Source organism: Streptomyces sp. NPDC037389, from assembly GCF_040636475.1.
GTDB classification, from domain to species: Bacteria; Actinomycetota; Actinomycetes; order Streptomycetales; family Streptomycetaceae; genus Streptomyces; species Streptomyces hesseae.
The window spans coordinates 77,897-134,284 of sequence record NZ_JBEZUS010000004.1; the positions used below are offsets into that span (position 1 = coordinate 77,897).

General features: G+C 71.2%; 52 protein-coding genes and 1 tRNA gene (1 of these 53 running past the window's edge). 14 read left to right on the forward strand and 39 right to left on the reverse strand.

All coding sequences use genetic code 11. From position 1 onward, the window contains the following. Positions 1-104: 104 nt before the first annotated feature. The 4 genes from AB0E98_RS09960 to AB0E98_RS09975 all read right to left on the reverse strand — a co-directional run bounded on the left by AB0E98_RS09960 (position 105) and on the right by AB0E98_RS09975 (position 5,785). Positions 105-755: a hypothetical protein gene (locus tag AB0E98_RS09960; RefSeq protein ID WP_361700710.1), complete on the reverse strand. Its 651-nt coding sequence runs from the start codon at positions 753-755 to the stop codon at positions 105-107. A gap of 158 nt (positions 756-913) precedes the next feature. Further along, positions 914-3,394 (reverse strand): dolichyl-phosphate beta-glucosyltransferase, encoded by a 2,481-nt coding sequence (locus AB0E98_RS09965; protein WP_361701507.1) that lies wholly within the window; start codon positions 3,392-3,394, stop codon positions 914-916. A 117-nt stretch (positions 3,395-3,511) separates the two neighbouring features. After that, the gene (locus AB0E98_RS09970) at positions 3,512-4,186 is read right to left on the reverse strand and encodes a GntR family transcriptional regulator (protein ID WP_361700713.1); all 675 of its coding nucleotides are present in this window, start codon (positions 4,184-4,186) and stop codon (positions 3,512-3,514) included. A gap of 195 nt (positions 4,187-4,381) precedes the next feature. Then, positions 4,382-5,785 carry an aspartate aminotransferase family protein gene (locus tag AB0E98_RS09975; RefSeq protein ID WP_361700715.1) on the reverse strand — a complete coding sequence of 468 codons (1,404 nt, stop codon included), beginning with the start codon at positions 5,783-5,785 and terminating at the stop codon, positions 4,382-4,384. A 323-nt stretch (positions 5,786-6,108) separates the two neighbouring features. Here AB0E98_RS09975 and AB0E98_RS09980 point away from each other — a divergent pair, with 323 nt between their 5' ends. Both AB0E98_RS09980 and AB0E98_RS09985 read left to right on the forward strand, forming a co-directional pair. Next, the gene (locus AB0E98_RS09980) at positions 6,109-6,324 is read left to right on the forward strand and encodes a cold-shock protein (RefSeq protein WP_361700718.1); all 216 of its coding nucleotides are present in this window, start codon (positions 6,109-6,111) and stop codon (positions 6,322-6,324) included. A 161-nt stretch (positions 6,325-6,485) separates the two neighbouring features. After that, positions 6,486-8,246, forward strand: a complete 1,761-nt coding sequence (locus AB0E98_RS09985) for a serine/threonine-protein kinase (RefSeq protein WP_361700721.1) — start codon at positions 6,486-6,488, stop codon at positions 8,244-8,246. Positions 8,247-8,336: 90 nt separating this feature from the next. On the opposite strand, the gene AB0E98_RS09990 is transcribed toward AB0E98_RS09985, so the two are convergent. Further along, positions 8,337-9,623: an adenylosuccinate synthase gene (locus AB0E98_RS09990; RefSeq protein ID WP_361700724.1), complete on the reverse strand. Its 1,287-nt coding sequence runs from the start codon at positions 9,621-9,623 to the stop codon at positions 8,337-8,339. Between the two features lie 177 nt (positions 9,624-9,800). Between AB0E98_RS09990 and AB0E98_RS09995 the strand changes: the two genes are divergently transcribed. Continuing rightward, on the forward strand, positions 9,801-10,709 hold the full coding sequence (locus tag AB0E98_RS09995) for a diacylglycerol kinase (protein WP_361700727.1): 909 nt from the start codon (positions 9,801-9,803) through the stop codon (positions 10,707-10,709). A 26-nt stretch (positions 10,710-10,735) separates the two neighbouring features. Here AB0E98_RS09995 and AB0E98_RS10000 read toward each other — a convergent pair whose 3' ends face one another. The 11 genes from AB0E98_RS10000 to AB0E98_RS10050 all read right to left on the reverse strand — a co-directional run bounded on the left by AB0E98_RS10000 (position 10,736) and on the right by AB0E98_RS10050 (position 21,436). After that, complete coding sequence (locus AB0E98_RS10000; RefSeq protein ID WP_361700729.1) at positions 10,736-11,395, reverse strand: response regulator transcription factor; 660 nt, start codon at positions 11,393-11,395, stop codon at positions 10,736-10,738. Continuing rightward, the gene (locus AB0E98_RS10005) at positions 11,392-12,654 is read right to left on the reverse strand and encodes a histidine kinase (RefSeq protein ID WP_361701508.1); all 1,263 of its coding nucleotides are present in this window, start codon (positions 12,652-12,654) and stop codon (positions 11,392-11,394) included. The genes AB0E98_RS10000 and AB0E98_RS10005 overlap by 4 nt, the downstream gene beginning before the upstream one ends. Before the next feature lie 112 nt (positions 12,655-12,766). Continuing rightward, positions 12,767-14,023, reverse strand: coding sequence for a kynureninase (gene kynU, locus AB0E98_RS10010; RefSeq protein ID WP_361700732.1), 1,257 nt, complete (start codon positions 14,021-14,023; stop codon positions 12,767-12,769). Continuing rightward, positions 14,016-14,837, reverse strand: a complete 822-nt coding sequence (locus AB0E98_RS10015; RefSeq protein WP_361700735.1) for a tryptophan 2,3-dioxygenase family protein — start codon at positions 14,835-14,837, stop codon at positions 14,016-14,018. The genes kynU and AB0E98_RS10015 overlap by 8 nt, the downstream gene beginning before the upstream one ends. 198 nt (positions 14,838-15,035) lie before the next feature. Then, positions 15,036-15,449 carry a DUF3151 domain-containing protein gene (locus AB0E98_RS10020; protein WP_361700738.1) on the reverse strand — a complete coding sequence of 138 codons (414 nt, stop codon included), beginning with the start codon at positions 15,447-15,449 and terminating at the stop codon, positions 15,036-15,038. Positions 15,450-15,498: 49 nt separating this feature from the next. Further along, positions 15,499-17,058 carry an MFS transporter gene (locus AB0E98_RS10025; RefSeq protein ID WP_361700741.1) on the reverse strand — a complete coding sequence of 520 codons (1,560 nt, stop codon included), beginning with the start codon at positions 17,056-17,058 and terminating at the stop codon, positions 15,499-15,501. 93 nt (positions 17,059-17,151) lie between these two features. Continuing rightward, positions 17,152-18,174 (reverse strand): class II fructose-bisphosphate aldolase, encoded by a 1,023-nt coding sequence (fbaA, locus tag AB0E98_RS10030; RefSeq protein WP_311612852.1) that lies wholly within the window; start codon positions 18,172-18,174, stop codon positions 17,152-17,154. A 252-nt stretch (positions 18,175-18,426) separates the two neighbouring features. After that, complete coding sequence (gene pyrE / locus AB0E98_RS10035) at positions 18,427-18,975, reverse strand: orotate phosphoribosyltransferase (protein WP_361700743.1); 549 nt, start codon at positions 18,973-18,975, stop codon at positions 18,427-18,429. 10 nt (positions 18,976-18,985) lie between these two features. Then, positions 18,986-19,783, reverse strand: coding sequence for an aldose 1-epimerase (locus AB0E98_RS10040; RefSeq protein WP_361700746.1), 798 nt, complete (start codon positions 19,781-19,783; stop codon positions 18,986-18,988). Positions 19,784-19,924: 141 nt separating this feature from the next. Further along, entirely contained in the window at positions 19,925-20,707 is a 783-nt protein-coding gene (locus tag AB0E98_RS10045; RefSeq protein ID WP_361700749.1) for an SRPBCC domain-containing protein, read from the reverse strand. Between the two features lie 78 nt (positions 20,708-20,785). Beyond that, a complete protein-coding gene (locus tag AB0E98_RS10050; RefSeq protein WP_361700752.1) occupies positions 20,786-21,436 on the reverse strand; it encodes an NAD(P)H-binding protein in 651 nt (216 codons plus the stop codon). A 138-nt stretch (positions 21,437-21,574) separates the two neighbouring features. Between AB0E98_RS10050 and AB0E98_RS10055 the strand changes: the two genes are divergently transcribed. Further along, positions 21,575-22,486: an AraC family transcriptional regulator gene (locus AB0E98_RS10055; protein WP_361700754.1), complete on the forward strand. Its 912-nt coding sequence runs from the start codon at positions 21,575-21,577 to the stop codon at positions 22,484-22,486. On the opposite strand, the gene AB0E98_RS10060 is transcribed toward AB0E98_RS10055, so the two are convergent. The 3 genes from AB0E98_RS10060 to AB0E98_RS10070 all read right to left on the reverse strand — a co-directional run bounded on the left by AB0E98_RS10060 (position 22,474) and on the right by AB0E98_RS10070 (position 26,255). Next, entirely contained in the window at positions 22,474-24,033 is a 1,560-nt protein-coding gene (locus tag AB0E98_RS10060) for a polyamine aminopropyltransferase (RefSeq protein ID WP_361700757.1), read from the reverse strand. The genes AB0E98_RS10055 and AB0E98_RS10060 overlap by 13 nt on opposite strands. Positions 24,034-24,152: 119 nt before the next feature. Then, positions 24,153-24,671, reverse strand: a complete 519-nt coding sequence (locus AB0E98_RS10065; protein ID WP_361700760.1) for a DUF2617 family protein — start codon at positions 24,669-24,671, stop codon at positions 24,153-24,155. Positions 24,672-25,040: 369 nt separating this feature from the next. Next, complete coding sequence (locus tag AB0E98_RS10070) at positions 25,041-26,255, reverse strand: aminotransferase class I/II-fold pyridoxal phosphate-dependent enzyme (protein ID WP_361701509.1); 1,215 nt, start codon at positions 26,253-26,255, stop codon at positions 25,041-25,043. A gap of 281 nt (positions 26,256-26,536) precedes the next feature. Here AB0E98_RS10070 and AB0E98_RS10075 point away from each other — a divergent pair, with 281 nt between their 5' ends. Next, a complete protein-coding gene (locus AB0E98_RS10075; RefSeq protein WP_361700763.1) occupies positions 26,537-27,763 on the forward strand; it encodes a hypothetical protein in 1,227 nt (408 codons plus the stop codon). Between the two features lie 28 nt (positions 27,764-27,791). Here AB0E98_RS10075 and AB0E98_RS10080 read toward each other — a convergent pair whose 3' ends face one another. After that, on the reverse strand, positions 27,792-28,313 hold the full coding sequence (locus tag AB0E98_RS10080) for a YbjN domain-containing protein (RefSeq protein WP_361700765.1): 522 nt from the start codon (positions 28,311-28,313) through the stop codon (positions 27,792-27,794). Positions 28,314-28,391: 78 nt separating this feature from the next. Then, positions 28,392-31,052 carry an ATP-dependent chaperone ClpB gene (gene clpB / locus AB0E98_RS10085; RefSeq protein WP_361701510.1) on the reverse strand — a complete coding sequence of 887 codons (2,661 nt, stop codon included), beginning with the start codon at positions 31,050-31,052 and terminating at the stop codon, positions 28,392-28,394. A gap of 234 nt (positions 31,053-31,286) precedes the next feature. Here clpB and AB0E98_RS10090 point away from each other — a divergent pair, with 234 nt between their 5' ends. Beyond that, on the forward strand, positions 31,287-32,330 hold the full coding sequence (locus AB0E98_RS10090) for a fibronectin type III domain-containing protein (protein ID WP_361700768.1): 1,044 nt from the start codon (positions 31,287-31,289) through the stop codon (positions 32,328-32,330). A 102-nt stretch (positions 32,331-32,432) separates the two neighbouring features. Next, positions 32,433-32,837: a TIGR03618 family F420-dependent PPOX class oxidoreductase gene (locus tag AB0E98_RS10095; protein ID WP_361700771.1), complete on the forward strand. Its 405-nt coding sequence runs from the start codon at positions 32,433-32,435 to the stop codon at positions 32,835-32,837. A 17-nt stretch (positions 32,838-32,854) separates the two neighbouring features. Here AB0E98_RS10095 and AB0E98_RS10100 read toward each other — a convergent pair whose 3' ends face one another. Continuing rightward, the gene (locus AB0E98_RS10100) at positions 32,855-33,538 is read right to left on the reverse strand and encodes a TetR/AcrR family transcriptional regulator C-terminal domain-containing protein (RefSeq protein WP_361700773.1); all 684 of its coding nucleotides are present in this window, start codon (positions 33,536-33,538) and stop codon (positions 32,855-32,857) included. A gap of 82 nt (positions 33,539-33,620) precedes the next feature. On the opposite strand from AB0E98_RS10100, the gene AB0E98_RS10105 reads away from it, so the two are divergent. Further along, complete coding sequence (locus tag AB0E98_RS10105) at positions 33,621-35,078, forward strand: serine hydrolase domain-containing protein (RefSeq protein WP_361700775.1); 1,458 nt, start codon at positions 33,621-33,623, stop codon at positions 35,076-35,078. Here AB0E98_RS10105 and AB0E98_RS10110 read toward each other — a convergent pair. The 5 genes from AB0E98_RS10110 to AB0E98_RS10130 form a co-directional block, all read right to left on the reverse strand. Then, positions 35,075-35,308, reverse strand: coding sequence for a helix-turn-helix transcriptional regulator (locus AB0E98_RS10110; protein ID WP_361700777.1), 234 nt, complete (start codon positions 35,306-35,308; stop codon positions 35,075-35,077). The two genes, AB0E98_RS10105 and AB0E98_RS10110, sit on opposite strands and share 4 nt — an antisense overlap. Continuing rightward, positions 35,308-35,892, reverse strand: coding sequence for a DUF2975 domain-containing protein (locus AB0E98_RS10115; protein WP_361700780.1), 585 nt, complete (start codon positions 35,890-35,892; stop codon positions 35,308-35,310). Before AB0E98_RS10115 ends, AB0E98_RS10110 begins: the two co-directional genes overlap by 1 nt. A 220-nt stretch (positions 35,893-36,112) precedes the next feature. After that, positions 36,113-37,042 (reverse strand): hypothetical protein, encoded by a 930-nt coding sequence (locus AB0E98_RS10120; RefSeq protein ID WP_361700782.1) that lies wholly within the window; start codon positions 37,040-37,042, stop codon positions 36,113-36,115. Positions 37,043-37,148: 106 nt separating this feature from the next. Beyond that, positions 37,149-37,340, reverse strand: coding sequence for a DUF397 domain-containing protein (locus AB0E98_RS10125; protein ID WP_361700785.1), 192 nt, complete (start codon positions 37,338-37,340; stop codon positions 37,149-37,151). A 10-nt stretch (positions 37,341-37,350) separates the two neighbouring features. Continuing rightward, positions 37,351-38,202 carry a helix-turn-helix transcriptional regulator gene (locus AB0E98_RS10130; protein ID WP_361700788.1) on the reverse strand — a complete coding sequence of 284 codons (852 nt, stop codon included), beginning with the start codon at positions 38,200-38,202 and terminating at the stop codon, positions 37,351-37,353. Between the two features lie 241 nt (positions 38,203-38,443). Here AB0E98_RS10130 and AB0E98_RS10135 point away from each other — a divergent pair, with 241 nt between their 5' ends. Beyond that, positions 38,444-38,923 (forward strand): ATP-binding protein, encoded by a 480-nt coding sequence (locus tag AB0E98_RS10135; RefSeq protein WP_361700790.1) that lies wholly within the window; start codon positions 38,444-38,446, stop codon positions 38,921-38,923. Between the two features lie 61 nt (positions 38,924-38,984). Here AB0E98_RS10135 and AB0E98_RS10140 read toward each other — a convergent pair whose 3' ends face one another. From AB0E98_RS10140 to dnaK, 4 genes are read right to left on the reverse strand one after another with little or no spacing between them, the layout of a single operon-like run. Further along, positions 38,985-39,446, reverse strand: coding sequence for a helix-turn-helix domain-containing protein (locus AB0E98_RS10140; protein ID WP_361700793.1), 462 nt, complete (start codon positions 39,444-39,446; stop codon positions 38,985-38,987). 3 nt (positions 39,447-39,449) lie between these two features. Further along, a complete protein-coding gene (gene dnaJ, locus AB0E98_RS10145) occupies positions 39,450-40,634 on the reverse strand; it encodes a molecular chaperone DnaJ (RefSeq protein WP_361700795.1) in 1,185 nt (394 codons plus the stop codon). Positions 40,635-40,667: 33 nt separating this feature from the next. Then, positions 40,668-41,318 (reverse strand): nucleotide exchange factor GrpE, encoded by a 651-nt coding sequence (gene grpE / locus AB0E98_RS10150; protein ID WP_361700797.1) that lies wholly within the window; start codon positions 41,316-41,318, stop codon positions 40,668-40,670. Next, entirely contained in the window at positions 41,315-43,177 is a 1,863-nt protein-coding gene (gene dnaK / locus AB0E98_RS10155; RefSeq protein ID WP_361700800.1) for a molecular chaperone DnaK, read from the reverse strand. Before dnaK ends, grpE begins: the two co-directional genes overlap by 4 nt. A gap of 276 nt (positions 43,178-43,453) precedes the next feature. Here dnaK and AB0E98_RS10160 point away from each other — a divergent pair, with 276 nt between their 5' ends. From AB0E98_RS10160 to AB0E98_RS10175, 4 genes are all read left to right on the forward strand, one after another. Continuing rightward, positions 43,454-45,724, forward strand: coding sequence for a (Fe-S)-binding protein (locus AB0E98_RS10160; RefSeq protein WP_361700802.1), 2,271 nt, complete (start codon positions 43,454-43,456; stop codon positions 45,722-45,724). Between the two features lie 123 nt (positions 45,725-45,847). After that, positions 45,848-46,414 carry a Uma2 family endonuclease gene (locus tag AB0E98_RS10165; protein ID WP_361700804.1) on the forward strand — a complete coding sequence of 189 codons (567 nt, stop codon included), beginning with the start codon at positions 45,848-45,850 and terminating at the stop codon, positions 46,412-46,414. A 50-nt stretch (positions 46,415-46,464) separates the two neighbouring features. After that, a complete protein-coding gene (locus tag AB0E98_RS10170) occupies positions 46,465-46,974 on the forward strand; it encodes a MarR family winged helix-turn-helix transcriptional regulator (protein WP_361700807.1) in 510 nt (169 codons plus the stop codon). Positions 46,975-47,108: 134 nt separating this feature from the next. Next, positions 47,109-48,014: a Yip1 family protein gene (locus tag AB0E98_RS10175; protein ID WP_361701511.1), complete on the forward strand. Its 906-nt coding sequence runs from the start codon at positions 47,109-47,111 to the stop codon at positions 48,012-48,014. 65 nt (positions 48,015-48,079) lie between these two features. Here the strand turns inward: AB0E98_RS10175 and AB0E98_RS10180 are convergent, their stop codons facing one another. Together AB0E98_RS10180 and dcd are read right to left on the reverse strand one after the other, a co-directional pair. Continuing rightward, positions 48,080-48,577, reverse strand: a complete 498-nt coding sequence (locus AB0E98_RS10180; RefSeq protein ID WP_361700809.1) for a phosphoribosyltransferase — start codon at positions 48,575-48,577, stop codon at positions 48,080-48,082. Positions 48,578-48,622: 45 nt separating this feature from the next. After that, complete coding sequence (gene dcd / locus AB0E98_RS10185; protein WP_071962992.1) at positions 48,623-49,198, reverse strand: dCTP deaminase; 576 nt, start codon at positions 49,196-49,198, stop codon at positions 48,623-48,625. 544 nt (positions 49,199-49,742) lie between these two features. Here dcd and AB0E98_RS10190 point away from each other — a divergent pair. Beyond that, positions 49,743-49,813 (forward strand) — tRNA-Gly (locus tag AB0E98_RS10190). 76 nt (positions 49,814-49,889) lie between these two features. Here the strand turns inward: AB0E98_RS10190 and AB0E98_RS10195 are convergent. From AB0E98_RS10195 to AB0E98_RS10220, 6 genes are all read right to left on the reverse strand, one after another. After that, positions 49,890-50,606, reverse strand: coding sequence for a hypothetical protein (locus AB0E98_RS10195; protein ID WP_361700812.1), 717 nt, complete (start codon positions 50,604-50,606; stop codon positions 49,890-49,892). Positions 50,607-50,681: 75 nt separating this feature from the next. Beyond that, positions 50,682-51,893, reverse strand: a complete 1,212-nt coding sequence (locus AB0E98_RS10200; RefSeq protein ID WP_361700815.1) for a peptidase M23 — start codon at positions 51,891-51,893, stop codon at positions 50,682-50,684. A 4-nt stretch (positions 51,894-51,897) separates the two neighbouring features. Further along, positions 51,898-52,695, reverse strand: a complete 798-nt coding sequence (locus tag AB0E98_RS10205; RefSeq protein ID WP_361700817.1) for a hypothetical protein — start codon at positions 52,693-52,695, stop codon at positions 51,898-51,900. Next, the gene (locus AB0E98_RS10210; RefSeq protein ID WP_361700820.1) at positions 52,692-54,842 is read right to left on the reverse strand and encodes a hypothetical protein; all 2,151 of its coding nucleotides are present in this window, start codon (positions 54,840-54,842) and stop codon (positions 52,692-52,694) included. The genes AB0E98_RS10205 and AB0E98_RS10210 overlap by 4 nt, the downstream gene beginning before the upstream one ends. Positions 54,843-54,844: 2 nt before the next feature. Beyond that, on the reverse strand, positions 54,845-55,384 hold the full coding sequence (locus AB0E98_RS10215; RefSeq protein ID WP_361700823.1) for a hypothetical protein: 540 nt from the start codon (positions 55,382-55,384) through the stop codon (positions 54,845-54,847). Continuing rightward, on the reverse strand, positions 55,381-56,388 hold the final stretch of the coding sequence (locus AB0E98_RS10220) for an ATP-binding protein (protein WP_361700826.1). 1,539 nt of this gene lie beyond the right edge of the window; only the last 1,008 of its 2,547 coding nucleotides appear in the window; its start codon lies off the right edge, out of view; its stop codon occupies positions 55,381-55,383. The genes AB0E98_RS10215 and AB0E98_RS10220 overlap by 4 nt, the downstream gene beginning before the upstream one ends.

Consider the following 56,388-nt stretch of genomic DNA (forward strand, 5'->3'; position numbering starts at 1 on the left):
GCAGCCTCCCCGGGTGTGCCACCCGGCCCCCCCCCCCGGCTCACCCGGGCCCACCCCGCCGGACGGGCTGACAAAGTCAGCCCGTCCGGCGTTCGAGGACGACATCAGCTGAAGACGATCATCGATCCCTGCCCCAGGCTCCGTGTCGCCGCCGCGTGCAGCCCCAGCCAGACGTGGCGTTCCCGGGCGAACGGGCTGTCGTCGTGGGGGCCCGGGGCCGCGCGTTCCTCCAGGGTCGTGGGGTGGTCGGGCGCTGCCGGCGGGGCCGGTGGGTTGTCGGGGTCGATGCCCAGGACCGGTGCCACGGAGTGGAGTTCGCGCAGCAGACCGTGGCTGGATCCCAGCGGCCCGCCGCCTTCGAGGAGTTCGTCGTTGGACAGCGGATGCGGGAAGTCCACCGGCACGTACGCCCCCGCGTGGTCGTAGTGCCAGACCAGGTGCGACTGCTGCGCCGTGCTCTCGAACATCTCCAGCAACTGCTCGTAGTCCCCGCCGAGTTCATCCACCGGAGTGACGGCGAGGCCACAGAGGTTCAGCAGATGGGCGCGGCGCAGGAAGTGCAGGGCGTCGTAGTCGAAGCCCGCGACGGGTGCCACGTCCCCGGAGAGACCCGGCATGTAACCGAAGACGGGCACCGGGGGAAGCCCCGCCTCGCCGAGTGCCTTGTCGTAGGCGGCGATCTCGTCGGCGAAGGGGTTGTCGGGGCTGTGGCAGAGCACGTCGACTAGGGGCACCAGCCACAGGTCACAGGCCACGTGAGCTCACTCTCGTCATCGCCTTCCCGTCCGATGGTCGGGTGGTCGGGCCAGAGTAGTGCCGCTCAGCCGGTTGTCATACCGGGCCGGCAGACGTAGACGCGCCGAATCCGCTTGGCTTCCGGCCGGCTTCGGCCCCGGAGCCGTCGGCCCCGGGGTCAACGGTCCACGCGCACGTCCCACACCCACGTGTCGCCGATCCAGCGGGGCTCCTCGCCCGTCAGCCGGGTGACGGCCGTCCGCAGCTCGGCGCTGTGCTGCCGCTGGTCGGGGAGGACGAGCGCGTCGGCGCGCCAGAACGCGAGGTCCTCCTGGAACGCCCGGCGCTGCTGCTCCCCGATGCCGGGTACCCGGCCGGTCTCCTGGACCTTGTGCAGCAGTTCGGAGGTGGCGCGCCACGCGGGGCCGTAGATGCCGATCCGGTCGGGTCCGTAGGGCCCGTTGAAGTAGCCGCCGGGGAACGAGAAGCCGAGACCGGCGTCGATCTGCCAGCCGAGGGCCGCGGTCTCCTTGGGCCCGGGCACGGGTACGGGCACCAGCGAGTGCCCGTCGCGGACGTGCTCCCGCCAGGTGCCGTCGGCGAAGAACGCGGGCGCCGGTTCGCGCTCGACGGTGCGGTAGGGGGTCGGCAGCAGCGGCAGGAGGGCGGCGGCGAGGGCGGCACAGCCGATGACCCGGCGGGAGCTCTCGCGCTCGCTGCGCTCCCGCCGCTCGGCGAGCCGGTCGCAGGCGAGGGCGAGGAGAATGCCGAGGGCGGGGACGCAGACCATCGCCATCCGGGCCTCGATGACCGATTCAAAGAGAGGCGCCTCCGCCATCAGCCGCCACGGTCCGGGGAGCGTCTTGCCGGTGCCCGGCAGCGGGATGTTCCGGCCGAGGGAGAGGACGGCGGCGGCCAGCGCGGTGAAGCCGAGGGCGCGGACGGCCGGCCGGCCCTTGAGGTGGACGACGAGGGCGACGGTGACAACGATCAGCGGCCAGCCGAAGAAGGCGTTCTCCTCGGTCCGGTTGAAGGAGAGCGACGCGGCGACCGACCCGTCCCCGGCCAGTGAGCGGGTGGCGAACTCCAGAAGCGCCATGGGGTGGTTGCCCGCCTGCCCGTGCAGCACGCTGCTGTAGCTCTGCGGGCCGTCGAACTGCCAGGCCAGGGGGACGATCACCAGCGGCAGGGAGACGAGGGCGGCGATGCCGAGGCCGCGCAGCAGGGGCCGGGCGACGGCCGCGGCCACGTGCGGGGAGGCGGCCGCGTAGCCGAGGGCGAAGAGGAGGAGGCCGGTGGCGGCCAGCAGCAGGGCCTCCTCGCCGAGGAAGACCTGGTAGGCGAGAAAGAAGCCGAGGACGACACCGTCGCGCACGGTCCGGCGGCCCCCGCAGAGCCGCAGCAGCCGGTCGATGATCAGCGGCATCATGAACAGCACCACGAAGTTGGGGTGGGCGTTGCCGTGCGAGATCATCGGTGGCGCGAAGGCGCAGAAGCCGCCACCCAGCGCGGCCGCCCAGCGGGAGCGGGTGAAGCGCCTGGCCAGCAGCCAGTACCAGGCGCAGGCCGTCGCCGTGAGCCCGCCCGTGAGCACGACGGCCCAGGTGAACTGGGGGCCGAAGGCCAGGGTGAGCGGTGCGAGGGGGATGGACAGGCCCAGCATGGCGGTGTTCGCCATGAGGTTGACGCCCAGCGGGAAGTTCTGGAGAGCGCTGAAGAGCGGATTGCGCAGATGCGCGACGTTGTCGGCGGTGACGGCGAAGAACCATTCCCACTGCTGCTGGTCCTGGTCCGAGTCGATCAGATAGCGGCCGGCCGGGTCGCTCCACAGCCCCGCGTAGAGGAGGACGCTCAGGAGGAGGAAGAGCGCGGGTATCGCGATCCGCGCCGGGCCGTCCGTCCGGCGCCGCGCGAGCCAGCGGACGCGCACGAGGTCGGCGAGGACACGGGGGTAGGCGAGGGGCCGGACCTTCGAACCGGGCTGATGGGCCCAGCGCACGGGCACCTCGGCGACCTCCCAGTCCTGCCGGTGGAAGTGCCGCAGTATCTCGAAGTCGTAGGACCAGCCGTCCAGCCGGGAGCGGGAGAAGGCGGTGCGGACCTTGTCGCCGTCGAAGAGCTTGAAGCCGCACTGGGTGTCGCGGATGCCGGGGACGGCGGCGGCGCGGATCAGCCGGGCGCCGATCCGGCCCATGGTCTCGCGCAGCGCGTGCTGCCGGACGGCTATCCGGGAGCCGGGCAGGGCGCGGGAGCCCACGGCGGCGGTGGCGCCCTCGTCCATCCGGTGTTCCAGGAGCGCCAGTTCCTCGATGGGCGTGGCCAGGTCGGCGTCGGTTATCAGGACGCGGCGGCCGCGCGAGGCGAGGACGCCGGTGCGTACGGCGTGGCCCTTGCCCCGGTTGGCGGGGGTGCGCAGCAGACGGATGCGGGGCTCCTCGACGGCGGCGGCCTCGGCGACGGCCGCCGTGGCGTCGGTCGAGCCGTCGTCGACGACGATCAGTTCCCAGGCGACCGGGTCGGGGCCGTCATCGAGGTGGGCGCGGACCGCCTTGAGCGTGGGCGCGAGCCGGTCCTCCTCGTTGTACGCCGGGACGATCACCGACAGCCCGATGGCGCCCCCGTCCTCCTCGTCGGCCGCGGCGGGCGGGACCGGCGTCATCTTCATTGCGCATCACATTCCGTTGTGTCGACGACTGCGAGCGGATCTCGAGACTCTATGCGTAGTGCATCGATCAGCCGTCGAACGGAATTACCAGACCTTCCGGACATACCGGACTTATGTCTGGTTCAGGACCTCGATCAGCTCCAGGGTGTGCCGGTTGTACGCGACGACGATCCGCTGGGCCCGCTCGACGTCCCGGCAGGCGATGGCCTCCGCCAGCTCGGCGTGGCGGTGCCACAGCCGCCCCCGGAGGTCGCCGAGGTGGCGCAGCAGGGGGACGGTGAAGATCCAGCTCTGCACCCGGAGCCGGTCCAGGAAGTCGGATATATAGGGGTTTCCTACGAGTCCGGCCATCTCCCGCCAGAAGCGGAGGTCGTAGCCGATGAGGATGTCGAGATCGCCCGCGAGGGCCGCCCGCGCGGCCTCGTCGGCCCGGCGGCGCACGGAGGCCAGCGCCTCCGGGGTGGCCTGGAGCAACGCCTGCTCGGCGGAGCGCCGGAACATGCCCTCGACGACGAGCGTGCGGGCCTCGATCATGTCGCGGAAGTCGGCGTGCGAGAACTCGCGCACCCGGTAGCCCTTGTGCAGCTCGACGTCGAGCAGGCCCTGTGAGCAGAGGTCGAGCAGCGCCTCGCGGACAGGGGTGGCCGAGACCCCGTACTGCTCGGCGATCTCCTTGACGGTGAACTGCCGCCCCGACGGGAGCCGCCCCGCGATGACCTCGTCGCGCAGGGCTTCGGCGATCTGTGAGCGCAGCGTCGTGCGCTTGACAGCCTCGCTGCCTGGCATTGGTCCTTCGTCTCCCTTTCCGTGGCCGCACGCCTGGCATGCGAACGGCCCTCGCAACCATAGGCGAGGGCCGACGTCGGGCGGTATGACCGGGCGCACGGGACGGTGAACGGTACCTGATGCTGTGTGCGCGCTGTGGGAGTGGGTACCGGCGGTACGGCCCCGCCCGGGGAGCCGGGCGGGGCCGTACCGCCGTCAGGCCGCGTACCGGTCCGCGACCGCGAGGGCCTCGTCGAGGGCCGCCAGGCCCCGCTTCGCCTCCTCGTCCGTGATGGTGCACGGCGGCACCACGTGCACCCGGTTCATGTTCACGAACGGCCAGAGGCCCGCCGCCTTGATCGCCGCCGTGACGGCCGCCATCGGCGCGTTCGCCTCGCCCGTCGCCGCGTACGGCACCAACGGCTCGCGGGTGCGGCGGTCGCGGACGAGTTCGACGGCCCAGAAGACGCCGAGGCCGCGGACGTCGCCGACGGACGGGTGGCGCTCGGCGAGCTCGCGCAGGCCCGGGCCGAGAACGTCCTCGCCGATCCGCGCCGCGTTCTCGACGATCCCCTCCTCGGCCATCGCGTTGATCGTCGCCACGGCGGAGGCGCAGGCCAGCGGGTGGCCGGAGTAGGTGAGACCGCCGGGGTAGGGCCGTCCCTCGAACGTGGCGGCGATCTCCGCCGAGATGGCGACGCCGCCGAGCGGAACGTAGCCGGAGTTGACTCCCTTGGCGAAGGTCAGCAGATCGGGGACGACCCCGAAGTGGTCGGCGGCGAACCAGCGGCCCGTCCGCCCGAAGCCGGACATGACCTCGTCGAGGATCAGGACGATGCCGTACCGGTCGCACAGCGCCCGGACGCCCGGGAGGTAGCCGGGCTGGGGGTACCTCCCAGCGGTAGCCGGGGGAGGGACCATGATCCCCGCAGTGCCGGGCACGGTCTCCAGGATGATCGCGGCGATCGTGCCCGGCCCCTCGAAGGCGATGGTGTCCTCAAGGTGCCGCAGCGCGCGCTCGCACTCCTGCTCCTCGCTCTCCGCGTGGAACGGCGAGCGGTAGCGGAACGGGCCCCAGAAGCGCACCACGCCGGCCGAGGCCGTGTCGGAGGGCCAACGGCGCGGGTCACCGGTGAGGTTGATCGCGGCGGCGGTGGCGCCGTGGTACGAGCGGTAGGCACTGAGCACCTTGGGGCGGCCGGTGTGCAGCCGGGCCATCCGGACGGCGTTCTCCACGGCCTCCGCGCCGCCGTTGGTGAAGAAGATCTTGTCGAGGTCGCCGGGGGTCCGCCCGGCGATCAGCCGCGCGGCCTCGGAGCGTACGTCCACGGCGAAGCCGGGCGCGATCGTGCACAGCCGGGCCGCCTGCTCCTGGATCGCGGCGACGACCTTGGGGTGTTGATGGCCGATGTTGGTGTTGACGAGTTGGGAGGAGAAGTCGAGGTAGCGGTTGCCGTCGTAGTCCCAGAAGTACGAGCCCTCGGCGCCGGCCACGGCCGGTGGGTCGATGAGGCCCTGCGCGGACCAGGAGTGGAAGACGTGGGCGCGGTCGGCGGCCTTGACCGCCGCGGCGTCGGTGGGAACTGGCTGCGTGGCGGTGGGAACTGGCTGCGTGCTCACGGGCGTGACCTCTGATCGGTTGATCGGCAGGCGCTGTCGGGCCGAGCCTAGGGAGCCGGGCCGGGCCCGGGTACCGGCACTGTGTCGGCCGCCGGGCGCCCCCGTGGACACAGTGCCGAGTGGGCCGTCCGGCCGGTGGACGCCCCCGCAAATCGCCGTACGGGAAATCCACATTCGGTGGTTTCCTCCTGCTACGGTCTTTCGCGGTTGCAGTATTGGTCCCATTTGTCATGTGCGCCTGAAGGTCCGTGATCTCGGGCGCACTTGCGTTTTCCTGGAGTACGGAATTCCGCCGTGCGCCCCCATTAAGGAGATCGATCAGTTTGGCTACCGGCATCGTGAAGTGGTTCAACTCGGAAAAGGGGTTCGGCTTCATCCAGCAGGACGGCGGCGGCGCCGACGTCTTCGCCCACTACTCCAACATCTCCACCCAGGGTTATCGGGAGCTCCAGCAGGGGCAGAAGGTCACCTTCGACATCACCCAGGGGCAGAAGGGTCCGCAGGCGGAGAACATCCTCCCCTCCCGGGCCGACGTCTGACCGACGTCCTACGACGTCCTACCGACGTCCGAACCGGCGCGTCCGGTAGGATCGCGCGCCCCCGTTCACGGGCCGGGTATCGGCGATTTCGCCGTGCGGATACCCGGCCCTTTGCAGTGTCGGTATTCTCCGCCGTGAAACATGGGGGAAGGAGTGCCGGCATGGACGGCATCGAAGGTCTGTCGCCGGAGGATCCGCGCACACTCGGCTCGTACCGGCTGCTGGGGCGGCTGGGCGAGGGCGGGATGGGCCGGGTCTATCTCGCCCGTTCCGGCCGGGGCCGCACGGTCGCGGTGAAGGTGGTCCGCCCGGAGCTGGCGGGACAGGAGGAGTTCCGCCGCCGGTTCGCCCAGGAGGTGCGCTCGGCGCAGCGGGTGGGCGGCGAGTGGACCGCGCCCGTGCTGGACGCGGAGACCGAGGCGGCCGTGCCCTGGGTGGCCACCGGCTATATCGCCGGGCCCTCGCTGGGCCGGGTCGTCGACCGTGACTTCGGGCCGCTGCCGGAGCGGTCCGTCAGGATTCTCGGCGCGGGGCTCGCCCGTGCCCTCCAGTCGGTGCACGCCGCCGGGATCGTCCACCGCGACCTCAAGCCGTCGAACGTGCTGATCACCCTCGACGGGCCCCGCGTCATCGACTTCGGCATCGCCCGGGCCCTGGAGACCGTCACCGGCGCCGGCCTCACCCGTACCGGCGCGACCGTCGGCTCCCCGGGCTTCATGTCGCCCGAGCAGGTGCGCGGCGACACGATCACGCCCGCGAGCGACGTCTTCGGCCTCGGCTCGGTGCTGGCGTACGCGGCGGGCGGCCGGATGCCCTTCGGCGCGGCCGACAGCGCCGTGCACTCCGTGATGTACCGGATCGTCCACGAGGAGCCGGAGCTCGCCGAGGTGCCGGACGGACTGCGGCCGCTGATCGCGGCGTGCCTCGCCAAGGAGCCCGGCGACCGGCCGACACCCGCGGAGGTCCTGGCCCGCACCGGGGTCCAGGACCAGCTGGAGGACCTGCGGTCCGCCGAGCCCTGGCTGCCCGGCGGCCTCGTCGCCCAGCTGGGCAGGCACGCGATCAGCCTCCTGGAGGTGGAGGAGCCGACGCGTGCCCCCGGCCATCCGCCGACGGTCGCCGAGCCCATACCCCCGGCGGCCGAGCCGCCCACCCACGTCGGACCGCCCCCGGGCGGCCGGCCGGCGGACCCGCCCACGCTCACCGCGCCGGGCGGCCCGTACCCGCCGCATCACCAGCCGATGCCGCCGCACACGCCGGAGACGCCCGTGCCGGGCGCGTACGGCCCGTACGGCGGCCCGTACCACCCGACGGCGCCGGCCGCGCCGCAGCGCCACTCGAAGACGCCCTACCTCGTGGCCCTGATCGTGGCCGCCGGACTGCTGGCGGGCGGCGGGACGGTGTATCTGCTCAACCGGGACACCGGCGCCAAGACCAACGGCGCCGGCCAGGCCCCCGGCACGTCGTCCTCCGCCCCGGCGCAGAGCCCCGATTCGCCCTCCGGGCGGACCACCCCGCCCAGGACGTCCCCGGCGCCGCCGCCCACGGGCGACCCGACCACCAAGGACCCCACCCCGTCCGGGGAGTATCCGGGCTACTCCGGCACCTGGCAGACCACCTTCGACAGCGGCGCGGGCGCCAACTACCGGATCATCACCGTCACGGGGGACGTCAGCATCCAGGGCAGCGGCACCCTCTCCGACGGCACGTCCTACTCCTGCCGGTGGCACGCGGCGGTGACCGGCGGCGGCGGGGGCTCCCTGCGCCTGGGACCGTCGACCGTCACCCAGGCGAGCCCGTCGTCCGCCTGCCAGCCCGGCTCCCCGTCCAGCCTGACCCTGCTGCCGGACAACCGGATGCGGCGCGACTTCACCGACTCCGGCACCAAGGACGCCTCGCTGGTCTACAGCAAAACGAGCTGAAGCAAACGCAAAGGGCGCCCCGACGGCTCGAAGCCGTCGGGGCGCCCTTGTGTACGACGCGTACGACGTGTACGACGTGTACGACCGGGATTACGAGAGGAAGGAGTTGATCTCGATCGTCTCGTCGCGGCCCGGGCCGACGCCGATCGCGGAGATCGGCGCGCCCGACATCTCCTCCAGCGCCTTGACGTACGCCTGGGCGTTCTTCGGCAGCTCGGCGAAGGTCTTGGCCTTGGAGATGTCCTCGGTCCAGCCCGGCAGCATCTCGTAGATCGGCTTCGCGTGGTGGAAGTCGGTCTGGCTGTAGGGCAGCTCCTCGACGCGCTTGCCGTCGATCTCGTACGCGACGCAGACCGGGATCTGCTCCCAGCCGGTGAGCACGTCGAGCTTGGTGAGGAAGAAGTCCGTCAGGCCGTTGACGCGCGTGGCGTAGCGGGCGATGACCGCGTCGAACCAGCCGCAGCGGCGGTCACGGCCGGTGGTGACACCGCGCTCGCCACCGATGGTGCGCAGCGCCTCGCCGTCCTTGTCGAACAGCTCGGTCGGGAACGGGCCGGCGCCGACGCGCGTGGTGTACGCCTTCAGGATGCCGATCACGCGGTTGATCTTCGTCGGGCCCACGCCCGCGCCCGTGCAGGCGCCGCCCGCGGTCGGGTTCGAGGAGGTGACGAAGGGGTACGTGCCGTGGTCGACGTCGAGCAGCGTGCCCTGGCCGCCCTCGAAGAGGACGACCTTGCCCTCGTCGATGGCGTTGTTCAGGATCAGCGTGGTGTCGGCGACGAAGGGCTTGATCTGGTCGGCGTAGTCCAGCAGGCCGTCGACGATCTTCGCCGGGTCGATGGCGCGGCGGTTGTAGAGCTTGGCCAGGAGCTGGTTCTTCAGCTCCAGGGCCGCCTCGACCTTCTGGGTCAGGATCGACTCGTCGTAGAGGTCCTGAACCCGGATGCCCACGCGGTTGATCTTGTCGGCGTAGGTCGGGCCGATGCCCCGGCCGGTGGTGCCGATCTTGCGCTTGCCGAGGAAGCGCTCGCCCACCTTGTCGAGGGTGACGTTGTAGGGCGTGATCAGGTGCGCGTTACCGCTGATCAGCAGCTTGGACGTGTCGACGCCGCGATCGTTGAGCCCGCTCAGCTCGGAGAGCAGGACAGCCGGGTCGACCACGACACCGTTGCCGATGACCGGGGTACACCCCGGCGAGAGGATTCCGGAAGGGAGAAGGTGGAGCGCGTATTTCTGGTCACCCACGACGACCGTGTGGCCGGCGTTGTTGCCACCTTGGTAGCGCACCACGTAGTCGACGGATCCACCGAGGAGGTCGGTGGCCTTTCCCTTGCCCTCGTCACCCCACTGAGCACCGAGCAGCACAAGTGCGGGCACAGGCGTACACCCCTTCCGGGCGGGGCATGTCCAACGTGCACAGGTGGCCTGCCGCCCGCGTGATACGGGCGTTCACCACCGCTAGAGCCGTCGAACCGGTGCCCCGGATAGACGAAGCCCCTGGCGCAACAGCGACAGGGGCTCTTGCACCGAGAGATTACCTGAGGAAGGACGAAGGTGTCGGCTCCAGACCCGAGCGGAGCGCAGCTGCTCGTCGTCATCGACCCGGTCGCCAGGCGTGTGGACGGCGAGTCCACGCGGATCGCGAGGGATGTGCTGTGCGCCGGAGCGGTGGCCAAAATCTGTCTCCCGGGCGGTCCGGAGGAGGTGGCGCGCGCCGTCGCCCGGCGCGGACGGCGACGGATCGTCGTGATCGGCGACGACCGGGCCCTCCTGCGAATTGTGGGCCTGCTCCACCGCCGCCGCGAGTTGGCGGACGCCCCGCTGGCGTGGGTGCCCGTCGGGGCGCTCCCCGCGGTGTCGGTGGCCCGGGTGCTGGGCGTCCCCCTGGGGACCGTGGCGGCCGCCAGGGCGGTGCTGGACGGCGCGGAGCGGCGGCTGGGCCTGCTGGCCGACGAGAGCGACGGCGTCGTCCTGGGCGGCCTCTGGGCGCCCGCGGGGGCCGTACGGGCGGGGCGGGCGGACGGCCGGAGCACGCCGACGGGGGCGGTGGTCCCCGCGCCCGGGGGCGGGCCGGACGGGGGCCCCGGCGGGCACCAGTCGTGGTGGACGCCGGCCGCCCGGACCGCCCGTACGGCCCTGACGCTGCTGTCCGGGCCGGCGGCGGCCGGGCGGCATCCGCTGCCCTCGGCGACGCGGCTGCGGGTGGAGGCGGACGGGGAGGTGCTGGCCGATCTCGACCGGCCGGTCGGACGGGTCGCGGTGACGGCCGTGGACGGCCTGGCCGAGGTCGTCGTCCACGCGGGCGACCCCGCGAGCGCCCCGCTGCGGGTCCTGGCCCGCACGGTCACGGTCTCCGGCCCGGACTTCCGCTACCGCGCCGACAACCGCGTCCGGGGGCCGGTACGGACCCGGACGTGGACGGCGGTGGGGGACGCGTGGGGGCTGACCCTGCCGCGGGAGTAGCGCGGCGGGGTGGGTGCCCGGGGGTGTCAGCCGCCCGGCCGGACCAGGCCCGCCTCGTACGCGAAGACGGCCGCCTGCGTCCGGTCCCGCAGGCCGAGCTTCACCAGGATCCGGCTGACGTGCGTCTTCACCGTCGACTCCGCCACCACCAGATGCTCCGCGATCTCCGCGTTCGAGCGCCCCTGGGCGACCAGCACCAGCACCTCCGTCTCCCGCTCCGTGAGGTCGCCGACGCGCTCCGGGGTGGGGGCCTTGGGGGTGCCCAGGCGGGAGAACTCCTGGATCAGCCGCTTGGTGACCGTGGGCGCCAGCAGCGCCTCGCCGTCGGCGACGACGCGCACGCCGTCGGCGAGCTGACGGGCGGAGGCGTCCTTCAGCAGGAAGCCGCTCGCCCCGGAACGCAGCGCCTGGTAGACGTACTCGTCCAGGTCGAAGGTGGTGAGCACCAGCACCTTCGCGCCCGAGTCGGCGGCGACGATCTCGCGGGTCGCCTCCAGGCCGTTCATGCCGGGCATGCGGATGTCCATGAGCACCACGTCCGGTCGCAGCTCGGCGACCTTGCGGACGGCGTCGAGGCCGTCCACGGCCTCCCCGACCACCTCGATGTCGGGCTGGGCGCCCAGCAGGACGGAGAAGCCCTCGCGGACCATCATCTGGTCGTCGACGATCAGCACACGGATGTTCATGCGGCGGCCTCGCCCGGTGCGACGGGAAGGAAGGCGACGACCTCGAAGCCGCCGTCGTGCGTGGGCTCCGCCGTCATCTCGCCGCCGAGCATCGTGACGCGCTCGCGCATGCCGAGGACGCCGTGGCCGGCGCCCGGGGAGGGCTTGGCGAGACGGTCGGGACGGCCGTTGACGATCCGCAGGCCGAGCCCGCCGAGGACGTAGGAGACCTCGATCCGGGCCGTGGCGCCGGGCGCGTGGCGCAGGACGTTGCTGAGCGCCTCCTGGACGATGCGGTACGCGGACAGCTCCACGCCCTGCGGCAGCGGCCGGACGGAGCCGGTCGTGACCCGGTCGACGGGGAGCCCGGCGGAGCGGACGTTCTCCAGCAGCCCGTCGAGGTCGGCGAGCGTGGGCTGCGGGGCCTCGGGGGCGGCGAAGGCGTCCGGGTTCTCGGACCGTACGACGCCGAGGACGCGGCGCAGCTCGGTGAGGGCGGCCACGGCGTTCTCCCGGATGGTGGCGAAGGCGGCGGCCAGCTCGGGCGGGGTGTCCTGGACGCGGTAGGGCGCGGCCTCGGCCTGGATGGCGACCACGGACATGTGGTGGGCGACGACGTCGTGGAGCTCGCGGGCGATGGTGGTGCGTTCCTCCAGCACGGTCCGCCGCGACCGCTCGACCTGGGTGACGGCGACCTGCTCGGCGACCTGCTGCCTGGACTCGCGCATGGCGCGGACGGCGGCGGTGACGAAGAGCACCACACCGAAGAACATGGAGATCTCGAAGACGTCGTTGTGGATGCCGGTGCCGTGGGCGACGGACACCAGCACCTGGAAGGCCCCGGTGAGCAGCCACATCTCGGCGGCCAGCCGGGGGCGGGTGCGGAGGGTGACGAGCACCATGACGGCGAGGTGGGAGACGAGGCCGCTGGGGGTCCACAGCCCGCCGCCGAGGATCACGGCGGTGACGAAGACCGCGCCGATCGACAGCCACCAGGCGCCGACGGGCCGCAGCAGCGTGGTCACCAGGGGGACGGCCGCGAACAGCGCGAGGACCAGGCCGGCCATGCTCGGCCGCTCGGCCAGGGTGGTCAGCGCGACCAGCGCCGTGAAGGCGGTGACCAGCGTGTGCGGCAGCCAGCGCGTATAGCGGCCCAGGCCCCCGGGGGCCATGCGGACCAGCACGTTTCCGTCGCCGAGCGGCGGCAGCGGCCGGAAGGCGAAGGCGTCGGTGAACAGGTCCTTGCGTATCTCGTCGGTGGCGCTCTCCAGGAGGCGCATCTCGCTGCGCAGGCCGTTCGTGTCATGCGTCTTGGTCACACATCAACCGTAGGCAACGGGAGCGGAGACGTCGTCCGCTTGGCAGCGGATCTCCGGGGGTCCGTCTCAAGTACTACGCGAGGACGTCCCCCAGCGTCCGCGCCGCCCGTTCCACCTCCGCGAAGGTCGTGTACAGCGGGGTGAAGCCGAAGCGCAGCAGGTCCGGGGGGCGGTGGTCGCCGACCACGCCGCGCCGGACGAGCTCGGCCATCGTTCCCGCGGCGGCCTCGGCCGGGGCGGCCTTCAGGGCCACCTGGCTCCCCCGTTCCGCGTGCGCGAGGGGTGTGACGGACACGACCCGCCCGGCCGGTACGTACGCCTCCGCGCAGCGCAGGAAGAAGTCGGTGAGGGCGAGGCTCTTGGCCCGTACGGCCGTGAGGTCGACGTCCTCCCAGACGTCCAGGGCCGCGTCCAGCGCGAGCAGGGAGAGGATGTCCGGCGTGCCGACGCGGCCGCGCTGCGGGCCGCCGGCCGGGGTGTGGTCGGGGGCCATGCCGAAGGGGTCGGCGTGGGAGTTCCAGCCGGGCAGCGGGGAGTCGAAGCGGGGCTGGAGGTCGCGCCGGACGTAGAGGAAGGCGGGCGCCCCGGGGCCGCCGTTGAGGTACTTGTACGTACAGCCGACGGCGAGGTCCACGCCGTGCGCGTCCAGGCCGACGGGCAGCGCGCCCGCGCTGTGGCACAGGTCCCAGACGATCCGCGCCCCGGTGGCGTGCACGGCGGCCGTGAGGGCGGGCAGGTCGTGGAGGCGGCCGGTGCGGTAGTCGACGTGGTTGACGAGGGCCACGGCGGTGCGGGGACCGGCCGCGGCGGCGAGGTCGGCGACGGGGACGGCCCGGATCCGGCAGCCGGTCAACCGGGCCGCGGAGGCGGCGATGTAGCCGTCGGTGGGGAAGGTGGCCGCGTCGACGAGGACCTCGTCCCTGGCCCGGCCCCCGGACCCCGCGCCCTCCCCCATGCGGACGGCGGCGACGACGGCCTTGAAGACGTTGACGCTCGTGGAGTCGCCCACGACGATCCGGCCGGGCGCGGCCCCGACGAGCCGCCCGACGCGGTCGCCGACCCGCTCGGGAGCGGTCCACCAGCCGCACTCGCCCCACGACCGGATGCGCAGCCGCCCCCACTCGCGCCCGACGACGTCGGCCAGGCGGGCGGGGACGGCGCGCGGGAGGGCGCCGAGGGAGTTGCCGTCGAGGTAGACGGTGTCGTCGTCGAGGACGAACTCCGCGCGCTTGGCGCGCAGCGCGTCGGCGGCGTCGAGGGCGGCCGCCTCGGCGCGTAATCCTCCGGCGCGTAATCCGCCGGACGCTCCGGTGCCCCCGGCGTCAGACACGGCTTCGCGCCGTCCACAGTTCGGGGAAGACGTGCTTCCCGGCCCGCTTCTCCAGCCAGGCGACCCCGGCCGAGCCGCCCGAGCCCACCTTGGCGCCCATGGCGCGTCTCGTGGCGACGAGATGGTCGTTGCGCCAGCGCCACACCAGCTCCGCGACCTCGGTGAGGGCCTCGCCGAGCCGGCACTCGTCGGTGTTCTGGTCGCCCGCGTAGACGCGGTGCCAGACGTCCTCGACGGCCGGGTCGCTCGTGTAGCGCGTGGCGAGATCGCGGTCGAGGACGGCGGCGGGTATCGCGTGGCCGCGCCGGGCCAGCCAGCCCAGCGCCTCGTCGTAGAGGCCGGGCGCGTGGAGGGCCTTCTCCAGCTCCGCGTGGACGCGCGGCGCGCCCCGGTAGGGGACGAGCATCGCGGGGGACTTCTCACCGAGCAGGAACTCCAGGCGGCGGTAGGCCGCCGACTGGAAGCCGGACGCCTCGCCCAGGGCGGCGCGGTAGGAGTTGAACTGGGTGGGCGTCAGATGGGCGAGCGGCTCCCAGGAGGAGTTGAGCGCCGCCAGCTCGTACGCGGACCGCTTGAGCGCGGCCATCGCGACGGGCAGTTCGTCTTCGCGCAGGGCGCGCGCGGCGGTCTCCCACTCATGGACGACGACCGTGAACCACAGCTCCATGACCTGGGTGGTGACGAGGAAGACCATCTCGCCGGGGTCGCTGGAGAGCGGCTTCTGAAGGTTCGTGAGGACCTCGGCGCGGACGTAGGCCTCGTACGGGGTCGTGCCCTCGAACTCGAGATGGGGGGCGGTGGGGGCGTGCGGCATCGCGGACTCCTCGCAGAGTGCTCCCGGGTAGCGGTCCGCCCCTTCCCGTCGGCATCGGAGCCCCGGTCCCCTGTGCGCATCTTGCGTCGCGGACGCCGCCCACGGCAAGAGCCGTGGGCGGTGTCGTTGCCGGTGTCGGGCCGGTGTCGGGCCTGTTCGCGACGAGGCGTCGGAGACGCGTCGGGAACGTCGGGGACGTCAGCCGAGGGTGCTGGCGGCCGTCGGGGAGCTGTCGCGGAGGAACGTGCTGCACCGCTCGTACTCCTCCTGCTCGCCGATCGCCTGGGCGGCGCGGGCGAGGGCGTGGAGGGCGCGCAGGAAGCCGCGGTTGGGCTCGTGCTCGAAGGGCACCGGGCCGTGGCCCTTCCAGCCGCTGCGGCGCAGCGCGTCGAGGCCGCGGTGGTAGCCGGTGCGGGCGTAGGCGTACGACTCGACGGTCCGGCCGGCCTCGAACGCGTCGTCGGCGAGCTGCGCCCAGGCCAGCGAGGACGCCGGGTACTTGGCGGCGACCTCGGCGGGGGCCGCGCCGGAGGCGAGGAGCTCGCGCGGCTCGGGGTCGTCGGGCAGATGGGTCGGGGGCGGTCCCCCGAGCAGGTTCTCGTGAATGGACATGGGGCCCAGTCTGCCGCAGCCGTGCGTGGTGCCGGAGGTCCCCTCGGGGTCATCGTTCCGCGTTACCGGCGGCGTCCCCCGGGTCCAGTGGCGGCGCGGTCACCCCGCAGTGGAAGGCGCACTCCGGGTGGCAGGACGCCGGTTTCGGCTCTCGGATCGTCCACCAGGCGATTCCGGCGCCGATGACCAGCGCTCCGGCGCAGTAGACCATGGCCAGGTCGAACGCGCCGGAGAAGGCCGCCGGGTCCCGGTAGGCGTCCGGCCCCATGCCCGCCGCCAGCGGCAGCGCGGCCACGGCGATCAGTCCGGCGGCCCGGGCGGCGGCGTTGTTGATGCCGCTGGCCAGCCCTGCCCGGGCCACGTCGACGGAGGCCAGGACCGTGGCGGTGAGCGGCGCGACCAGCGTGACCATGCCCAGGCCGAGGACGACGAGCGGGGGCAGCACGTCCCGCCAGTAGGAGGCTCCGTGCCCGACGCGCGTCATCAGCAGCATGCCCACCGCGCACAGCAGCGGCCCGGCCGTGAGCGGGACGCGCGGCCCGACGCGCTGGGCTATTCGGCCCGAGCGGGAGGACAGCAGCAGCATCAGCACGGTCGTGGGCAGCAGGGCCGTACCGGCCTCCAGGGCGGACCAGCCCACGACGACCTGGAGCTGGAGGACGGAGAGGAAGAAGAAGCCGCTGAAGGCCGCGTAGACGAAGAACGTGACGACGTTGACGGACGAGAACAGCCGGACGCGGAAGATCCCGAGCGGCAGCATCGGATCGGGCCGGCGCCGCTCGACCCGGATGAAGGCCACCCCCAGCAGGACGCCCGCGACCGCGGGGACGATCACCCAGGCCGAGAGGCCCTTGTCGGGGGCGGCGATCAGCGCGTAGGTCACGGCGGCGAGGGTGAGCGCGCCCAGCGCGGCGCCGGCGGCGTCGAAGCGGCCGCGGGCCGTGGGGTCCCTGGTCTCAGGGACGTGCCGCCGGGCGACGAGGACGCACAGGGCGGCGGGCGGGAGGTTGATCAGGAACACCCAGCGCCAGCCGGGCCCGTCCACCAGCCAGCCGCCGACGAACGGGCCGACGGCCGCGGCCACCCCGCCCAGACCCGACCAGGCGCCCACCGCGGCCGCCCGGTCGTCGGGGTGGAAGACCGCCTGGAGCACCGCGAGCGAGCCCGGGGTGAGCAGCGCGCCGCCGACGCCCTGGAGGGCCCGGGCGGCGATGAGCACCCGGACGTCGGGCGCGATGCCGCACAGCAGCGAGGCCAGGGCGAACCACACCACGCCGATCACGAACACCCGGCGGCGGCCGTAGCGGTCGCCCAGCGAGCCGCCGAGGAGGATCAGCCCGGCGAGGGTGAGCATGTAGGCGTTGACCGTCCACTGGAGGGCGGCGAGGTCGGCGCCCAGGTCCCGGCCGATGTGGGGCAGCGCGACATTGACGACGGTGCTGTCGAGCAGCGCCATGCCCGAGCCGAGGACGGTCGTCAGCACGACCCACCGGCCGGTGGGGGTGCCGAGGCGTACGGCGGCGGTGCCGGGCGGCCCGGCGCCCGGGCCGGCCTCCGGCTCGTCCGGCTGGGGGGACACCCGCCCGGGGTCCCGCGCGGAGTCGCTCATGTCCGGATCATCTCGTGCGGGCGCCGTCGCGGCCACAGGAAAGGGCCCGGCACGGTTCGTACGAACCGTGCCGGGCCCCTGACCCGCGAGGGGTTACTTCAGCTTGGTGCCGGTGGAGCGCAGGTCGGCGCAGGCCTTGGTGACACGCGCGGCCATGCTCGCCTCGGCGAGCTTGCCCCAGGTGCGCGGGTCGTAGGTCTTCTTGTCGCCGACCTCGCCGTCGACCTTCAGGACGCCGTCGTAGTTCTTGAACATGTGGGCCGCCACCGGGCGGGTGAAGGCGTACTGGGTGTCGGTGTCGAGGTTCATCTTCACGACGCCGTTCTCCAGCGCGGTGCGGATCTCCTCCTCGGTGGAGCCGGAGCCGCCGTGGAAGACGAAGTCGAACGGGTCGGCCTTGCCGTGCTTGGCGGCGATGCCGTCCTGGAGGTCACGGAGCAGCTCGGGGCGGAGCACGACGTTGCCCGGCTTGTAGACGCCGTGGACGTTGCCGAAGGAGGCGGCCAGCAGGTAGCGGCCCTTCTCGCCCAGGCCCAGGGCCTCGGCGGTGCGCTCGACGTCCGAGACGGTGGTGTAGAGGTCGTCGTTGATCTCGTGGGAGACGCCGTCCTCCTCGCCACCGGTCGGGGTGATCTCGACCTCAAGGATGATCTTCGCCTTCACGGCCTCGGCGAGGAGCTCCTTGGCGATGGCCAGGTTCTCGTCGAGCTTCTCGGCGGAGCCGTCCCACATGTGGGACTGGAAGAGCGGGTTCTGACCGGCGGCGACGCGCTCCTGGGAGATCGCGAGCAGCGGGCGGACATAGCCGTCCAGCTTGTCCTTCGGGCAGTGGTCGGTGTGCAGCGCGATGTTCACCGGGTACTTCTTGGCGACGACGTGCGCGAACTCGGCGAGGGCGACGGCGCCCGAGACCATGTCCTTGCTGTACTGGCCACCCAGGAATTCCGCGCCACCGGTGGAGATCTGGATGATGCCGTCGCTCTCCGCCTCGGCGAAGCCGCGCAGGGCGGCGTGCAGAGTCTGCGTCGAGGTCACATTGATGGCCGGGTAGGCGAACTTGCCTGCCTTCGCCCGGTCGAGCATCTCGTTGTAGACCTCGGGGGTTGCGATGGGCATCTGTCCGCTCCTTGTGATGTGCGGGTACGGGCTAAACGGGCCCTGACCTAGGGGGCGACGGTCATCGTCGAACCCATCTTCCCAGACTCCCGAAATTGCTCCACATGGTGCTGGTCACGGATCTTGAACGGAATAACCGAAGGGCGCGGTGTTTCACGTGAAACACCGCGCCCCTCAGAGCCGAACGGGGCTCGCACTTTCGCGCGAATTCCCAAGAAACAGCAGGTCAGGCCAGTAGGCCGGGCCGACGGATCAGGCCAGGCCGAGCTCGTCCAGGGAGTAGGCGTAGACGTAGGGAACGCCCGCGGTCTCGCTGATCTTCTCGGCGGCACCGGTCGCCCGGTCCACGATCGTGGCGACCGCGACGACCTCGCCGCCGGCCTCGCGCACGGCCTCGACGGCCGTGAGCGGCGAGCCACCGGTGGTGGAGGTGTCCTCGACCACCAGGACGCGGCGGCCCTTGATCTCGGCGCCCTCGATACGGCGCTGGAGACCGTGGGCCTTGGCCGCCTTCCGCACGACGAAGGCGTCCAGCGACTTCCCGCGCGCCGCGGCGGCGTGCAGCATCGCGGTCGCCACCGGGTCGGCGCCCATGGTCAGGCCGCCCACGGCGTCGAACTCGAGCTCGGCCGTCGTGTCGAGCATGACCTGCCCGACCAGCGGCGCGGCCGTGCCGTCCAGGGTGACCCGGCGCAGGTCGATGTAGTAGTCGGCCTCCATGCCGGAGGAGAGGGTGACCTTGCCGTGGATCACGGCCTTGTCCTTGATCTGGCCCAGCAGTGCCTCGCGCGCTTCGCTCATGTCCATGAGCTTAGGCCAGGCCCAGGGACCGCCAGGTCCAGGTCGTGGCGATCTCCAGGGGGTCGATCGGGGTGACGAGGCGGGGGTCGGTGTTCAGCCCGTTGGGCGGTCCGGACTGCGGTTCCACGCACACCGCTTCGGTCTGCTCGTCGTAGACCACGACCCATTCGGCGCGGCTGGTGACCTTCAGCTCCAGGGCGCCGGGCCAGGTGAGGGTGACGTCGACGCCGTCGGGCATCCCGAAGCAGTCGTCCCAGGGGCCGGGCCGGGGATCGATCCGCTGTCCGGTGGGGAGGTGGTCGTCGCCGCGCTCCTCCTGCCAGGACGGCCGGAAGCCGATCTCCACGTCCTTGCCCATGCCGAGGTTCCGCAGGAACCAGGGGTGCCAGCCGGCCTGCGCCGGGAAGGAGTCCTCATAGGTCTCGACGCCCATGGTGAGGGTGAGGGATTCCTCCGTCAGCTCCACCAGTTGGGTGACCCGGCCGCTGTACGGCCAGGGGTCGCCAAGGTCGTAGGTGAACGCGGCGGAGCGCTCATCGGCCCGGGCGGTACGCCAGGCGACGTCCCGGCCGGTGCCGTGGATGGCGTGCGGGGCGGAGTTGATGGGCATCTGGTGGGTCTCGCCGCCGTCCCGGAAGCGGCCGAGCGCGATGCGGCCGCACCACGGGACCATGGGGAAGGCGCCATAGCGGGGGCCTTGGCGGAGCAGCTCGACTCCGTCGATCCTGAGGCCGGCGAGCCGGCATCCATTGCCCGGGTCCACGGTCACTTCGGCGCGGCCGGCGGCCAACGTTACGTTTTCGCTCACGGGATTGACCCTAGGGCCTGCGGCCGGCGCCGACCTGCCGGTTTGCGGGCAGGCGTTCCGCAGGGCCGGGGGCACCTCCCAGCGGTAGCCGGGGGAGGGTGGGCACAAACCGGCCCACCGGGCCGCACCTGTACGCGGCGCTCAGCGCCTGCGGCGGAACGCGCGGGTGACAACCACCGCACCCGCCAGGGCGATCGCCGCCGCCGGCGCGGCCCACCGCAGCACCGCCGTGCCCGTGGCCGCCTCGGGCGCCGGCACCGGCGCGTAGCGCCCACGCGGCGGCGCGTGGTCGACCTCCTCCGCGCTGCGGCCGATCATCGTGCGGCGGGCGTGCGCCGCCTCCGCCAGGGGCTCGCCGTCGAGGACGTCGTCCTCGAAGCCGCCCGCCCCGCCGAGCGGCCCGTCCTCCTCGCCGTCACCGTCGGGCTCGACGGACTCGGCGGCCCCGGCGCCGTCGCCATCCGGCTTCGCCGACACCACCGGCACCTCCGCCGCGTCCTCCCGCAGCTCCTCCGCCAGCGCCGCCCCGAAGCGGTCGAGCAGCCGCCGCGCCACGGACTCGGCGGTCTTCGCGTCGAACTCCGCGAGCCGGCCCACGCCGGCGACCGTTCCCGTGCAGCTCAGCCGGGTGCCCCCGGGCGTCTCCTCCGGCTGCGCGCTCAGCGTGAGCGTCACCGTGCCGGAGCCCCGGGCCTCGGTGCCCTCGCCGGAGAGCTCGTACGAGCCGTCCCGCTCGGTCAGCCGCATCTCACCCCGGTAGGTGATCGTGGATCCGCCGATGCGCAGCCGGAGCCGCCCGGTGAGGGCGGCACCGGACGAGGCGTCCTGCTGGAGGCCGGGGACGCAGCGGGCGACGCGCGCGGGGTCGGAGAGGACCCGCCGCACCGCACCGACGGGAAACGGAACGAACACCTCATGCTCCATAGCTAGCGAGCCTACCCACCGGGCCCCGCACCAGGCCCGCCCCGGTCGAATCCGATCGAACTTTCCGTCAGAAGACGGTCAGTCTCCGACAGTGAAACGCTCTCCGACGTGCTTGGGCGTCTCGATCTCGTCGATCAGCGCCACAGCGTAGTCCTCGACGGAGATCCGGCTCTTGCCCGCCGCGTCCACGACGAGGTCGTTGAGCGCGCTGCGGTAGGTGCCCGAGCGCTCGCCGGGCTCGATCAGGGCGGCCGGGGAGACATTGGTCCATCGGACGTCGGAGACCGTGCGGTAGAAGTCCAGCGCGTCGCCGTGCGCGTGCATGATCTGGAGCAGGAACTCCGGCAGCCCCTCCGCGTCCCAGACCTGCTTGCCGTCCGGGGTGCGCAGCGAGCCCGCGCCGCCGACCGTGATCAGCCGGGGGGCCGTGTCGCCGAGCGTGCGCAGGCCGGTGACCAGCGACTCCGCCGCGGGCTTGATGGTGGCGATGTGGCCGGGGCCGTCGCCGCCGCCGACGGCGCTGACGACGACGTCCTGGCCCTTGGCCACCGCGGCGACCGAGACCGGGTCGAGGACGTCACCGGTGGTGACGGTGAGGTTCGGGTGCTGCTCGGTGAGCTTGGCGGGGTCGCGGACGACGGCCGTGACCTGGTGGCCGCGGTCCAGCGCCTCGCGCAGGACGCGGGTGCCGATGGTGCCGTTGGCTCCGAAGAGGGCGATCTTCGCCATGAGGGTGTCTCCTGTCGCACGGTTCAAGGACGTGTGGTGACGTGTAGGTGGTGTAGCTGTGGTGATGTGTACGCGTGGTACGCAATGACCACGCTAGGAGCGGCCGCCTCACCCGGCCAGGTAGGCTCGCGTCTTCCCATGGTGAAAAAGCGACACACTGCCCCGTGCACGTCCGTCGAGAGCGACGGCGGCATCCTGGAGCTCGCGTACGAGCCCCCGCCCGGCGCCCCGCCCGGGCTGGAGGTGATGACCGTGGCCGAGCTGCGCGAGCGGGCCCCCGAGGGGCTGCTGCCCAGGCCGCAGCGGCTGGACTTCCACCAGCTCGTCGCCGTGGACGCCGGCTCCGCCGTCCACACCGTGGACTTCCGCACCCACACCCTCGACGCGGGATCGGTGCTGTGGGTCCGCCCCGGGCAGGTCCAGCAGTTCGGTGACGTCGACGCGATCGAGGGCACGGTCGTCCTCGTCCAGCCGGGTTTCATTCCCCCGGGCACGGCGGTCTCCGAGGCGGCGGACGACCCGTTCGGGCCGGTGCTGTGGCGGCCGGGCGGCGAGGACGAGGAGGCCGTCTTCTGCGCCGTGCGCCATCTGGCGACGGACTACCGCACCGGCGAGCGGCTGGCCTCCGCCATCCGCACGGAGGTGTTGCGCCATCTGTTCTCGGTGCTGGTGCTGCGGCTGACGCACGCCTCCGCTCCCGTGAGCGGCCTGCCCGCCCCCGGGGACGCCTTTATGCGGTTCCGGGCCGCCGTGGAGCGCGACTTCGCCGCTCATCGCCGGGTGGCCGACTACGCCCGGACCCTGGGCTACGCACCCCGCACCCTGTCACGGGCCACCCTGGCGGCGGCCGGGGTCGGGGCGAAGGAGTTCGTCGACCGCCGGGTGATGCTGGAGGCCAAACGGCTGCTGGCGCACAGCGAGCTGCCCGCCGCGCGGATCGCCGAACGGCTCGGCTTCGCCGACGCCGCCAATTTCTCCAAGTTCTTCCAGCAGCGCGCGGGAGACACCCCCGGCGCCTTCCGGACGGCCCTACGCGGTCAGCCCGCGTAGCGCGGGTGCATCAGCGTCGACGGCAGGGCGCCCGCCTCCTTGCGGCGCTCGGCCGCCCGGCCCTCGGCACGCAGCGTCTCCGGGGTGAGGGACGGCAGGGGCGGCCGGGCCTCGGCCAGCGCCAGCCGTACCGGCGCCCGCGCGGCCAGCAGGCACCCCCAGTCCCGCTCGGGCGCCCCCCGCCCCTGGGAGGCGGCCGCGCGATAGGGCGCGGTGCGCAGCCCCACGGACCGCAGCGTCGCGTCGACGGTCCAGAAGACATGCGGCCGGGCGTCGAGGTCCCCCCCGTGCACGGCTATTCGGCCGCCCGGGGCGAGGACGCGCGTCACCAGCCCGTAGAACTCCTGGGAGTAGAGCTTGGTGCTGGGCGTGAGCCCGGGGTCGGGCAGATCGGAGATCACCACGTCGTACGGGCCGGCGGCCGGCCGGCCCTCGCGCAGCCAGTCGAAGGCGTCGGCGGTCACCACCCGCACCCGTGGATCGCGGTACGCGCGGCGGTTGAGAGAGACGAGGCCGGGGTCGGTCCGGGCCAGCCGCAGCACCTCGGGGTCGAGCTCGACGACGGTCACGGAGCGGACATCGGCGTAGCGCAGCACCTCGCGGACGGCGAGGCCGTCGCCGCCGCCGAGGACGAGGACACTGCGGTGCGCCCCGGCCATGGCGGGGTGGACGAGCGCCTCGTGATAGCGGGACTCCACGTCCCCGCTGACCTTCAGCCGGCCGTCGAGGAAGAGGGAGAGCGGCCGCCCGTCGCCGTCCCCGCCGGTCAGCACCACCTCCTGGACCCCCGACCGCACCGCGACCCTTACGTCCGCGCCGTAGACGGCCTGCCGGGCGGCCCGTTCGAAGGGGCCGGTGAGCACCGAGCACGCCGCCAGCACCACCAGCACCAGGCCGTTGGCGGTGAGCAGCGCCCAGCGGGCCCTCGTCGACAGATCGCGCCGGAAGAGCCAGAGCACCAGCGCCCCGCCCGCCACAGCGTTGACCGCGCCGGTGACCAGGGCGCCCGTCAACTGGCCCAGCGCGGGCAGCAGAAGGAAGGGAAAGGCGAGCCCGCCGACCAAGGCGCCCACATAGTCGGCGGCGAAGAGGTCGGCGACCGCACAGCCCGCGTCCTGGCGGCGGATGCGCTGGATGAGCGTCATCAGCAGCGGCACTTCGGCGCCGATGAGCACCCCGATCGTGAGCGAGAAGGCCACCATGGCGAGCCGGGCCTGTCCGTACCAGGCGAAGCAGGCGTAGAGCGCCATGGCGGAGAGGCCGCCGGTCAGCGCGAGCACCGCCTCGACGGCGGCGAAGCCGAGCGCCGGGCGGGCGCGCAGCCGTTTGGCGAGCAGCGAGCCGACGCCCATGGCGAAGACCATGACCGACAGCACGACGGACGCCTGGGTGACGGAGTCGCCGAGGAGGTAGGAGGCGAGGGCGACCAGCTCCAGCTCGTAGACGAGGCCGCAGGCGGCGCAGATGAAGACCGTGGTCAGCACGGCGAGACGGCCGAGCCCGGCCGGTACGGGCAGCCGCGCCGGTACCGGGCGGTGGAGGACCATGCGGTAACGCTACGTCACGAACCAGGGCCCCCTTGTCACCCACACGGGTTTAATATTCACGCGCCTGGGCGACTCCCACAGGGGTCCGGTCATCTCTCAGGAATCTCTCACGGGATCTCTCACAGGGGCGCGGTCATCCGCACGCCGACCCGGGTCCGGGTGGCCACCAGCCGCCCCTCCTGGGGGTACGCGTGCCAGGTGCGCCAGCTGATCTGGCCGTCGCGGCGCTGGGCGAGCAGGGCCGTGAAGGCGTGGGGATCGCCGGGAAACGTTCCGGCCAGCCCCTGGGGGTGTTCGGCGACCAGCGCCAGGAGCTCCTGGGCGCGGCCCGCGAACGAACATCGCGAGAGGGTCTCCACCCGTGCCGCGAACTCGTACTCCCACGCGCCCACGCGCTTGGCGACACCCAGGGGCAGCGGGGTCTGGCTGCCGGGTATGCAGGCGACCGTCTCCGAGCAGACTCCGTCCTCCTCTTCGAGTATGACCTGGTGGGAGGCGCCCAGCAGGCGCAACTGCACCGCCGAGTCGTCGAGTTGCAGGTCGAGCACCGCCAGCGCGGGCAGGGGGTCCTTCCCCAGACACCAGGCGAGATCGGCGGCGCGGGTATCGGTGTAGGTGGTCTTGAGGGTGGTGAGCATGGGTCGGCTCCGCGAGCGGCAGTGGAGGGTGGGCCGGCCCGCCCCGAGGAGGACCAGATTCCTGATCGAGTGCGCCGGCTCATGCCCACATTTGAGGTCCCGCGGACCGGTTCCGGCAGGGGCCATTCCGGTGTGCCGGGGATTCCCGGGGATTGTCTCAACGTGGCTCTGATTGAGAGGGAATCACGAAAGAGCGGCGCCCACAGCGGTTTTACCCATCATCTGCAACTTTCCATCCACCCGAGGGCCATACAGTTCAAATGTTCAACAGACCGGCGCACATAAGTTCAACACATCGGCGTCCGGCGGATACGGAAAACCCGCCGGACGCATATGCGGCTGGGCATGAGCCCCTTGCAAATCTCCCGATCAAGCGGCGGCGATCAGCTTCTCCACGGCCTCGATCACGGACTTCTCCCGCCGGCAGAAGGAGAAACGCACCAGATGGGAGGGGGCGTCCGGAGCGAGCTGGAAGGCAGAGGTGGGAATCGCCACCACCCCGGCGCGCAGCGGCAGTTCACGGCAGAATCGCACGCCGTCCGCGTGCCCCCACGCGCGGATGTCCGCCTGGAGGAAATAGCCCGCCTCCGCGCGATAGGGGCGCAGACCGGCCCGGGTGAGCCCCTCGCTCAGCAGATCCCGGTTACGGCGCAGAGTGCGCCGGAGCTCCCCCGCCCACTCCTCCACGCCCCCCAATGCCCGCGCGAGCGCCTCCTGATAGGGCGTACCGGACGCATAGGTGAGGAATTGTTTCGCCGCCGCCACCGCCGACACCAGCCGGGCCGGACCGCACACCCAGCCGACCTTCCACCCCGTGACGTTGAAGGTCTTGCCGGCCGAGGAGATGGTCAGGGTCCGCTCCCGCATCCCCGGCAGGGCGGCGATCGTCCGGTGCGGCGCGTCGTCGTAGACCAGGTGCTCGTAGACCTCGTCCGTCACCACCGTCAGATCGCGCTCCCGGCAGAGCTCCGCGATCGCCGCCAGCTCCGCCGCCGTGAACACCTTCCCGGTGGGATTGTGCGGGGTGTTGAGCATCAGGACGCGGGTACGGCCGGTGACGGCGGCCCGCAGCGCGTCCAGGTCCAACGCGAAACCCGGCGCGCCCCCGGCAGTCCCCCCAGTGGCTTCCCCGGCGGTCTCCTCGGCCAGGGGTACGGGCACCAGCCGGGCCCCGGCGAAGCGGGCCACCGCCGGATAGGCGTCGTAGCAGGGGTCGAAGGCGAGCACCTCGTCACCCGGATCGCACAGCGCCATCAGCGCCGCCGCGATCGCCTCCGTGGCACCCGTGGTCACCAGCACCTCGCCCTGCGGCGCGTACTCCAGCCCGTACCGCCGCCGCTGGTGCCCGGCGACGGCCTCGCGCAGCGCGGGGAAGCCATAGGCGGGCGGGTACTGGTTGGCGCCCGCCAGCACCGCCGCGGCGGCCTCCTCCAGCAGCGGGCGGGGGCCGTCCAGTTCGGGCACGCCCTGGCCCAGGTTGACCGCCCCGGTCCGCCGCGCCAGCTCGGTCATCTCCGTGAAGACCGACTCCCCCATGCCCCGCACCCGCTCCGCCGGGCGCCAGCCCATCTCCCTGGTGTCCATGCTCATCCCCACTCCCGTTGTCCCATCGGGTCATTCCGGTCCGGACGATCGAGATCACGATAGGCGGGGCACGCGGGCGCCGCCCAGGACGCCGAGGGCCTCAGCACACCGGGCGGCCCACCGGCATGCCGACACTCCGGGGTGCGGCCGAGCGGGTGGAAGGCACGCCGCTTACGGGCGTTTCCCGGTCGCGCGCGCGAGGACCGCGCCGCATGGTCGGTATGCCTCGATCGTTCCGGTCGGTATGCCTCGACCGTCCCGTCCCGCACCGGAGGTACCCCGTGTCCGCCGGCCCCGCCGTCCACCGCGACGCAGTGCCCGTCCGGGCCCCCGAACCGCGCCGCGCCCCCCAGGGCCGCCGCCGTCCCGGCCGTACCGACCGCGTGCGCGCGGCGCTGCGCCGAGCCCTGCCCGCGCTCGGGCTCTACGCCGCCACCCGGCTGACCGGCATGACGGTGATGGCCGCGTGGGCCTGGTGGATCGGCAAGCACCCGCGCACCCTGCTCGGCCACCTCTGGGACGGCATCTGGTACGCGGGCATCGCCCGCCACGGCTACGGCCTGGTCGTCCCCTCGCCCACCACCAAAGGCGTCTTCTACAACGACCTCGCCTTCTTCCCCCTCTACCCCGGGCTGGTCCGGGGCGTCGTGGCCGTCCTGCCGGTCACCGTCGTCACGGCCGGGCTCCTGGTCGCGTGGGCGGCCGCCGGGGCCGCCGCCTGGGGCGTCTACGCGGTCGGCGAGCGACTGCACGGCCGCCGCGTGGGGACGGTCCTGGTGCTGCTGTGGGGGCTGCTGCCGCACGCGATCGTGCAGACCATGGCGTACACCGAGTCCCTGATGACCGCGCTGGCCGCCTGGTCGCTCTACGCCCTGTGCACCCGCCGCTGGCTCTGGGCCGGGGCACTGGCGCTGCTCGCCGGGCTCTCCCGGCCCAACGCGATCGCCGTCGCCGCCGCGATCGCCGTCGCCGCGGCCGTCGCCCTGTGGCGCGACCCGGACGCCCGCCGGGACCGGCGGGTCTGGGCGGGCACGGCCATGGCGCCGCTGGGCTGGGCCGGCTACGTCGTCTGGGCCGGCCTCCACTCCGGGGGCGGGCCGCTGGGCTACTTCAGGGTGCAGCGGCTGTGGGGCTCGCGCTTCGACTTCGGGCGCGACGCCTTCCTCTTCACCCGGCACCTGTTCACCGGCCGGGACTCCATGGCGTACTACGTCACCCTGGCGATCCTCGCCGTCGCCCTCGTCGCCCTGGTCTTCCTGGCCCTGGACCGGCCGCCCGCCGCGCTGCTGGCGTACGCGCTGGTGCTGGCCGTCATCGCGGTCGGCGGCTCCAGCTACTTCGCCTCCAAGCCGCGGTTCCTGCTGCCGGCGTTTCCGCTGCTGCTGCCGGCCGCCGTGGCGATGGCGAGAGCCCGGCCGCGCACCGTCGTCGTGACGATCGGCGCGCTGGCCGGGCTCTCGTTCCTCTACGGGACCTATCTGCTGACCGTGGCCAGGGTCCCGATGTAACCGCTTCGGCGACGCGGACGCCGAAGGCTCAGGCCTCGTCGTCCGGCTTCTCGATGTCGGCCTCCAGGCCCAGCTGCTCGACGAGCCACTTGTCGAACTCGATCGAGGCGCGCACCCAGCTGACCGTGCTGGAGACGAAGTGCTCCAGGGCCACGCCGACGCCGATCAGCATCTGCGCCTCACCGATCAGACGGACGGTGCCGTCGTCGTGGGTGTGGGTGTAGACCTTCGGCCACAGCGTGCGGCGGTTCCAGTCGTCGATGGCCTCAAGGAGCTTGCCCTTGGCCTCGATGTCGTGCGGACGGTCGTAGAACGTGCGCACGGAGAAGACCTGCTGCTCCTCCTCGCCCCGGAACATGAAGTACGTCCGGAACTGCTCCCACGGCGCGGCGAGGTCACCCTCGTCGTCCACGACGTACTTGAGCTCCATCTGCTCCAGGAGCTGCTTGATCAGGTCCTTGTCCGGGATGACGGGGCCGCTCGCGCCCGCCTCAGGCTGCGGCTCGGGCTGGTTCCCGAAATTCGGAATCGAGGACGGGTCGATGCTCACCGATTTCTTCCCTTCGTACGGTCTCCCGCCATCCTCCCCCATCGCGGGCGGGGCCTGGTAGCCCCGCCCCGCCGGATGTCACGCCGTTTTCGCGGCCGCCTCTTCCCGAACGGGCGAAACGGTGAGCGCCTCCGCCCCGTCGGCCACATCGACGCGGACGGTGTCGCCGTCGCGGACCTCCCCGGAGAGGATCGCGCGGGCGAGCCGGTCGCCGATGGCGGTCTGAACCAGCCGGCGCAGCGGCCGCGCGCCATAGGCGAGGTCCGGCTGGGCGGCGCCCTCCGCCCCCGGCTCGTGACCGAGCCAGGCGAGCCAGCGCAGCGCGGCGTCGCTGACGTCCAGGGTGAGCCGGCGGTCGGCGAGGCGGCGCTGGAGGTGGCCGATCTGGATACGGGCGATCCGCTCCAGCTGGTCGGTGCCCAGCGGGTGGAAGACCACGGTGTCGTCGAGCCGGTTGAGGAATTCGGGGCGGAAGGAGGCGCGGACGGTCTCCAGCACCTTCTCCTTCTTCTGCTCCTCCTTCAGCAACGGGTCCATCAGGAAGGCCGAGCCGAGGTTGGAGGTGAGGATGAGGATGGTGTTGCGGAAGTCCACTGTCCGGCCCTGGCCGTCGGTGAGCCGGCCGTCGTCCAGGACCTGGAGCAGGATGTCGAAGACCTCGTGGTGGGCCTTCTCCACCTCGTCCAGCAGCACCACCGTGTACGGGCGGCGGCGCACGGCCTCGGTGAGCTGGCCGCCCTCCTCGTAGCCGACGTAGCCGGGGGGCGCGCCGACCAGGCGGGCGACGGAGTGCTTCTCGCCGTACTCGCTCATGTCGATGCGGACCATCGCCCGCTCGTCGTCGAAGAGGAAGTCGGCGAGCGCCTTGGCCAGCTCGGTCTTGCCGACGCCGGTGGGGCCGAGGAAGAGGAACGAGCCGGTGGGACGGTCGGGGTCGGCGATCCCGGCCCGCGAGCGCCGCACGGCGTCGGAGACGGCGCGTACGGCCTCGGCCTGGCCGATCAGCCGCTTGCCCAGCTCCTCCTCCATGCGCAGCAGCTTCTGCGTCTCGCCCTCCAGCAGCCGGCCGGCGGGGATGCCGGTCCAGGAGGCGACGACGTCGGCGATGTCGTCCGGGCCGACGTCCTCCTTGACCATGAGGTCCTTGGCGGCGGCCTCCTGCTCGGCCTCCACCTCGGCCTTCGCGGCCTCCTCCAGCTCGCGCTCGACGGCGGGGATCTCCCCGTAGAGCAGCTTGGAGGCGGCGTCGAAGTCGCCGTCGCGCTGGGCACGCTCGGCCTGCACCCGCAGATCGTCCAGGCGCTCCTTCAGCTCACCGACGCGGTTGAGGGACTGCTTCTCCTTCTCCCAGCGGGCGGTCAGTCCGCGCAGCTCCTCCTCCTTGTCGGCGAGGTCGCGGCGGAGCTTGGCCAGGCGCTCCTTGCTGGCCTCGTCCACCTCGTTGCGCAGGGCCAGCTCCTCCATCTTCAGCCGGTCGACGGCGCGCTGGAGTTCGTCGATCTCCACGGGCGAGGAGTCGATCTCCATGCGCAGCCGGGACGCGGCCTCGTCGACGAGGTCGATGGCCTTGTCGGGCAGGAAGCGGGAGGTGATGTACCGGTCGGAGAGCGTGGCGGCGGCGACCAGCGCGGAGTCGGCGATCTGCACCTTGTGGTGCGCCTCGTAACGACCCTTGAGGCCGCGCAGGATGGCGATGGTGTCCTCGACGGACGGCTCGGCCACCAGCACCTGCTGGAAGCGGCGCTCCAGCGCGGGGTCCTTCTCGATCCGCTCGCGGTACTCGTCGAGAGTGGTCGCGCCGACCATGCGCAGCTCGCCGCGCGCCAGCATGGGCTTGAGCATGTTGCCCGCGTCCATGGCGGAGTCCCCGCCGGCGCCGGCGCCCACGACGGTGTGGAGCTCGTCGATGAAAGTGATGATCTGGCCGTCGCTGGCCTTGATCTCGGCCAGGACGGTCTTCAGCCGCTCCTCGAACTCGCCCCGGTACTTCGCGCCCGCGACCATCGCGCCCAGGTCGAGGGCGACCAGCCGCTTGTTCTTCAGCGACTCGGGGACGTCACCCTTCACTATCCGCTGCGCGAGCCCCTCGACGACGGCCGTCTTGCCGACGCCGGGCTCACCGATGAGCACGGGGTTGTTCTTCGTCCGCCGCGAGAGCACCTGCACCACGCGCCGGATCTCGTGGTCCCGGCCGATGACGGGGTCGAGCTTGCCGTCGCGGGCGGCGGCCGTGAAGTCCGTGCCGAACTTCTCCAGCGCCTTGTACGTGCCCTCCGGATCGGGGGTCGTCACGCGCCGGCCGCCACGGGCCGCCTCGAACGCCTCCAGCAGCTTCTTGGCGGAAGCGCCCTGCTGGTCCAGCAGGGCACCGCTGCGGCCACCGCGCGCGGCGAGGCCCATCAGCAGGTGCTCGGTCGAGATGTACTCGTCGCCCAGGTCACGGGCGCGGTCGGCGGCGTCCGCGAGGACGGCCATCAGCTCCCGGTCCGGCTGCGGCGGCGCCACGGTCGACCCCTGAACGCTCGGCAGCCCCGCCAGCAGCCGCTCCGCCCCCGACCGCAGCGCGGCGGCGTCGGCCTCGACGGCGGCGAGGAGATCCATCACGTTCTCGTTCTCCTGGCCGGCCAGGAGGGCCAGCAGGAGGTGGACCGGCGTCAGGTCGGCGTGCCCGGCCGACACGGCACGGTCGTTCGCGGCGCTCAGCGCCTCCCGGCTCTTGTTGGTCAGCTCGGCGTCCACGGTGACGGGCTCCTCCTCGTGCTCACAGGGCTTGCCTGCGGGAACATGCAATAAGTTGAGTCTATTCCACTCAACCTTGGCCGCACAGCCCTCACGCCCGAAAAGTACAGCCATTCCCTATTCCGGGCGGAGCTGTGCCAAGATCATTTATGGCGTTCCCCCCACCAAACGGCGCCAACCGTTCTCACACCAGGGACTTTCACCATGTTCCGATTCCACGGGGGATCGCGCCCCTTGAGCCGCCCCTTGAGCCACGCGGCCATCGGCACCGCGCTCGTCCTCGCCACGACGGCGGGACTCGCCCTTCCCGCCTCCGCCGCGCAGGCGGCGCCCGTATCCGCCGTCGCGGCCGCCGCCTCCGGCCCGGCCGTGCCCTCGGATTTCGCGGCCCGCTACGCGAACGGCGTCGTCCTGACGTGGACCGCCAACAAGGACGAGGCCACCACCGGCTACCGGATCCACCGCTGGCGCACGGCGGACGGCCCGGACACCGCCCAGGTGATCGCCACCGCGGGGAAGGTGCCCTTCGCCGGGCGCCACGTGGACGAGACCGAACTGGACAAGGGCGGCGTCCACTACAGCTACGCCATCACGGCCGTCGGCAAGGACGGCGCGGAATCCGCCTTCTCCACGCCCCGGGACATCGTCCGCCCCTGGCACGCGGCCCCCGTCGACGTCCGCGCCACCCTGGCGGACGGCACGCTCAACATCCACTGGAAGCAGCCCGAGGCGGGCGACCGCCCCGACCACTGGATGATCTACCGCTCCAGGACCGCCCCGGTACGCCCCGAGACCGGCGCCGAGCTCTTCTACGAGGCCGGCGGACCGGACGTCAGCCTCCAGGTCCCGGAGAAGGAGGGCAACGACTACTTCTACGCGGTCGTCGCCATCGTGCCCGCCCGGTCGGCGTACTCGACGTCGGTCAAGCCCACCCTCGCCGAGCGCAAGCCCGGACAGCCCGCCGCCCCCGTCATGTGGCAGGTCGCCAACACCGGCGACCAGGGCGAGATCGCCCTGGTCAGCTGGGACGACGGCAAGGCCGAGCCCGGCGACCCCCGGATCGTCGGCTACAACGTCTACCGCTGGACGTCCGAGGAGCGGCCCGACGCCACGGACCGCAGCGGCGCGACCAAGCTGAACCCGGCACCCGTCAGCGGCCGTTCGCTCCAGGACCGGGACGTCAAGGACGGCACCAAGTACTGGTACGCGGTGACGGCGGTGACGGCGGACGGCGTCGAATCGGCACCGGCCGCGCCGGTCCTGTACTGGACCGCCTGACGTCCACCGGACCGCCTGCCGGACCGCCTACCGAACCGCCTGACGTCCCCGGCCGGCCGGGCAGGGCCCACGGCCCGGCCGACCGGGTCTAACCTGGCCGCCATGGCGATCGACCTCCGCGACCCCGACCCCGCCTACCTCGCCTTCTGGCGCGAGCGGCACGTCTGCACCCTCACCACCCTGCGCCCCGACGGCTCCCCGCACGTCGTGCCCGTCGGTGTCACCTACGACCCCGAGGCACGGATCGCCCGGGTCATCTGCGACAAGAGCGGCCGCAAGGTCGCCAACGTCCAGGCCGCGGGCCCCGGGGGCGCCCGGGTCGCCGTGTCCCAGCACCAGGGCAAGCGCTGGGCCACCCTCGAAGGCCGCGCCGTCGTCCGCACCGAGGCCGACGCCGTCGCCGACGCGGTGCGCCGCTACGCGGAGCGCTACGAGCGCGTGCCGCGGCCGAATCCCGACCGGGTGGTCATCGAGATCGCGGTCACGCGGGCGCTGGGCCGGGGCTAACGCCCTCTACCCTCCCCTCAGACAGCGCCACCACCGCTGAGACGGGCCTCGAACCCGTCGAAAATGGCCCGCAGACCGAACTCGAAGGTGCTGTCCGGCGCGGCGGCGTAGCCGGTGGCGGCGGCCGTGCCGAGCCGCTCGCGCAGACGCGGGAAGCCCATGGCGACCTCGGTGGCCCGCGCCATGGTCTCGGCCATCTGCTGCTCCGCGTCGCCATCCTTGCCCAGCCGCCGGTTCAGCGAGACCTCGGAGGCGGGCCCCAGGGCGCTGCCGACCACGAAGAGGAACACCGTTCCGGCCGCCCGGTCCGCGTCGGCGGCCGCGAAACCCGCCTTCTCGTAGAGGGCGAGGGTGTGGTCGTCGTAACGGGACTTGCCGGGCCCGTAGAGGAAATGGCTGCCGAACGCCTGCCCGAGCCACGGATGCCGGGTGAGCATGGCGTGCATGCCGGTGGCCATGGCGGTGGCGGCCGTCCGCCAGTCGTCGGCATCGAGGTCGGGCAGCGCCACCTCGCCCCAGACCTCGTCGCCCGCCAGCCGGACCAGATCGTCCTTGGTCTTGATGTGCCAGTAGATCGCCGTGGCGGCCGAGCCCAGCCGTTTGCCCAGGCTGCGCATGTTGAGACCGTCCAGCCCCTCCTCGTCCAGCAGCGTGATGGCGGCACGGACGATCTGGTCTGCGGTCAGGGTGTTCCGAGGCATGCCCATCACCCTACTTGAACTAAGTGCAGGACCTGCCCTACGCTGCACTTGCACTTAGTTCAAGTCGGTGGAGGGGAAAGCGATGTCGCAGGAGCAGCTGGCCGGGTTCGTCGAGGCCAAGGCCGAGGAGCTGGGCGTCCCCGGCGTGGCCGTCGGGGTGCTGATGGACGGGCGGGAGACCTACGCGTCCCACGGCGTGACCAGCCTGGACAACCCGCTGCCCGTCGACGAGCGGACGCTGTTCCACCTGGCCTCGGTAAGCAAGACCTTCACGGCGACGGCGCTGATGCGCCTGGTGGAGGCAGGGAAGGTGGACCTGGACGCGCCGGTGCGCCGGTACGTCCCCGAGCTCGAACTCACCGACGAGGAGACGGCGGAGCGCATCACCGTCCTCAACCTCCTCAACCACACCGGAGGCCTGGACTGGGCCCTGATCGACACCGGCGAGGAGGACGGCACCCTGCCCTCGTACGTGGCGAGGATGGCCCAGCTCCCCCTCATCGCCCCGCCGGGCGCCCGCGCCTCGTACAGCCAGGCCGGCTACAACCTGGCTGGACGGATCATCGAGAAGGTCACGGGACTGAGCTTCGAGAAGGCCATATCCTCGCTCGTCCTCGAACCCCTGGGCCTCTCGAACACCTTCTACGACCCCGAGGACGTGATGATCAGGCGCTTCGCCGTCGGCCACAACCGCGGCGAGGACGGAACGATGCGGTCCGCCCAGCCCTGGAAGGCGTTCCGGCCCGGCGACCGCGCCAACAACCCCGGCGGGGGCATCGCTTCCTCGGCGAGCGACCTCCTGAGCTGGGCCCGCTTCCACCTCGGCACAACCCCCGGCGACAGCGTCCTCCCCGAGGACGCACTGCGGCACATGCAGCGGGAGACGGTCGCCCTGCGCGGCAGCACGCTCGGCGACGCCTTCGGCATCGCCTGGTTCCTGCGCGACGTGGACGGCGTCCACACCATCGGGCACGGCGGCTCGGGCAACGGCCAGTTCGCGGAGCTCCTCATCGTGCCCGAGCGGAACTTCGCCGTCGTCGCCCTCTCCAACGCCGGCCCCGACGGCTACGTCTTCAACCAGGCCGCCGTCCGCTGGGCCCTGGAGCGCTACCTCGGCGTGGTCGAGCACGCCCCGGAACCGCTGCCGTACGACGCGACCGAGGCACGCGAGGTCGTCGGCCACTACGAGAACGACGCCATGAACCTCGACATCGCCACGGACGGCTCCCGCCTCACGCTCGCGGTCGGCATCAAGCCGGAGATCCGCGAGGCGTCGGACATGGAGATGCCCCCGGACTACCCCGCCGCCGCGATGGGCCTCCTGCCCGGGGACGGCGACGAATACGTCATCACCGAGGGCGGCCTGGCGGACCAGCGCGGCTTCTTCACCCGCGACGATGCCGGCACGATCATCGGGGTCGACCTCGCCGGTCGCCTCTTCGTCAGGCGGGATGATCGCCGCCGCGGCCAGGCGCGGGGGCGCACAGCAGCGAAATCCCCCCTGCCGTGGGCGATCCGAGACCGAGCGCCACAGCCCTAGGGCGGCCCGGCGGGGTCGTGGGTGATCAGGTCGCCCGGCTGGCACCGGAGGACATCGCAGATCCTCGACAGGGTCGAGAAGCGGATGGCCTTGGCCCGCCCGTTCTTGAGCACGGACAGGTTGACGACGGTGATGCCCACCTGCGCGGACAGTTCGGTGAGCGTCATGCCGCGCTCGGCGAGGATCCGGTCGAGGTGGATCCGGATCGAGTGGAGTTCCTCTTCGGGCATCAGATGGTCCCTTCGAGGTCCTCTCTCATGCGCACGCCCTCGCGCATGATCTTCCCCATGATCATCGCGGCGAGGCCGGCAAGGATGAGCACCTGCGGCCCGGCGACCACCGGCCCGGAACCCGCGACCGGCGCCATGCTCCCGACGAGCCACGACTGCGACCAGCCTACGACCAGCCCGGCCAGCGGCGTGCCCACGGCGACGAACCAGCCGAGAACGGAGAGCCGTCGCGCCACCGTCTCGGTGAACGGCCCCTCCAGCATCACGGCCTTGAGCAGCCGCGAGAAGAGCAGCAGCGCGAGGGAGCCGAACAGCAACCAGGGCAGCTCGCCCCCGAGGTCGGCGGCGCGCTGACCCGTGGAGGGATCGCGCTGACAGAGGCGCTCGGCGCTGCTGGACGCGTCCACGCCCTTGCCGACGGGCAGGCTGTCCGCCAGCGAGGCATTGCGCCAGAAGCCCGTCTGCACGCAGACCGCCCCGTCGTCGAGCATGTGCGTGATGCCCTTGCCGACGAAGGTGAGCCCGCAGAGCACCCCCAGCGCGAAGGTCACCGAGGCCAGGGTCCTCGTCAGTCGCGTGTTCATCGCGCCTCCTATCGTTTTTCGATATGCCCGAGACTAGAGGACCATATCGATATTCGACAAGTCCACGGGCGCTGCCGAGCCCACCCGGCAGGCCTGGCAGGGGCTTGCGCCGCCGGAGCGAAGCGGAGGCGGGCTTCAGGGGCGGCGGGGAGGGAGCCGGGACTGCGAGGCAGCGGGATCGCGCATCAGCGGGCTTGGCCGCACCTCTCTCGTCACAACGTCACCCCAGGGCACTGCGGATGTCGCGGATCATCACGTACGCCCGGTGGAACACATCGGCCGCCGTGAACCGCAGAATCCGCCGCACCTCCGGACACGCGGACAGGTCATTGAACCTGACCGTGTCCCGCTGGTGTTGTGCCCTGCTCCCGTGCCACGCGTACCCCTCGATCTCAACGACCAGCCCCCGCGCCCGGAAGAAGAAGTCCGGGTACGCGCGTCGCCCATTGGGCGTGACCAGCAGCACCTGTGTCTCCGGGTGCAGCCCGGCATCGTGCATTCGCAGCCGGGCCAGCGTCTCGGCCGGTGACCCGGCCCTGGGATCGGCCAGTAGCAGCCATTCCACGGCCACCTTGGCGCCCCGCATCACTGGCGCACGGTCCAGCGACCGCCGGACATCGTCCAGAGACGTCAGTGACCCCCGGGAGCAACGTGACCCGGGCGCCCGGCTGGGCCGTCGGCTCAGCGCCGAGTCGACCGCCACCAGCGCCTCGTCCCGTGGCCCCGACCGCAGGAGGTCGGCCAAAGTCCGCGCCACAGTGGTGACCTTCAGGCCACCGGCCATCGTCGTGGTTTCGTCCGGGTCCAGGGGCAGCCGGTGGAGCGTGCCGCCACCCACCCTGTGGCGGCTGGCCGGCGGCCCTGTGAAGTCGAGCCGTCGCTCGGTGTGGGTCTCGAGGTCATGGAGCTCGGCAGCCGCCCAATGGCTGACGACCAGTTGGGGGCGCGCCAGCTGGTATGCCCCCAACACCTCACGGTGCCCCGGGACACGGCCCGGCCGGAGCCAGGCGTCGAGGCGGACCCGAGTCCAGCCCTCCCGCTGGAAAAACCGGTTCGCCTGGCGTTGGTTCAGCCCGAGTGGGCGCAGTTGGCTCGCGACCACGAGGCCGCCTTGGGCAGCGGCCAGGGCACTGATGTCGTCCCCCGTCATGGGGTGAGTGTGGGGGAAGGGAGGGGCGCGGTGCCACGCCTGTGGATAACCCCGGATGGGTTGGGGTGGGGTGGTCGCGGCGACCGCGAAGGGGGACGGAGAGGGGTCAGATGTCCATTCTGCCCGCCTTTGTGGCCCATATGAGGGCGGCGAGGGCGGGGGGTGCGGTCACTATGACCGTGCCGGGGGCGTCGCTTTCGCGGAGGCGGATGCCGCCGTTGGCGGCGCTGACCTCGACGCACTCATTCCCGGGAGTGCTGGCCGAGTACGTGCTCTTCTGCCAGGCAACCTTTGACACCATCTCGTCCTTACATCTGCTGTGCAATGCGGCGAATAAAGTCTCGCGATCCAGACGGCGACAAGGCGGCCCGCCCTACCACGCCGAGCACCCTTCGATAGTTCGCCAGCTGGCGCTCGTCGTCCACGAAGGTGCTGCCATGAACCCTGTCGATCTGGACGGTGTCCAGCCGCCTTACAGGGGCTTCCGCGTAGAGCATCGGAAATGAACCCGCGACGAAACCATCCCGCTCGAAGGGGATGACACGCACAGTGACACCGGCCCTATCAGTCATGTCCAGGATGAAACGCAGCTGGTCATGCGCCACCTTCCGATCTCCCACCCTGATCCGGAGCGCCGCCTCGTGGATGAAGACATCAAGCCTCAGCACAGGCTTGCGGTCGAGTACCTGGCGGCGCCCGACACGGAAGTCCACGACTGCCTCGACCTCTTCCTCGGACAACTCGTGCATGTCATTGCTGTACAGCGAACGTACGTATTCGGCGGTCTGCAAGATCCCTGGAACGTGCACCACTTGGAACGAATTCAGGCACACCGCATGGTGCTCAAGCTCGGCCACATCCAGGGTCAGCGGGTCGACAACACCTCGATACTTCTCCCACCAACCTCGCCGCTGCCTGCCCGTCATGGCAACAAGGACGTTCACCAGCGACTCATCTGTACAGCGATAATGGCCAGCCAGCGCGCACAGGCGACCCTCACTCACTGCCACACGCCCGGACTCGATGTAGGACATCTTGCCCGGATCGACGCCGATCACCCGGGCAGCTTCCACCGCCGCGACCCCCGCGCACTCCCGCAGCCTCTTGAGCTCCGTCCCCAATCGCACTTGGCGGGCAGTGGGGTTCGTTCTGGGCGGCATTGACTTCCCTCCCTCTCGCAGGCCTTGCCTGGAGCGCACTCTGCCACGCCGCCACCCCAGCGAGCGAACTTTCCCCAACAGGTTGCGAAGGGCCAACATTCGTCCCTACGTTGAGTCGTGCGCCGCTCACAGAGCGGCCACATCCGGCCGCCCCGGAAGCGCATCGCCCTGCCCGAAACCATGGGCGCGGCGGCATCGACACCGGCGACTCGGCCACCAACACCCCACCGCAGGAGGCGACATGCTGCTGCACCTTCCTCCCACCCCGAAGCCATCCCCCGCCCCGGACGTCGAACCGTTCGAGTACCGCCTGCTCATCCCCCACGACGCCCGCGCCGTCCAGGTCGCCCGCACGACCATCCGCGCCACCCTCATCGCCCACGGGCTACGCGAACTCATCGGCCGGACCGAGCTGTTGGCAGGGGAAATGCTGACGAACACGATCGTGCACACCACCAGCACCGCCGAGCTGACGCTCGCCTGGTCGCAGTGGGGGACCCTGCGGGTCGTCGTACGGGACGCGTGCGCGAAGACGCCCGCGCTCCGCACGGCAACACGCCCGTTCGACAGCAACGGGCGCGGGCTGCGCCTCCTCCAGGCACTCGCGGACCGGTGGGGTTACACCCCGCTGCACCGCGACCTCTACGGCGAGGAGACCAAGACCGTCTGGTGCGAGATCAGCCACAGGGTGCCCGCAGCGTGGGCGGCGGCGGCCACATGAACGCACGACGGGCCCGTCACCCACACACGTGGGTGACGGGCCCGCGGGCCGAGCGGAAAGCTCAGCCGTGCTTCTTCTGCTCCCGCTTCGGTCGCCAGACCACCAGCGCGCTGGCCTGCTGGACGTCCTGGTACGGGACCAGGTCCCGGCGGTACGACGCGTGGACCTGCGCCTCGCGCTGCTGCATCGCCGCGGCCGCGCCGTCGACGATGGACTGGAGCTCGGCGACGCGAGCGCTCAGCGCGGCGACCTGGTTCTCCAGCTCGATGATGCGCTTGATGCCGGCCAGGTTGATGCCCTCGTCCTGGCTCAGCTGCTGCACCTGGCGCAGGAGCTCGATGTCGCGCGCCGAGTAGCGGCGGCCGCGCCCGGCCGTGCGGTCGGGAGAGACCAGGCCGAGGCGGTCGTACTGCCGCAGGGTCTGCGGGTGGAGACCCGACAGCTGGGCCGCCACGGAGATGACGTAGACCGGTGACTCAGCGGTGAGCTCGTATGGATTGCGTCGGCGGCCGATTCCTTCCATGGGTCACGCTCCCTTCGCGGCCTGGAACAGCTCCGCGCGCGGGTCCTCATCAGCTGTGGTCTCGCGGTAGGTCTCCAGGGCTTCCCGGGCCTTGTCGCTCAGTTGGGTGGGCACGGCGACGTCGATGGTGACCAGGAGGTCGCCGCGGGTGCCGTCCTTGCGGACCGCGCCCTTGCCGCGGGCGCGCATCGTCCGGCCGTTGGGCGTGCCGGCGGGCAGCTTGAGGGTGACCGGCGGGCCGCCGAGGGTGGGGACCCGTACCTCGCCGCCGAGGGCCGCCTCCGTGAAGGTGACGGGCACGGTGATGGTGAGGTTGTCGTCCTTGCGCCCGAAGACCGGGTGGGAGCCGACGTGGACGACGACGTAGAGGTCGCCGTTGGGACCGCCGCGCTCGCCCGGGGCGCCCTTGCCGCGCAGGCGGATCCGCTGGCCGTCGGAGACTCCGGCGGGGATGCGGACCTGCATGGTGCGGGAGGACTTGGCCCGGCCGCTGCCGTGGCAGACGTCGCAGGGGTTCTCGGGGATGAGCCCGCGGCCCTTGCAGTCGGGGCAGGGGTCGGTCAGCGAGAAGCCGCCGCCCGAGCCGCGCGACACCTGGCCGGTGCCGACACAGGTCGGGCAGACCCTGGGCGTACCGTTTTTGTCGCCCGTGCCGGAGCACGCCTTGCATGCCGCCGAGGAGGACATCCGCAGCGGGACGGTGGCGCCTTCGACCGCCTCGGTGAAGTTGAGCGACACCTCGGACTCGATGTCCTGGCCCCGCCGGGGCTGGGTGCGGGGACCGCCGCCGCCCCGGTTGAAGAGGCCGCCGAAGACATCGCCCAGCCCGCCGCCGAAGCCGCCGGCTCCGGCGCCGGTGCCGGCACCGCCCTGGGCGCCTCCGAAGAGGTCGCCCAGGTCGAAGTTGAACGAGCCGCCGCCGCCCGGCCCGGCACGGAAGCCTCCGTTGCCGAACAGGGCGCGGGCCTCGTCGTACTCCTTGCGACGCTTGGGGTCGGCCAGGACGTCATTGGCCTCGGAGATCTCCTTGAAGCGCTCCTCGGCCGAGGCGTCGCCCTTGTTGGCGTCCGGGTGGAACTCGCGGGCGAGCTTCCGGTACGCCTTCTTGATCTCCGCCTCGGTGGCGTCCTTGGAGACGCCGAGGACCTTGTAAAGGTCCTTTTCCAGCAAGTCCCTGCTGAGGCTCATCCTCGGCGTCCCTCCTTCCCGTCACTCATGGCGTCAGCCCTCTTCCGGGCCACCGCTCTCCTCGTCGGACTCCTCGCCCTTGGGGCTCGCGCCCGGCTGCGGCTCGGCCACCGCGACGCGCGCGGGGCGGATGGTCCGCTCGCCGATGCGATACCCCGGCTGGAGGATCTGCACGCACGTCGTCTCGGTGACGTCGGGCGCGTAGGCGTGCATCAGCGCCTCGTGGACCAGCGGGTCGAAGGGCTCGCCCTCCTTGCCGAACTGCTGGAGGCCCATCTTGGCGACGATGGTCTCCAGCGACTCGGCGACGGACTTGAAGCCGCCGACCAGCTCGCCGTGGTCGCGGGCGCGACCGATGTCGTCGAGGGTGGGGAGGAGCTCGGACAGAAGGTTCGCCACGGCGACCTCCTTGACCGCGACCCGGTCCCGCTCCACCCGGCGACGGTAGTTCTGGTACTCGGCCTGGAGCCGCTGGAGGTCCGCGGTGCGCTCACCGAGCGCGGCCTGGGACTGGTCCAGCTGTGCCTGGAGGCCAACCTCGACGAGGTCCTCGGCCGCGGCCGGGCCGGCCGGGGCCGCCTTGTCGGCGGACCCGGCGGCCTTCGCCGCGTCGTCGGGGGTCGTGGCGTCGGAGGTGCCTTCAGGCTTCTCGTTCTCGTCGAAGCCCGGGGTCTCCTCCGTCACGCCGACGCACCGCCCTTCGGCTTCTCGTCGTCGACGATCTCGGCGTCGACGACGTCGTCCTCGGCCTTGGCCTGCTGGCCGCCGGGGGCACCGGCGCCCGCGGCACCGGCGGCGCCCTGCGCGCCCTGGGCGTCGGCGTACATGGCCTGGCCCAGCTTCTGGCTGACCGCGGCGACCTTCTCGGTCGCGGTGCGGATCTCGGCCGAGTCCTCGCCCTTGAGCTTCTCCTTGAGCTCGGCGACGGCGGTCTCGACCTCGGTCTTCACCTCGGCGGGAACCTTGTCCTCGTTGTCCTTGAGGAACTTCTCCGTCTGGTAGACGAGCTGCTCGCCCTGGTTGCGGGTCTCGGCGGCCTCGCGGCGCTTGTGGTCCTCCTCCGCGTACTGCTCGGCCTCCTCGCGCATGCGGTTGACCTCGTCCTTCGGCAGCGAGGAGCCGCCGGTGACGGTCATCTTCTGCTCCTTGCCCGTGCCCAGGTCCTTGGCGGTCACGTGCATGATGCCGTTGGCGTCGATGTCGAAGGCGACCTCGATCTGCGGGACGCCGCGCGGGGCCGGCGGCAGGCCCGTCAGCTCGAACATGCCGAGCTTCTTGTTGTACGCCGCGATCTCGCGCTCGCCCTGGTAGACCTGGATCTGCACGGACGGCTGGTTGTCCTCGGCCGTCGTGAAGATCTCGGAGCGCTTGGTCGGGATCGTGGTGTTGCGCTCGATCAGCTTGGTCATGATGCCGCCCTTGGTCTCGATACCGAGGGACAGCGGGGTCACGTCGAGGAGCAGGACGTCCTTGACCTCACCCTTGAGGACACCGGCCTGGAGGGCGGCGCCGATGGCGACGACCTCGTCCGGGTTGACGCCCTTGTTGGCCTCCTGGCCGCCGGTCAGCTCCTTGACGAGCTCGGCGACGGCGGGCATACGGGTGGAGCCACCGACCAGGACCACGTGGTCGATCTCGGAGAGGGCGATGCCCGCGTCCTTGATGACGTTGTGGAAGGGGGTCTTGCAGCGGTCGAGCAGATCTGCGGTCAGCTGCTGGAACTGGGCGCGGGTGAGCTTCTCGTCCAGGTGGAGCGGGCCCTCGGCGGACGCCGTGATGTAGGGCAGGTTGATCGAGGTCTCGGTGGACGAGGACAGCTCGATCTTCGCCTTCTCGGCGGCCTCACGGAGACGCTGGAGCGCCATCTTGTCCTTGGACAGGTCGACGCCGTGGCCGTTGGCGAACTGCTTGACCAGGTAGTCGACGACGCGCTGGTCCCAGTCGTCACCACCGAGGTGGTTGTCACCGTTGGTGGCCTTGACCTCGACGACGCCGTCGCCGATCTCCAGCAGCGAGACGTCGAAGGTGCCGCCACCGAGGTCGAAGACCAGGATGGTCTGGTCGTCCTTGTCCAGGCCGTAGGCCAGGGCGGCCGCGGTGGGCTCGTTGACGATGCGCAGGACGTTCAGGCCCGCGATCTCGCCGGCCTCCTTGGTCGCCTGACGCTCGGAGTCGTTGAAGTACGCCGGGACGGTGATGACCGCGTCGGTCACCTTCTCGCCCAGGTACGCCTCGGCGTCGCGCTTCAGCTTCTGCAGGATGAAGGCGCTCATCTGCTGCGGGTTGAAGGACTTGCCGTCGATCTCGATCTTCCAGTCAGTGCCCATGTGGCGCTTGACGGAGCGGATCGTCCGATCGACGTTGGTGACGGCCTGGCGCTTGGCGACCTCGCCGACCAGCACCTCACCGTTCTTCGCGAAGGCGACGACGGACGGCGTGGTCCTGGCGCCCTCGGCGTTGGTGATGACGGTGGGCTCACCGCCTTCGAGAACACTGACGACGGAGTTCGTCGTACCCAGGTCGATGCCGACCGCACGTGCCATGTCGATTCCTCCAGCTGACTTGAGTGGAACAGACTCAAGGGTGCAACAGGGAGGAAAAACTGTCAACAGACCTGAGTCGGGCCCGCTCAACTTTTATGTCAGCCTTACGGTCACCCGGGGACACGGGAGGGGTGCGGGAGGCCCGCGAAGGGTTGCCTGCGCGACGCAGATCACCGGCGATGCGGGTATATCGCGCGCGGGAGAGTGAGTAGTCTCGAACGGACTGGATAAGTTACCGATTAGTAATCCCGCTCTCCCACCCGGAGGAGCCCTCCCATGCAACTCGCCGCGATCATCGTGTCGCTGGTCCTCATCGCGGTCGGCGTCGCGCTGTTCGGCCGTGCCCTCCTCCAGATCTACCGCTTCGTACGGCTCGGCCAGCCCGTACCGGCGGGAGCCCGCACCGACGAACCGGTACAGCGCACGGTCACGGTGGCCAAGGAGTTCCTCGGCCACACCCGTATGAACAAGTGGGGCGTCGTCGGCGTCGCGCACTGGTTCGTGGCGGTGGGCTTCTTCTCGCTGCTGCTGACGATCGTCAACGCCATCGGCCAGCTCTTCAAGGCCGACTGGATCCTGCCGGTCATCGGCGACTGGGCGCCGTACAACGTCTTCGTCGAGTTCGTCGGCACGATGACCGCGCTCGGCATCCTGGTGCTCATCGTCATCCGGCAGCTGAACCGGCCGGGCGGCGCGGGCCGCAAGTCCCGCTTCGCCGGCTCCAACACCGGCCAGGCGTACTTCGTCGAGTCCGTCATCCTCATCGTCGGCGTCTGCATCTTCATGCTGCACGCCCTTGAGGGTGCCCAGCACCATGTGGACGGCTACGAGGCCTCGTTCTTCATCTCGTACCCGGTCGTCTCGTGGCTGGAGGGAATGGACCTCTCCACCCTCCAGAACCTCACCTATTTCTTCGCCGGGCTGAAGATCGCGACGTCCTTCATCTGGATGATCACGGTCTCGCTGAAGACGGACATGGGTGTGGCCTGGCACCGCTTCCTGGCCTTCCCCAACATCTGGTTCAAGCGCGAGTCCAGCGGCGACGTGGCGCTGGGCGCGCTCCAGCCGATGACCAGCCGCGGCGAGCCGATCGACTTCGAGGACCCGGCGGAGGACGCCGTCTTCGGCGTCTCGAAGGTCGAGGAGTTCTCCTGGAAGGGCATCCTCGACTTCTCCACCTGCACCGAGTGCGGCCGCTGCCAGTCGCAGTGCCCCGCCTGGAACACCGGCAAGCCCCTCTCCCCCAAGCTCCTGATCATGGCGCTGCGCGACCACGCGCACGCCAAGGCGCCGTACCTGCTCGCGGGCGGCGGCAAGGATGCCGAGGGCGAGGAGAAGGGCACCGAGGAGCAGCTGAAGGACGTCCCGGCGGCGGCCCTGGCCGAGGCCGAGCGCCCGCTGATCGGCACGCTGGAGGAGAACGGCGTCATCGACCCGGACGTGCTGTGGTCCTGCACCACGTGCGGCGCGTGCGTCGAGCAGTGCCCGGTCGACATCGAGCACGTCGACCACATCGTCGACATGCGCCGCTACCAGGTGATGATCGAGAGCTCCTTCCCGTCCGAGGCGGGCACGATGCTCAAGAACCTGGAGAAGAAGGGCAACCCCTGGGGCCTGGCCAAGAAGCAGCGGCTCCAGTGGACCAAGGAGGTCGACTTCGAGGTCCCGGTCGTCGGCAAGGACATCGAGGACCTCACCGAGGTCGACTACCTCTACTGGGTCGGCTGCGCCGGCGCCCTGGAGGACCGCGCCAAGAAGACCACCAAGGCCTTCGCGGAGCTGCTGCACATGGCGGGCGTGAAGTTCGCCATCATGGGCGGCGACGAGAACTGCACTGGTGACTCGGCCCGCCGTCTGGGCAACGAGTTCCTCTTCCAGCAGCTCGGGCAGCAGAACGTCGAGATGCTGAACATGGCGTTCGGCGAGGACGCGGAGGAGGGCGTCAAGGTCGAGAAGGCGAAGAAGAAGATCGTCGCGACCTGCCCCCACTGCTTCAACACCATCGCGAACGAGTACCCGCAACTGGGCGGCGAGTACGAGGTCATCCACCACACGCAGCTGCTCCAGCACCTCATCGACGAGGGCAAGCTGATCCCCGTCACCCCGGTCGAGGGTCTGATCACCTATCACGACCCCTGCTACCTGGGCCGCCACAACAAGGTCTACACCCCGCCGCGCGAGATCATCGCCAAGGTGCCGGGCCTGCGCAACGAGGAGATGCACCGTCACAAGGAGCGCGGCTTCTGCTGCGGCGCCGGCGGTGCGCGCATGTGGATGGAGGAGCGCATCGGCAAGCGCATCAACAACGAGCGCGTGGACGAGGCGCTGTCCCTCAACCCGGACATCGTCTCCACTGCCTGCCCCTTCTGCCTCGTCATGCTGACCGACTCGGTCAACGGCAAGAAGAACGACGGCAAGGCCAAGGAGTCCATCCAGGTCGTCGACGTGGCCCAGTTGCTGCTGGAGTCCGTGAAGATCCCGGCCGCGCCGGAGGGCGACGGCGAGCCGGCGGACGCGCCGGAGCCGGACCCGGAGCCGGTGAAGTAGCCGCTTCCGGAGCGCACGTACGGCCGGGCCCCGCGACGACTGTTCGCGGGGCCCGGCCGTTGTCGTAGGGGCGTGGGACGATGAACGCGTACGCGCTCAGAGCTCGCACTCAGGAGTCACGCCATGGACTACGCCCGCATGCGCGCCATCGCCGAGGAACTGATGAAGCACGCTCCCGACCCGATCAGGGGCGTCGAGATCACCCACGACGGAATCATCATGATGATGTCGCCGTCCAGGCCCCACGAGCTCATCGCGATGCGTCTGCGCCGTCAGCTGGATCCGCAGCTCGAGGATGGGCTGGTGGCCCACTCCGGCGGGGAAATCGAGGACGTGTCGCTCGGCAAGCTCCGCCGCCCGGACCTGATCGTCGTACCGGAGGAAGTCTTCGCCGAGGAGACCATGGAGCCTTTCGATCCGCGCGACCTGGCCATGGTGTCGGAGATCGTCTCGCCGTCCAATCACAGCAACGACTACACGGACAAGATGGACGAGTACCCGGCTATGGGTATCCCGCTGTACCTGCTGATCGACCCCCGCAAGGGGACGGTGTCAGTGATGTCCGATCCCGGCCCCGGATCTGACGGACAGCTCTGCTACCGCGCCCGCCACGACTACGCCTTCGGCGACAAGGTCTCCGTCGGCGCGTGGACCGTCGACACCTCCGAATTCCGCACGTACCCCTCGTGACCACCAACACTCTTGATCTCAACCATGCTTGAGGTCCTACTGTCACTCACATGACGACGACGCAGAACACCCAGCTGACCACCCCCAAGGCCGACGACGGCAACCTCGCCGGGCAGCCCATCGGCTACTGGAGCTACGCGACCCACAAGGCCGTCATCCGGCACATCCGGGCCGCCCTGGCCACGCAGGACGTCACGCAGCCGCAGTGGTGGGTGCTCAACCGCACCGTCCTCGTCGAGGGCGGCCTGACGCGGCAGGAGCTCCGCGAGTCGCTCACCGTCAACCTCGACCACCGGCCCGAGGAGATCGACCAGGCGCTGTACTCTCTCCTCGCCCGCGGCTGGATGACCGAGGGCACCGACGACCGCTACGTGCTGACCGACGCCGGCCGCGAGGCCAAGGAGCGCATCTTCGAGGTCGTGCGCAGGGTGCGCGCGGAGATCCACGCCGGCATCACGGACGAGGAGTACGCCGCCGCCCTCACCGTCATGCGCCGCATGATCAGCAACGTGGGGGCCGACGAGCTGCTCTCGCCCGACCGCTGGCTGCCCAAGCGATAGGGGCGATAGGGCGGTCCCCTGAGTTTTCCCCTAGGGGATGTCACAGCTCGGCCGCAAAGCCCGGCCTGTTCGCCCGGGGGCGGCTTCAGGAACTCTCCGGAGCGGGTACGTTCGAAGACGTGGCTGGATTCAGGATGGGACGAGGACGGGACGCCCAGGGCCCCGGGCCCGCGTGGCAAGGACAACAGGCTCCGTACGGCGGCGGCCAGGGCGCGCCCGGACACTCCGGCGCGCCCGGCGGCGGCTACGGGGACCAGCGGCAGTGGCAGGCGCAGGGACAGGGGCAGGGGCAGGGCGGCTACGACGAGCCGGAGTATTTCGGCGGGGGCGGACAACCGCAGCAGCCGTACCAGCAGCCGCAGGCCCCGCAGGGCTACCCCCAGGACCCGTACTACGGGCAGGACGCCGGCCGCACCCAGCAGTTCAGCGTCGGCGAGGCACCGGACGCGTACGGCGGCTACGGCGACGGGCCCGCCGGTCCGCCCCCGCCGCCGCCCGGCCCGCGGCTGCACTGGAAGGAACTGCTGACCGGCATCGTGCTGCGCCCGTCGGCCACCTTCTGGCAGATGCGGGACCACCAGGTGTGGGCCCCGGCCCTGATCGTCACCTTCGTCTACGGCCTGCTCGCCGTCTTCGGCTTCGACAAGGCCCGCGCGGACGTCCTGCGCGCCTCGTTCGCCGATGTGCTGCCCGCCGTGCTGATCACCGGCGTGATCATGGTGGTCGCCGGGCTGATCCTCGGCGCGGTCACCCACACCCTCGCCCGGCAGCTGGGCGGCGACGGCATATGGCAGCCGACCGTCGGTCTGTCGATGCTGATCATGTCGATCACGGACGCGCCCCGGCTGCTCTTCGCGATGTTCCTGGGCGGCGACAGCACCCTCGTCCAGGTCCTGGGCTGGGCCACCTGGCTGGCGGGCGGCGCGCTGCTGACGTCGATGGTGAGCAAGTCGCACGACCTGCCGTGGCCCCGGGCGCTGGGCGCCTCGGCGATCCAGCTGGTCGCGCTGCTGGCGCTGATCAAGCTGGGCACGCTCTAGAGACGGTATGAGAGAAGGGCCCGTCCATCCGGACGGGCCCTTCTTTCGTGTCGTACCGCTACGCCTTACGCGTCGAGGATCTGGCCCTCGCGCCGCACCACCGGCGGCTCGACCGACCACGGGAAGTTGATCCACTCGTCCGTGCGCTTCCACACGTACTCGCACTTCACCAGCGACTGCGGCTTCTCGTAGATGACCGCGCTGCGCACCTCGGCGACGTGGTCCAGGCAGAAGTCGTGGACGAGCTTGAGCGTCTTGCCGGTGTCGGCGACGTCGTCCGCGATGAGGACCTTCTTGTTGGAGAAGTCGATCGCGTTCGGCACCGGGGCCAGCATGACCGGCATCTCCAGCGTGGAACCCACACCCGTGTAGAACTCGACGTTCACCAGGTGGATGTTCTTGCAGTCCAGCGCGTAGGCCAGACCGCCCGCGACAAAGACGCCACCACGGGCGATGGACAGGATGATGTCCGGCTCGTAGCCGTCGTCCGCGATGGTCTGTGCCAGCTCACGGATGGCCTGCCCGAAGATCGGGTAGGTCAGGTTCTCGCGGATCTCACTCACTGTTGCTCTTCGCCCTGTTCCCTGGACCGTCGTCGCTGCGGACGGTCAGACCTGCGTGCGGTGGAAATTCTGGAAGGACCGCGAGGGCGTGGGCCCACGCTGTCCCTGGTAGCGGGAACCGTGCTTCGCGGACCCGTAAGGATGCTCGACGGGTGACGTCAGCCGGAACATGCACAGCTGGCCGATCTTCATCCCGGGCCACAGCTTGATCGGGAGCGTGGCCATGTTCGACAGCTCCAGCGTCACATGCCCGGAGAAGCCCGGGTCGATGAAGCCGGCCGTCGAGTGCGTCAGCAGACCGAGACGGCCGAGGCTGGACTTGCCCTCCAGCCGCGAGGCGACGTCGTCGGGAAGCGTGATCACCTCGTACGTCGAGGCCAGCACGAACTCGCCCGGGTGGAGGATGAACGCCTCGTCGCCCTCCGGCACCACCTCACGCGTGAGGTCCGCCTGCTCGACCGCGGGGTCGATGTGCGGGTACCGGTGGTTCTCGAACACCCGGAAGTAGCGGTCAAGCCGCACATCGATGCTCGACGGCTGCACCATCGATTCGTCGAACGGGTCGATCCGCACACGGCCGGCGTCGATCTCGGCCCGGATGTCCTTGTCTGAGAGAAGCACGTCTCGAGGATACGCAAAGAAGCCGGACAACCTGACAACGCGACCCCGGCCCCCGGGACGGGGCCGGGGTCGCGCCGGTCGTCAGCTCTTCACCATCAGCTCTGTGTCATCAGCTCTTCGTCATCGGTTCTTCTCGGACGCCACAGGGACGGAGTGCCGCAGCCGCGCGCAGCGGGGGCAGCGCAGCAGCCGTCCGGGGCCGATCCGGGAAGGTCCGAGATGCTGCATCGGGAACGAAGCGGTGCTGAACACGTGCCCCTCGGCACAACGAACCACGGTGCGCTCCATAGAGCTCCCTTTCCCCAAGTACATGACCGGCAAAATCCACATTAGGGGATGAATCGGACCGACCGGAGCGCGGCACCCCGACACCCCCTCACGGTTTGCCGACCCCCCACGGTACGCCCCAACTCCCGCCCGCCACGCCCGCGTCCCCATCGCCACCACAGCGCCCTCACACGACAGGAAGGCCCCACGGCGAGTGCACCGGAGGCCTTCGATGAGGTAGAGTGTGCGACGATACGAGGCCCTGAGGGGCCTTCGCGCGGGCGTAGTTTAATGGTAGAACATGAGCTTCCCAAGCTCAGAGCGCGAGTTCGATTCTCGTCGCCCGCTCTTCTGGACGGACCCCAGGCCGAATGGCCTGGGGTCCGTTGCGTTGTCGGGGGGCTTCGGGAGCCCCCCGACCCCGCTACGTCGTCAGGTGGGCGACTCTGCCGAGTTCCGGCCGGAGGGCTTCCGCCGCCGTCGGATCGGTCGTCCGCAGCAGTGCCCAGGCGGCGTGGGCGTTCCGGGCCGCGCGGCGGGTCTCCGCGTCCCGGGCCCCGGCCTGGTGACGGCGTTCGGCGGTGAGCAGGTGGAGCCGGGTGGCGGTCGCCCAGTCGCCGCGCAGCAGCAGGGACAGCCAGGCGCGGGTCCCCAGCGCGCCGAGCGTGTGGGGGTGGAAGGGGCCGAGCTCCGCGCTCAGCGCCGTCTCCAGTTCCTCCGCCGCGACGGCCGCCCCGGCCAGGTCGCCGCGCAGTTCGGCGGCGACGACCCGGCCGAGCACGGCGGCGTGGTGGGGGGCCAGCGGTTCGAGTGGATGGGTCGGCGGGATCACCGGAGGCGCCGGTTCCGGGGACGGCGTCGGAGCCGGCACCGGGTGCGGTGCGTCCAGCGGCGTCACCGCGCCGTCGTGATCGACGATCAGGGGCCAGACCGAACCGTCCGGCTCCTTGGCGTTGATCCGCACCGGGTGCCCCCGGCGGGCGGCCCGGACGCGGATGTCGGCGAGGGCCGACGTACGCGCGTCCTGCCCGGGCAGGCTCTCGACCTGCTCCCCGTCGACGGTGGCGTCTCCCGCCGCACTGATGACGATCGTGTACACGGGCGTCAGCGGGACCGAGTCGAGGTCCGTCACAACAGGCATGACCAATCAATCCTTACTTCCCGCCGGACGCCGAGCAACGTGCCCTTCGGTTCCGCCGCACCATCATCATCAGGATCATCCCGCGTTGGGGTAGTAGGGGGGCGACCAGCCCAGGTACTTGGCGCTCCACTTGGTCTCGATCTCGGTGGCCGGGACGATGGCTATCTCTCCCCTGCCCTCGATGTCGTTGGACGCGATCTTGCCTTCCCCGACGTAGATCGCGACGTGTCCGGCCCGGTGCCCGGTGTCCCAGAACATCAGGGCGCCCGGCGGCGGGTTGCGGTCGCCGTCGTGCCTCATGTCCTTGGGCATGACCTGTGTGTAGTGGTCGATGGCGTAGTCGGTGCCGGAGAAGTTCCAGCCGTACGCGATCGAGGTGAAGGCCAGGCACTTCTGGTACCAGTCCGCGCGGTGGCTGGCCGCCTCGGCGCGCGCCCACGCGATGGCGTCGGCGGTCGAGCGGCGGTTGGCCACCTTCGCTGGCCATCCCGAGGCGCCATCGTGGAACGGCTCGCCGGGCTTGGCGGGGGTGCCGCCTGTGCCGGTGGCGTCGCAGTTGCCCGGACCCTTGCCGTCGGGCTTCTTGTCGCCGTCCTGCGCCGGCTTGTTCCCGGACTTCCCCGGCTGGTCGGGGTGGTTGTCGCCCGCCCGTTCCAGGTCGATGCCGGCTTCCTTGGCGATGCTGCGGGCCTGGGTCTCCTTCGGCCCGTAGGCGTCGGGAAAACCGGATCGCTGCACCTTCTGGGCGGCGTCGTTGAGCGACATGTTCTCCCACTTGTAGTCCGTCAGACCCGGCGGGTCGCCGCTGTCGCCGCCGAAGAAGAACATGTGGGCCGCGTACTTGGGGTCCATGATCTGCTCTTTGGTGCCCCAGCCCGTCGACCACTGTTGCTGGAAGAGACCGAGCGAGTCCCGGTCGCCGTAGTTGATGTTGTCCAGCTGCGACTCCGCCAGGGCCGTCATCAGCGCGATGAGCGTGGCCTTGCCGGGCAGCTTTCCGTCCTTGGCGACCTGATCGATGATCTTCGCGTTCTGCACCTGCCGCGCGCGCAGTTCCTTGCCCGCCCCGCCCGTCCCGTCCCCGCCGCGACCGTTGGCGCCGTCGTCGGCGGGCTGGCCGGGCTTGCCGCAGGCGGCGGCGGACGCCCCGCGACCGCCTATGCCGGCGAACGCACCGAGCAGGATCAGGAAGGCCATGAACAGGGCCGCGACCGGTACCCCCAGCTTGACCATGAGGGCACGCCGGGCTCCCCCCGCCGCCAGGGCGAGGGCCTCACGTCCGTTCAACGGCTCAGACCCCCAGGACCCTGCCCACGCGCCAGCCGTCGTCGCCGCGCGTGATCTCGGTCAGCAAGACCTTGGTGTCGTTGTGCTTCTGGTAGCCGGCGACGGTGGTGTCGACGGTGACCTTCCGCCACACACGTGTCGGTGTGTCCGCCTGCTTGCGCACACGGTCGTCGTCGGCCGGGCCGACGGTGACCTTGTCCACCGTGGCCACGCCGCCGTCGGCCACCAGCTGGTACCAGGCCTTGTCGTCGAACTGCTCGAGGTTCTTCTCCAGCGCCTCGGTCATCCACGGCGCCGCCCGCCGGACCGGGACCTTCTGGTCCTTGTCCACGGGCGGGTTGCGGTTCAGGTAGGCGCGCGCCCAGCCGTCGGCGGTCTTCTCCGGGGTGCTGAGGTCGGCCTTCGGCACGGTGGAGGCGGACGCGGCGGGGGACGGCGCGCCGCCGGGACTCCCGCCCCGGTCCGGGCGCGCATCCGTGCCCGGTGCGTCCCCACCCGCCTGGACCACCGTCGACGGCGCCCCGGCGTGGTCGGGCCACCAGTGGTTGGCGGCCAGGCCGACAAGCAGCAGACAGACGACCACCACGACCGCGCCGCCGGCTGTGACGGGCTCGCGGCGCCGCTCCTCGGCGATGCGCCGCTTGAGCTCGACCTTCTGATCCTGCCGGTAGATCTTGCGGGCCCGGCGGCGCAGGGAGCGCTTGGGGGCCTGCTGGATCTCCTCGGGGTACTCGTACTCGAATCCGGCCTTGAGCAGCTCACGCCACTCGGCGGAGTCCTTGGACCTGTCCGCCTTGCTCATGAGCCGTTCCCCCTCCTGCGGCGACGACCGGGCGCGGGCGTCCGGGCCGTGGTGGCGGCACCGGAGGAGGAACGATTCTGCGCCTGCCGGTTCTGCGCCTGCGCGGAGCCGTTCCGGTGGGCCACGGCCGCCGCCCTGCGGCCGTCACTGATGCGCTGCGGCCGGGGCACGCTGCGCGGCGGCGGCGCCGAGCGGAAGCGGTAGCCGTCCTGGCCGTTGCCGCCGCCGGGTCGCGAGGGCGACGGACGGCGACGGTTCGCGGCCTGCTGCTGTGCCGCGGCCCCCGCCCGGCCGGGCTGCGCCGGTACGTTCCTGCCTTGAGCCTTGTCCCGCTCCGCTGCTCCAGCAACAGGCCTCGGGCGTACGGTTCCCACCGGGGTGGTGCGCCGCGCCGGCAGGTCCACGGTCTTGCCGGCGCCGCCGCGGTACGTGCCCGCGCCGGTCCCGCCGCCGGATCCGCGTCGGCCGGCCATGCCACCCGTGCCCTGTCGGCCGGAGGCGTCCTGCCCGCCCGAGGCGCCCCGTGCCGAGGCGCCCTGCGCCGCGCCGTCCCGGGACTTGCCACCGGGGCCCGGGCTGAGAGGCACGGCGGCGTTCTTGGCCATCCAGGAGTTCATGGACGCGGCCTTACCGATGTGGGAGGCCTTCTCGTCGAAGGCCTGGGCGCCCTTCCGCGCCCCGGCCATCGCCATCCGGCCGGCCCCCCTGCCCGCCATTCCGGCGCCGCGCAGGGCCTTTCGCCCCGTCCAGCCGGTGGCACGGCCCGCCAGCCTTCCGGCGCCGCGTGCCATCGCGGAGCCGAACGCGGACGCTCCCGGGCTCATGGCGCCGGTGACACCGACGATGCTCTCCATGACGCCGCGGAACTTGAACGCCACGACCGCGCTGGTGATGCTGATGCCCGCCGAGGCGAACCAGCCGTACTTGCCGATCATCGAGACGCTCGCGGTGTTCAGGATCAGCACACAGCCGAGCACCATCGTGCTGACGAACGACTGGAGCGTGAAGCCCAGCAGCATGTCGAACCAGCGCACTCCCCACTGTCTCGGCCTACCTGGGATGACCCACATGCAGGCGAAGACCACTCCCGCCAGGAGCAGCATCAGCGCGCCGATGAGCGAGGCGAGGGAGGCGAAGGCAAGCGCGATGGCCAGGGCGGCGAAGAGGACGACACAGACGAAGGCGGCGATGGTGACGGGGACGCGGCCGGCGTTCTTGCCCTGGCGCCAGTCGACGGCAGGCCTTCCCACCCCTCCTTCGCAGCCGTCTTCGCCGTCATTGGCGCACACTTTGTCGTGCAGCCACTGCTCGCGGCCCTTTGTGTTGTCACCCTTCTCGTCCCAGAGCCCCTGAGCGAACTCCTTGCACGTGGTGAGGTTGCCGAACTCGGCGACGCACCAGGGCGTCACGACATACGAGCGCCAGATCGCGTCCGCCGACTTGCGCAACATGTTGTCCTGGGTCGACCCATTAAAGGAAACATCGCCCTTGATGTCGATGGGCTCCTTCGTCTCGGCACCCAGACCGGCGCTGGCGGCCTCCATGGCCACCGAACTGCCTATGCTGCGCGCGGAGTCGATTCCGTCCACCCATACCTGTGGTGTGGACAGCAATGACACCGAGAGGATGCCGGACGCGGCCACCCAGCCCAGTTGGCTGAGGGCGCTGCCACCGGCCTTTCTGTGGTTGGCCCACGCCACCAGTGCTCCCACTGCCAGGGCCGTGGGGAGCAGAGTTTCGGACACGGTTCCGGCGGCGCCGGAGATGGCATGGGTGATCGAGTCCTGGAGCTCCTTGACGGAGGTGAACTTGATGGCCCACTGCACGACGACCACGGCCGCCAGACCCACCAGGACCGTCAGGCCCATGAAGATGGTGGCGATGCCGTTCTGGATCTGATAGCCGATCTCGTCCCAGCCGATCTGGGTGTCCAGCTGGTAGAGGCCGCTGCCGCTGTAGCGCTCGAAGAGCGTCCCCGATTGCCCGGCGGGCCGGGTGCCGGGCGAAGGCAGCAGCGCGCCCATGCCGGCGGGGTTGTACTTCGAGTAGTCCCTATCCTTCGCAGCGGCGGCGCCGCCTGCCGCCATCAGCGTGGTGAGCGCCCCGACGACCGGAATGACGAGGTTACGGAAACGGGGAATCCTCATCCCTACGACCTCAGGAGGGCGTCGCGCACGGGAGCACCGTGCCTCATGTCGGTGTCATAGACGTCCGCTCTCTGCTCGACCAGCCACTTGCCGTCCTCTTTGACCATGCGCAGGGCTATCCGATAGACATGGCGGCCATCACTGCCGTTGACCGTCGACGACACCATGAGCCCGGTCCCGGCGAGGTAGTCGCCCGATGCCGGAATGGTCTGGGGATCTCCTTCGACCTTCACCGTGGCCGGAGTGTGGTCACCATCGCCTGGGCTGTTTTCCTTCGCGCAGTCCTCCACCGATTTGCCGCCCCGACCCTGCTGGGTCGACAACTCGCACATCTGGCGCCAATCCCGCTGGTCCACGGCCTGCCGGTACTTCACCGCAACGGCCTTCATCGCCGCTTCGTCCTGCCCGAAAGCCTCCGGCGTCTTGGACGCCCCGGAGCCCGGCTTCTTGCCGTCCTTGCCGGAATCGCCGTCCGACGACGAGCACCCGGTCACCACCAGGACCGACGCCACCGCCACGGCCGCCGTCGCTGTTCGCTTCATGCGTTTACTCCCTCGGGTTCGGACGTACTCGGCACCGGTGCCACGGTCTGTGTCTTGGGCGTCGTGTTCAGCAGCTCGAGGATCTCCAGCGACGGCACGTCGAACTGCACTGTCGCGCTGCTGAATCGGCGGTCGCGCATGATGCAGTGGCCGTGGCGGATCTCCTGCGTCACGTCGACGCCGATCGCCTGGATGAGCTGGCGCGTGTGGTCGCCCTTCGGCAGGTCAAGCAGCGCGGCCATCGCGTCCTGCTGTTCGGCCGTCGTGAGCTGGAAACCGAAGACCGTGGTCATCTGCTCCACCAGACCCGTCAGGCTCGCCAGAGACTCCGGGTCCTGGGTGTCGACGACCAGCGCGGTGTGCAGCGCACGGCCGACGCGGGCGATGTACTGGAGGAAGGAGCTGCCCTCGCGGGTCGCCGTGAGGACGTGCACCTCGGGCACGGCCACGACCTTGCGCAGGCCGCGCAGGTCCTTCCGGCCGGCCATGCTGATGCCGTAGGCGAGCAGCGAGTGGACGAGGGCCACCGACAGCCGCTGGTGCACCGACCAGTCGTCACGGCCGTCGTCCGGCGACGGCAGGGTGATGCCGGGGACCTGGACCACCCAGATGCCAGGGGAAGGCGTGATCAGCGTGGTGCCGGACGGCCTGCCCATGAAGGGCGCGCCCAGGCCCGTCAGCGACAGCTCGTAGAGCGCGTCGCCCGCCTCGCGGCTCAGCTCGTCGTCCGACTTCCGCAGCCGCTCGATGACCTTCCAGGTCGCGGGGTCGCCCTCGGCGATGGCCTCGTTGACCGCGCTCTGGATCGGGGTCTCCGCGCCGCGCATCCGCAGGTGCTGCGGCAGCGCGATGCCGAGCTGGGCCGGGACCTCGGTCTGGGCGCGCTCGGCGCTCTCGCCGGAGAGGAGGGTGAAGAGGTCGGCGACACCGGCGAACTGCGAGCCCGTCTCGATGAGGTGGGCGTTGAGGCCGTAGCGGCGGCCGGCCGAGACGAGGCCGCCCAT

Excerpts from the sequence above, each read along its gene's own strand:
- AB0E98_RS09965 (WP_361701507.1), bottom strand. The coding sequence starts at position 3,394 with ATGACGCCGGTCCCGCCCGCCGCGGCCGACGAGGAGGACGGGGGCGCC.
- AB0E98_RS09970 (WP_361700713.1), bottom strand. The coding sequence starts at position 4,186 with ATGCCAGGCAGCGAGGCTGTCAAGCGCACGACGCTGCGCTCACAGATC.
- AB0E98_RS09985 (WP_361700721.1), top strand. The coding sequence starts at position 6,486 with ATGGACGGCATCGAAGGTCTGTCGCCGGAGGATCCGCGCACACTCGGC.
- AB0E98_RS10000 (WP_361700729.1), bottom strand. The coding sequence starts at position 11,395 with ATGAACATCCGTGTGCTGATCGTCGACGACCAGATGATGGTCCGCGAG.
- AB0E98_RS10005 (WP_361701508.1), bottom strand. The coding sequence starts at position 12,654 with ATGCGCCTCCTGGAGAGCGCCACCGACGAGATACGCAAGGACCTGTTC.
- AB0E98_RS10015 (WP_361700735.1), bottom strand. The coding sequence starts at position 14,837 with ATGCCGCACGCCCCCACCGCCCCCCATCTCGAGTTCGAGGGCACGACC.
- AB0E98_RS10020 (WP_361700738.1), bottom strand. The coding sequence starts at position 15,449 with ATGTCCATTCACGAGAACCTGCTCGGGGGACCGCCCCCGACCCATCTG.
- AB0E98_RS10025 (WP_361700741.1), bottom strand. The coding sequence starts at position 17,058 with ATGAGCGACTCCGCGCGGGACCCCGGGCGGGTGTCCCCCCAGCCGGAC.
- fbaA (WP_311612852.1), bottom strand. The coding sequence starts at position 18,174 with ATGCCCATCGCAACCCCCGAGGTCTACAACGAGATGCTCGACCGGGCG.
- pyrE (WP_361700743.1), bottom strand. The coding sequence starts at position 18,975 with ATGAGCGAAGCGCGCGAGGCACTGCTGGGCCAGATCAAGGACAAGGCC.
- AB0E98_RS10045 (WP_361700749.1), bottom strand. The coding sequence starts at position 20,707 with ATGGAGCATGAGGTGTTCGTTCCGTTTCCCGTCGGTGCGGTGCGGCGG.
- AB0E98_RS10050 (WP_361700752.1), bottom strand. The coding sequence starts at position 21,436 with ATGGCGAAGATCGCCCTCTTCGGAGCCAACGGCACCATCGGCACCCGC.
- AB0E98_RS10055 (WP_361700754.1), top strand. The coding sequence starts at position 21,575 with ATGGTGAAAAAGCGACACACTGCCCCGTGCACGTCCGTCGAGAGCGAC.
- AB0E98_RS10060 (WP_361700757.1), bottom strand. The coding sequence starts at position 24,033 with ATGGTCCTCCACCGCCCGGTACCGGCGCGGCTGCCCGTACCGGCCGGG.
- AB0E98_RS10065 (WP_361700760.1), bottom strand. The coding sequence starts at position 24,671 with ATGCTCACCACCCTCAAGACCACCTACACCGATACCCGCGCCGCCGAT.
- AB0E98_RS10070 (WP_361701509.1), bottom strand. The coding sequence starts at position 26,255 with ATGGACACCAGGGAGATGGGCTGGCGCCCGGCGGAGCGGGTGCGGGGC.
- AB0E98_RS10095 (WP_361700771.1), top strand. The coding sequence starts at position 32,433 with ATGGCGATCGACCTCCGCGACCCCGACCCCGCCTACCTCGCCTTCTGG.
- AB0E98_RS10100 (WP_361700773.1), bottom strand. The coding sequence starts at position 33,538 with ATGCCTCGGAACACCCTGACCGCAGACCAGATCGTCCGTGCCGCCATC.
- AB0E98_RS10105 (WP_361700775.1), top strand. The coding sequence starts at position 33,621 with ATGTCGCAGGAGCAGCTGGCCGGGTTCGTCGAGGCCAAGGCCGAGGAG.
- AB0E98_RS10110 (WP_361700777.1), bottom strand. The coding sequence starts at position 35,308 with ATGCCCGAAGAGGAACTCCACTCGATCCGGATCCACCTCGACCGGATC.
- AB0E98_RS10115 (WP_361700780.1), bottom strand. The coding sequence starts at position 35,892 with ATGAACACGCGACTGACGAGGACCCTGGCCTCGGTGACCTTCGCGCTG.
- AB0E98_RS10120 (WP_361700782.1), bottom strand. The coding sequence starts at position 37,042 with ATGACGGGGGACGACATCAGTGCCCTGGCCGCTGCCCAAGGCGGCCTC.
- AB0E98_RS10130 (WP_361700788.1), bottom strand. The coding sequence starts at position 38,202 with ATGCCGCCCAGAACGAACCCCACTGCCCGCCAAGTGCGATTGGGGACG.
- AB0E98_RS10135 (WP_361700790.1), top strand. The coding sequence starts at position 38,444 with ATGCTGCTGCACCTTCCTCCCACCCCGAAGCCATCCCCCGCCCCGGAC.
- AB0E98_RS10140 (WP_361700793.1), bottom strand. The coding sequence starts at position 39,446 with ATGGAAGGAATCGGCCGCCGACGCAATCCATACGAGCTCACCGCTGAG.
- dnaJ (WP_361700795.1), bottom strand. The coding sequence starts at position 40,634 with ATGAGCCTCAGCAGGGACTTGCTGGAAAAGGACCTTTACAAGGTCCTC.
- dnaK (WP_361700800.1), bottom strand. The coding sequence starts at position 43,177 with ATGGCACGTGCGGTCGGCATCGACCTGGGTACGACGAACTCCGTCGTC.
- AB0E98_RS10160 (WP_361700802.1), top strand. The coding sequence starts at position 43,454 with ATGCAACTCGCCGCGATCATCGTGTCGCTGGTCCTCATCGCGGTCGGC.
- AB0E98_RS10165 (WP_361700804.1), top strand. The coding sequence starts at position 45,848 with ATGGACTACGCCCGCATGCGCGCCATCGCCGAGGAACTGATGAAGCAC.
- AB0E98_RS10170 (WP_361700807.1), top strand. The coding sequence starts at position 46,465 with ATGACGACGACGCAGAACACCCAGCTGACCACCCCCAAGGCCGACGAC.
- AB0E98_RS10175 (WP_361701511.1), top strand. The coding sequence starts at position 47,109 with ATGGGACGAGGACGGGACGCCCAGGGCCCCGGGCCCGCGTGGCAAGGA.
- AB0E98_RS10195 (WP_361700812.1), bottom strand. The coding sequence starts at position 50,606 with ATGCCTGTTGTGACGGACCTCGACTCGGTCCCGCTGACGCCCGTGTAC.
- AB0E98_RS10205 (WP_361700817.1), bottom strand. The coding sequence starts at position 52,695 with ATGAGCAAGGCGGACAGGTCCAAGGACTCCGCCGAGTGGCGTGAGCTG.
- AB0E98_RS10210 (WP_361700820.1), bottom strand. The coding sequence starts at position 54,842 with ATGAGGATTCCCCGTTTCCGTAACCTCGTCATTCCGGTCGTCGGGGCG.
- AB0E98_RS10215 (WP_361700823.1), bottom strand. The coding sequence starts at position 55,384 with ATGAAGCGAACAGCGACGGCGGCCGTGGCGGTGGCGTCGGTCCTGGTG.